A 45,687-nucleotide genomic window follows, 5' to 3' on the forward strand; every position below is an offset into this window, starting at 1 on the left:
TCCGTCTCATAACCTGAAGGTCGTAGGTTCAAATCCTACTCCCGCAACCAACAATTTTTCTTGGTGAGCAAAGCGAACCTAGCAAAATGTTGTCCCCGCGTAGGCGGGGACCCAGCTCCCGCATGTCATCTCATGATCTGAAGGCTTGCCTCTTGAGCAATGGCCCGCATCGCCCGCCGCCGGCCCCACGGTGAAATCCTGCCCCCAAAACCAACAAATCACCCCGCCACAAGCGGGGACCCAGCTTCAAGTTCTCAGGACAAGCCTCGCGATACCAGTGAGGCTTTCTTGCGTTGGGCCGGCATGCCCCCCATCCAAGGCTCGCTGCGGCCAGACCTGCGCTCGCGGTAGAGCATCTCGGCAGAGGAATATCCGGGATGGTCAACCTGAAAATTCCGCGCAGCTCAAGAGCAGACCGGAGGATCTTAAAAAAAGACATTTGGTTGCCGGCCAAATCTGCGGTATCCCCTATTGGGCTGCTGACCGCCGTTAGATATCTTCATTGTCGTTGGATGAAAGCCGGTCAGCAGGCGGGGGATAGTATATCAATGAGAGAAAGACTGATATCGGCGGCCTATTCGGCAACCTTATCCCCCAATCAATATGATGAAACACTTGATCTCATTGATGAACTGATTTTCAGCGATGTATCCGCTGGTCGTGTCGACGTGCTGAAGCGTGGTGCAGACCCGGATCTGATTGCACATTTTCAGAGAGCAAATGATATTCAATTGGCGCTTGGCCGCAAGAAGGCGAGGAAGTCTAGCGAGCGAATCCTGCTGGAAGCGACACCCAACCCGGCTTTGATTTTTGATCAAAGCGAAAAAATTGTTGCGATGAATGACCTCGCAAAAAACATGATGGGCAAAGAGTGCATCGCTCTGATCGATTGCGATTTGGATGAACATGTCTTGCAAAATATTCGGCGGTTTTTTCGATTCAGCGACATCGAGAAGGTCTTCGTTGAACCGGATTGTCTGTTCACCCGGAAAAGTATCAATGCCTGTCTGCTGGTCAGAGAGATACCGGTAGTTGCTGATTTTGACCCAAACAACTGCCGTCCTCCCGACGAAAAGACATTCTTGTTGACCGTCGTCGATCTGGGTTTTGACCAGCCTACGATTAGTCTCTTTCGCGATGCCTATGGTTTGACGTCGGCAGAAACGAGTGTCGCCGTCCATCTGGCGCAGGGAAAGCAGCTTCCAGAAGTCGCCGCTGAACGTGATGTGACGATCGCAACTATAAGAACCCAGATCAAATCGATCAAAAAGAAAACCAATTCGCGTGATATCCCAGCCATAGTGCGTCTTTTATGTGGTTTTTCTGCCGGTATGGCAACTTCTTCACAGCTAGCAAGAGCCATCGGCAGCGTGCCGAAGGATGCGACGCCGTTTAAATCATCGGCCGAGATAATTCTGACCGATGGTCGGAAAATGAGTTATGTTGAGCAAGGGAATCCGGATGGCATTCCTGTTATCATGATTCATAACATGCCCTATGGCGTGGAACTTCCGCAAAACGCGATTGCGGCGGCAAACCGCATGAACTTGCGAATAATAGCGCCGTACAGGCCTGGCTTCGGAAACTCTGACGATCTCAAGGACGTCGATCTTGAGCAGCTATTGGACCATGTCGCGGCAGACATTCGAGAACTGCTCAACCAGCTTGGCATCCCGGAAGCCGTGATTGTGGGGCAGACAATCGGGGCTGTCTTCGCTTTGCGCTTTGCTCGCCTATATCCAAGGTCGGTTTCCAGCCTGTTTGCCATTTCCAGGGCACCTATGTGGCGTGAGGAATGGGCGGCCCAAACGCCAAAACGGCAGCGCTTCATTCTGGGCCTCGCCAAGCATATGCCGCAACTCTTGCCGCTCATCATGCGAGCCACCATTGCTTTTATGGACACGGGCCACACAAAAAGCCTGGTGCTATCATTGTGTCAGAATAGTGCGGCGGATATGCAAGCTTTGAAAAATCCCGAAATTCTTGAATTGCTGGTCAAGGGATGTGAAGAGGGTCTGAAACAGGGCGTCGAGGCATTTTGCCAGGATTGCTTGTTGGCCATTTTGGATTTTAGCGAAGAAGCGAAGCTTCTGGAGACGCCTTTTCACATTCTGCATGGCGATCTCGATCAAATTGTAGATATTTCGCAATCTAAATATTTTGCGGAAACTGTTCCTGATACGACAGTGGAAATTGTGAGGGGAGCAGGGCAGCTGCTTATATATAGTCACTGGGACTACGTCTTCAGAGCGATTAAAAAAAGCCAAAAGAGCAGCAGTTAATTCCGGTTTATCCCCAATATTGGGTATGACGGATTCAGGCGGTCAAGGCATAGGATTCTGGTCCGTGGAGCAGGTCCTATGCGAAAATATTTAGTCAGTGCGATTTTTATAGGAGCCCTCTTGGGGTGCTCCGAAAGCTCCGTTGCTTTTGATGAGGCCTCTGACAATCAAGTCCAAATTGCCGAGCCGTTACGCGCAGGTCCGAAAGGAGATGACTCCAGCGGTCAATCCCGCTGTCCGGACGACGGGCCGACCCTTCCGATGACTGGGCTTTGCGAAGGCCGTGCGATAAATTATCTCAACATTGTCGGCGGCAGTGCGCCGCAGCTTCCGGACAATTGCCACTGGTCAGTTAACGAAACGGCCATAGTAGATAATGTTCTGCTCTATCTCGCCGCGACTTGTGATGGTAAAAAGGCTAGGCTTGGATATGCTGGCGGCGCTCATTTTGCTGAGCTCAACCTCGCGTGGTCGGCTGTTGCAAATGAAGCGCTGGAAGATACGGTTTTGATCCGCATAGGCAGTGCAGAACCCGGTCGCCCACATAAAAATATCCTTTTCTATACCCGTGATGCGATGGATGATCCAGCAGCAGCAGAGCAGTGCTTTGTGCGTCCGGCAGGGGTGGCTGGCTGGCCCGCCGATGCCTTGGTGGTCGATGTCAGTCCTGAAATGGCCGCAAAATCGCCACGAGACGAACCGCGGACTGCATGCGGAATGTTTGGGCTTGATGAAGACAACGCCTCTTATTGGCGGGTATTCCAAGGCTATAGCTGGTGGTTCCAGTTCTCACAGGATGCGTATCAGGACATTGATCCACGTTCTTTAACGCTCGTTAAGCCCGACGGTTCGGGAGGGTGGGTGATGGTCGAGTGAATGTGTCTGCACGATAAATTGATCCAATGGAAAAAGGGGAACAGCTAAATATGTTGAAGAAAATCTCTTCCGGTCTGATCGCAATTTTGGCGTTGGCCGCTTGCGGGGACGCAAATAACGAAGCCGCAGCGGACAAGATCGCCAGTCAGCCAGCCGCAACCAACGATGCCAGCACTGCCACGCCTGATGTGATAAAAAGTCCAGAGACGGCACCAACAGAAGCCAAGCAAAGCAGCGTTAGCGAGGAAGCTGATAAATCGCACTCGCCGGAAAAGTCCGATCCCGGCGTCAAAATTGCCGACTGCAAAATCATGTCAATAGCAGGCGACACCCAATATAAAGGTGATTGCGAGTTTCTTCCTCATGGCGGAGGAAGCTTCACTGTGAAACGTTTCAATGGGCAGTCCTTTGTGGATGGCATCACCGCCTTTGTCTTGGAACTTGATACCAAGACCGCGGCTGGGCTTTCCGTTCGGGATGCCAATGGTGATTTGCCCTATGTCGGTACAGCAGAAAGATCCACAACCGATAGTGCTTGCTGGGAAAACCAATATTACTCGATTTGTGTTTATGCAAAGTGAATGTCTGGCGATACGATATTTGGAGCCGATGGCAGTCTAGTGCCTTGCTCCAGATTGGAAATTTGGCAATTACCATTGCTATCAGGCGTTCGACCCTCCAAACGGCATCATCCTTTCGCGGGAATTGAGCATGATACCGAAATTGAAGAAATGGTGGCGCCGGAGTAGTTGGGCCGTACTCACCGGTCTGATAGTCATTTTCGGCATCGCGTATCTGCAAGCGGCGAATGTTCCCGTAATCACTCCCACGATTGATCGTTTGTCCCTGATGGTCTTTGATAATTATCAGCGGCTGTCGCCTCGCCCCTATGAGGATGCAGCCGTCCGGATATTGGATATTGATGACGAGACGATAGCGCGTCAGGGCCAATGGCCTTGGCCGCGAACCGATATTGCGCGGCTGACGCTGGCATTGGGCCGCGCTGGCGCTGCGGCAATCGCTTTCGACGTTGTGTTTTCCGAGACGGACCGGACGTCGCCGCACGAACTGGCCAAACGGTTTGCCGAAAGCGATCCTGGAGCGGCGAAGATCTTGAATGCACTGCCCGATAATGATGACCAGCTCGCCCGGATCTTTGGCGCGACCAATAGCGTGACCGGTTTTTTTCTGACCAATGGACCGACCCAGCATCAGGCTGAGCCGAAGGCGGGTTTAATTGTTTCTGGTTCTTTACCGACATCCGCGCCGCATTATACCAATGCGATCATGCCATTGGAGAAGCTGATGGCACCCGCTATCGGTAACGGCTCGCTCTCCATAGCTCCCGATCCCGATTCGGTTATTCGCCGGGCGCCATTGATTGCGATCCAGAATGATCGGGTGCTACCATCGCTCTCGCTCGACGCGATGCGTGTTGCGCTTGGCGCAGATTCTGTGATCGTCAATACTACTGACGGCAGTCGGGAGGGTGGAGAACCTGGGGATGTGGTGAGTGTCCGAATCGCCGGCACCGAGGTGCCGACCAATGGCGCTGGCGAAATGTGGATGCATTATACGAAAGCCGCGCCGGAGCGCATCATCCCTGCCTGGAAGCTATTATCGGGAGAGACCAGTGAGGCCGAGTTGCAAGACCTGTTTGAAGGCCAGATTGTCTTTGTCGGCACCAGCGCCATCGGCCTTCGCGACTTGCGTTCCACACCCCTGAATGACCGCGAATTGGGGGTGATGATCCATGCGCAGGCGGCCGAACAGATGATCCTCGAGAAGTTTCTCTACCGGCCGGACTGGGCGGTCGGCCTCGAACGGGCCCTGATATTGGTGCTCGGAATTGGCCTGATCCTGGCGCTGCCGTCCTTGGGTGCTGCTTGGGGTGCCATATTGGGTGGCACCATCGTGGCCGCGATGTTTGGTGGAAGCTGGTTTGCGTTTAGCGAATATCATTATCTGCTCAACCCGACCTGGCCGGCCATTGCCTTGGTTGTCGCCTATTTGCTGGTGACAATCGCGGTCTTTTATCGCGAAGAGCGGCAGCGTGCGCATATTCATGGGGCGTTTGACCGTTATCTGGCACCCGAGCTGGTACGGAGAATCGCCGATGATCCGGGTCAACTTGAGCTTGGCGGCGAAGAGCGAGAAATGACCGTGTTGTTCTGCGATATCCGCAGCTTTACTGCCTTATCCGAAAAGTTGTCGCCAAATGAAATCATCCGCTTTCTGATCGCCTTTCTCACGCCGATGACCAATATATTGATCGATCGCAGGGCGACGATCGACAAATATATAGGCGATGCGATTCTGGCATTCTGGAATGCGCCTCTGGACGACCCGGATCAACACGAAAATGCCGCGCGGAGCGCATTGGCCATGTCTCGCCGTTTGGCCGAATTGAATGTCGAGATGCCCCAGCAGAAAGAGGAGCCATGGCCAGGCCAAGTGAGCATCGGGATCGGCCTGAATTGCGGGCCATGCTGTGTCGGCAATATGGGGTCCGAGCAACGGCTGTCCTATTCTCTGATCGGTGACACGGTCAATCTTGCTTCGCGGATCGAGGGCATGACCAAATATTTTGGTGTCGAGATCGCCATTGGCAGCAGCCTCAATGATGCGCTGCCCGGGTTCGCTACGCTGGAACTCGACAGGGTTCGGGTCGTCGGACGGCAGATGCCGGAAAGTCTCTATGTGCTGCTGGGAGAAGAGGACTTGGCTGCGGACGCTGACTTCCAACAGTTTTCGAAGACGCATGCCGAAATGCTGCAAGCCTATAAAAACCGAGACTGGAGTGCAGCGTTGGCTTTGCACGGTGAAAACAGCCCTGGCGCTGCGGGCTATCGGTTGAGCAAAACCTATCAGATTTATGCTGAGCGTATCGCGGCGTTTCAAACGAATGATCCCGGTGAAGAATGGGACGGCGTTTTTGAGGCGACCAACAAGTAGCAGGCCAATTTGGAATGTAAGAAATAGTGAAACAGAAGGGGACATGAATATGAGGGTAGGAAAGACGAATTTGAAAGGCAGAGAGGTGAGGTGCTATGTTGCCGCTACCATTCTGCCCGGCCTGTTGCTGATGTCCAGTAGCCTGGCAGCACAAGCGGTAGAAGAGTCGTCCGAACAGCTGGACAGTCCGGACGTTGAGGCCGAACTTGTGCTTCTTGATACCGAGATCGTGGAATCGTCAAGCAAAGACAGCGCCTTGCAATTATCCGCCAGACAGATTGCGAACAAAGACCTGTCGGGTGCCGCAACCACGCTCGAGCGGTATCTGATAGCCGATCCTGAAGCGATGGGCGTGCGCGCGGAATATGCGCTGACCTTGTGCCGGCTGGATGACTTGCAGGCGGGCCGGTTCGAAGTGGCAAAAATCGAAGCCGAAGCGCTTGCTCAGCAAATGGCGGATCGCTTGCAGGCAGCGTGTCAGATGGAACCATCCGACATGCCCCAGACGAAAAACCAGTGAAGGAGCGATTAAAATGAGAAAATTTCGCAATATGAATGTGGCTACACTGGTGAGCGTCGCAATGATCGCTTCCCCGTCGACGGCCCAGACCGTTGGACTCAACTCTGCCGTCCGGAACAGTGTCAAGCTTCAGCAAACAGCGGGCGCGGCTGCAAAACAGGCGCGCATCAGACAGAAAGTCCAGATGCGCAATGTTGTGACTACTGGAGCCGCCAGTAAACTTCAGATTACCTTGCTTGACCGGTCCTCGTTAACCGTAGGCCCCAATGCGCGGTTAACCGTCAATCGGTTCGTTTATGATCCAAAGACGAAATCCAGCTCCGTTGGCACCGCTGTGGCGAAGGGAACCTTGCGTTTTCTGTCTGGCAAGGCCGCTCGCGGTGGCAGGAACAGCATCAACACGCCTGCCGCTTCAATCGGCATCAGGGGAACTATGGTGGAACTGGCCGTTGGTGAAGATGCAATTGCCTTGGGTAAATTGCAGCCCGGCCTCGCTATGGGCAGCAAGGTCGATCCGCAAACCGCTTCGCTTATTGTGTTGCGGGGGCCTGGGCCGAAGGCTCAACTCGGCGAAAAAAGTGGAATTATTGACGTGACGGCTGCGGGCAAAACCGTGACGATCACGCAACCGGGAATGGCGGTCTTCGTACCTTTTTTGGGGGCAGTACCATCGGCACCGTTTCAGTTGTCGAACACCGCCTATAGCGGGTTCGACAATATGCTCAGAACAACGCCGACCGTCGGCACTCCTTCCATCCAGCAATCCTCGAATCAGCAGGAATTGAGCCAGAATGCTACCAATAGCGGAAGCACGACTACCGGCTCTTCAACCGGAAGTACTGCCAGCAGCTCTTCGACCGGAAGTACGACCACCAGCCCTTCAACCGGGAGCTCCGGGGTCAATGCCGGTTCCGGGGCAGGGGCCACAGGAGCCGGTTCTGCTACCGGAATCGGAGCAGGTACATTGGCTGGCGCGCTTGCTGCTGCCGTGGCAGTGGCTGTTGCGGTTGGCACGGGTGGAGACGATACGCCAATTAGCCCCTGATTCGATCATCCGGCTGGTTTGATTACAGGCTGGTCATGATCACAACGAAGCCTCAGCTGTGACGCTTGTTGGGAGACAAGCGTCACAAGCGGGCGACAGTCATCCTGCCGGCTACACGATCGTCGTTCAGCTGGTCGTATCGGCTTCGCGCCGCAAACGATTGATCAGCGCGGCAGCAGGCTCCGCCCCATCAGCGCGAGATCCACGGCGCGGGCGCATTGCCGGCCTTCGCGGATCGCCCAGACGACCAGGCTCTGGCCGCGGCGCATATCGCCGCAGGCAAAGACTCCGGGCTTGCTGGTGCTGTAGTCGATGACATTGGCAGCGACATTGCCGCGCGCGTCGAGTTCGACTTCCGATTGATCGACGAGGCCCATCTTGCGTGGCCCAACGAAACCCATGGCGAGGAGGATCAGGTCGGCCTTGAGTGTGAACTCGCTGCCCGGAATTTCCTGCATCTGACCGTCCACCCATTCCAGGCGGACGCATTCCAGCCCCTCGACATTGCCATTGGTGCCGACCACGCGCTTGGTCAGTATCGCCCAGTCGCGCTCGCAGCCTTCGAGATGGCTGGAGGAGGTGCGGAGCTTCAAAGGCCAGTCCGGCCATGTGAATGTCTTGTCCTCTTTCTCAGGCGGCTTGGGCATGATTTCAATCTGGGTTACCGAAGCGGCACCCTGACGATTGGAAGTGCCGACACAGTCCGATCCGGTGTCGCCGCCGCCAATGACGATCACATGCTTGCCCGTCGCGCTGATCGTACCGCGCGGGGCGGCGCGCATTTCGTCGTCGCCGGCGTTGCGTTTGTTCTGTTGGGTGAGAAATTCCATTGCCAGACGAACGCCGGACATTTCATATCCGGGAATATCAAGCGTCCGCGGCTTTTCTGCGCCGCCAGACATCACTATGGCGTCGAAGTTTTCCTGCAGCGATTCCATCGATACGGTTACGCCAACTTCGGTACTGGTGCGGAATTCGACGCCTTCGGCCTCCATCTGCACCAGCCGCCGGTTGATCAGATGTTTTTCCATCTTGAAGTCGGGAATACCGTAGCGGAGCAGCCCGCCCATCCGGTCATTTTTTTCGAACAGGGTGACATTATGTCCGGCGCGCGCCAACTGCTGTGCGCAGGCCAAGCCCGCTGGACCCGAGCCGACGACGGCCACCGACTTGCCGGTTTTCTTTTCTGAAATCTGCGGCGTGATCCAGCCCTCTTCCCAGCCACGATCGACAATAGCGCATTCGATGGCTTTGATCGTCACCGGCGCGTCATCGATGTTCAACGTGCAGCTCGCTTCGCACGGAGCAGGGCAGATCCGGCCCGTGAATTCGGGAAAGTTGTTGGTCGAATGCAATGTCTCCAGCGCACTTTTCCAGTCGCCCTCGTAAACCAGATTGTTCCAGTCCGGGATGATATTGTTCACCGGGCAGCCATTGTGGCAATAGGGGATCCCGCAGTCCATGCAACGCGCCGCCTGGTCCTTGAGCTCGGACTCCGGCAGCGGAACGGTGAATTCTTTATAGTGCGTCAGTCGTTCTTCCGGATCGGCATAGGTCGCTTCTTTGCGATCAATCTCCAGAAAGCCTGTTACTTTACCCACGGTCTACTCCAATATCTTCGATTATTCTGCAGCTTCGATCGTCTCAAGACGTTCCGCTTCCAGCTGTTTCAGCGCGGCGGCATAGTCACGGGGCATGACCTTGACGAACCGGCCCAGCGCCTCATCCCAATTGTCGAGAATCTCGGTCGCTCTTTTGCTGCCGGTATAAAGCTTGTGGCGTTCCAGCAATATCCGCAGCCGCGCTGCGTCATGATAGAGCATGTCGCCCATGCCATAGTCGTGGACATCCACCGGCAATTGCTGCGGCATCACGCTGCCTTCACTGTCGGCCTCTTCCGTGCTGATCGTCTCTACATCGACCATTGCCATGTTGCAGCGCTGACGGAACAGACCATCCTCGTCATATACATATGCGACGCCGCCCGACATGCCAGCGGCGAAGTTGCGCCCTGTCTTGCCGAGCACAGTCACCACGCCGCCGGTCATATACTCGCAGCCATGATCACCGGTGCCTTCGACCACTGCAACCGCGCCGCTATTGCGCACCGCAAAGCGCTCACCAGCAACGCCGTTGAAATAGGCCTCACCGGCAACCGCTCCATATAAGACGGTATTGCCGACGATGATATTCTCGGTCGGATTGCGGTCGACATGAGCGGGCTGCCGGACAACCACCCGGCCTCCTGAAAGACCCTTGCCGACATAGTCATTAGCATCGCCGGTCAATTCAGCGGTAACCCCATGTGCCAGAAACGCGCCAAAGCTCTGACCGGCAACGCCTTCAAAAACCAGCTGGATGGTGTTGGAGGGCAGGCCGGCATGGCCATAGGTTTTGGCAACTTCACCGGACAGCATCGCGCCGACTGTGCGGTTGACGTTTTTCACCTTCCGCTCAATCTTGACGGTTTCTCCCTTATCGAGGGCCGGCGCTGCGGCGACGATCAACTCGCGGTCCAGCGCCACATCAAGGCCATGATCCTGCACCTTTGTCTGATGCAGGGTCTCACCCTCGGGCAGGACGACATTGTGCAGCAAGCGGGAGAGGTCTACGCCTTCCGCTTTCCAATGACGCAGCGCCCTGTTCATATTGATACGGTCTACGCGACCGACCATTTCTTCGACGGTCCGGAAACCCATTTCCGCCATGATCTGGCGCAGCTCTTCGGCAACAAAGAAGAAATAGTTGATGACATATTCCGGTTGTCCGGTGAATTTCTTGCGCAGTTCCGGATTTTGGGTCGCAACACCGACGGGGCAGGTGTTGAGATGGCATTTGCGCATCATGATGCAACCTGCTGCGATCAGCGGCGCTGTTGCAAAGCCGAATTCATCAGCCCCCAGGAGCGCACCGATAGCCACATCGCGTCCGGTTCGCAGACCGCCATCGACCTGCACCGATATCCGCGAGCGCAGCCCGTTTAGCAGCAAGGTTTGCTGCGTTTCGGCCAGACCGATTTCCCAGGGCGAACCGGCATGGGTGAGCGAGGTGAGGGGAGAGGCTCCGGTCCCGCCGTCGTAGCCGGAAATGGTCAGATGATCGGCGCGTGCTTTGGATACGCCCGCGGCAACCGTGCCGACGCCCACTTCCGAGACCAGCTTCACGGATACGCGCGCGCCGGTATTCACATTCTTCAGATCGTGGATCAGCTGGGCGAGATCCTCAATCGAATAGATGTCATGATGCGGCGGCGGTGAAATCAGGCCGACGCCAGGCGTCGAGTGACGCACCTTGCCGATATTCTTGTCGACTTTGCTACCGGGTAACTGACCACCTTCACCCGGCTTGGCGCCTTGCGCCATCTTGATCTGGATATCATCAGCGTTGACCAGATATTCGGCGGTTACGCCGAAGCGGCCACTGGCAACCTGCTTGATCGCCGAACGCATGGAATCGCCATTGGGCATCGTGACAAATCGATCCGGCTCTTCTCCGCCTTCGCCGGTATTCGACTTTCCGCCAATCCGGTTCATCGCGATAGCCAGCGTGGTATGCGCTTCCCGGCTGATCGAACCAAAGCTCATCGCGCCAGTGGCAAAACGCTTCACGATCTCGGATGCTGGTTCAACCTCGTCGATGTCGAGTGGCTCGTTCGCCTTGGTCAGCTCCATCAACCCGCGAATGGTTAGCAGGCGTTCGCTCTGCTCGTTGATCGACTGGGCAAATTCCGCATAATTTTTCGGGTCATTGCCGCGCACTGCATGCTGCAGATTCGCAACATTGGCAGGCGTCCATGCATGTTCTTCACCGCGCAACCGGTAGCCATATATACCGCCGGCATCGAGCATGTTCCGATAGATCGGATTATTGCCATAGGCTTCCGTATGACGGTCCACTGTCTCCTTGGCGATCTCGTCGAGGCCAGCGCCTTCGATCATCGTCGCCGTTCCGGTAAAATATTGATCGATAAAGTCGCTCGACAGACCAACGGCGTCAAAAATCTGTGCGCCGCAATAGCTTTGATAGGTCGATATGCCCATTTTCGACATGACCTTCAAAATGCCCTTGCCGATAGCTTTGATATAATTTTGCTCAACCTGCTGCTTGGTCAGCGGCAGTTCGCGGCGGACCCGGATTTCCTCCAGCGTTTCAAACGCCAGATACGGATTTACTGCCTCTGCGCCATAGCCTGCCAGTACGCAGAAATGGTGGACTTCGCGTGCTTCGCCGGTTTCGACCACCAGACCGGTCTGCATCCGCAAGCCCTGCCGTACCAGATGATGGTGAACGGCGGCAGTTGCCAGCAGCGACGGCATTGCAATGCGGTCTGCCCCTTTTGCCCGGTCCGAAAGGATAAGAATATTGCGGTCAGCAAGCACGGCTTCGGTCGCTGCCCAGCACATTTCCTTGATTGCCATTTTCAGGCCATCGGCGCCGCTTTCGGCAGCCCAGGTGATGTCGATGGTTTCGGTGCGGAACGCTCCGTCGAGGGCGTCCTCGACCGAGCGAATTTTCAAAAGATCGGTGTTGGACAAAACGGGCTGATCAACTTCGAGCCGTTTGTGCGTTCCGGCGTCCTGGCCGAGCAGATTGGGCCGCGGCCCAATCATCGACACCAGAGACATAACCAGTTCTTCGCGGATCGGATCGATCGGCGGATTGGTGACCTGAGCGAAATTCTGCTTGAAATAATCATAGAGCAGGCGGGGCCGTCCGGACAGCACCGCGATTGGCGTATCGGTACCCATGGAACCAATCGGATCCTGACCGTCAATGGCCATCGGCTCAAGGAACTTGGCGACATCTTCTTGCGTGAAGCCAAAGGCTTGCTGACGATCCAGCAGCGATGCCAGATTGTCCTCCTTGTTCATATCGGGCGCAGCAACATCGTCCAGATCTTCAAGATCAAGGTCCTTCAGATTATATTGCGTCGATTCCAGCCATTTCGCATAGGGTTTTGCCTTGGCGAGATCGGCTTTGATCTCTTCGTCTTCAATGATCCGGCCCTGCTCCATGTCGATGAGCAGCATTTTGCCGGGCTGCAACCGCCACTTGCGGACGATATTGTCTTCCTTGACTGGCAGCACGCCTGATTCCGACGCCATGATGACATGGCCGTCGTCGGTTACGCAGAAGCGTGCAGGGCGCAGGCCATTTCGGTCCAGCGTTGCACCGACTTGCCGGCCATCTGTAAAGGCAACGGCTGCGGGGCCATCCCATGGCTCCATCAATGCTGCGTGATATTCGTAAAACGCTCGTCTGTCGGCATCCATCAACGGATCGCCAGCCCACGCTTCGGGGATCAGCATCATCACGGCGTGCGGCAGGGAATAGCCCCCGGCAACCAGCAGTTCCAATGCGTTGTCGAGGCAGGCGGTGTCGGATTGGCCATGCGGAATCAGCGGCCACATCTTGTCGAGGTCAGCGCCAAGCAGATCGGATTCCATCGTCCGGCGGCGGGCATTCATCCAGTTCACGTTGCCGCGCACCGTGTTGATCTCGCCGTTATGAGCGATGTAGCGATAGGGGTGGGCCAATTTCCAGGACGGGAAGGTATTGGTCGAGAAACGCTGATGGACCATCGCCACCGCCGATGTGGTCAGCGGGTTGTCTAGGTCCTTGTAGAAGGATCCCACCTGGTCGGCGAGTAGCAGCCCTTTATAGACGATGGTGCGGGTCGAAAAGGATGGCATGTAGAATTCTAAAAGGCCGGGCATGTCCTTTTTCTCGGCGATTCCTTCGAGCGGGTTATGCACTTGCTTGCGGATCGCCAGAATTTTGCGTTCAAAGGCATCCTGATCGGCAAGATTCTCTCCCTTTCCGATGATTGCCTGCCGAATCAGTGGCATCTGCGCGAGCACGGCTTTGCCGATGCCGACGGTATCAATCGGCACATCGCGCCAGCCGATCATGTCTTGCCCCTCTTTGGCGATGACTCGCTCAAAATGGGCCGTTGCATATTCCGCTTCTGCGGAATTCGATGGGAGGAAGCACATCGCGACCGCATAGTCGCCGACCGGCGGCAGTGTCAGTGCTTCGGAATCAGCCCAATCCCGCAATAATCCGTCGGGAATCTGCAATAATATCCCGGCACCATCTCCCAAAAGCGGATCGGCGCCAACCGCACCGCGGTGATCGATATTGACCAGAATTTCGAGGCCGCGTTTGACGGTGAGATTTGATTTCTCGCCTTTGATATTCGCGACAAAGCCGACGCCACATGCGTCATGTTCGTTGTTTGAATCATACAGGCCTTGCCGTGGCGGGAAACTCATATTCCGTCCTCATATTTCGATAAGATGTTTGTAATTTAAGTGCTCCTAGATGGGTTTTGGCGTATTTTGAAGACAAGATTTGTTCAGGTTGGAAAAGAAAGATTATGCGCATAGCTTTGCGCGACAGCAGGCCCGGCCTGATTTTGCGTAAATTCACAATCTTTTCAATGTAATATCTATCCTCAGACGATGTCCCGGATGGCCCAATCACGGGTTCGCTACCATGGACATTGCCCCATTTAGCTCTTTGCGGCATGGACTTTTCTGTCAAAACCATTCCGCTACGCGACAGGGCTATCACGTTTGAACAATATTCTGCCAATCTTTCAGTTTATCTGCGCCACGGCCGAAGCGGGGCAGAAAATCGCCTTGGTGACATTGACCGCTGTCACCGGCGCCTCGACCAGCAATCCGGGCGCCCATATGGCCGTGGCAGAGGATGGTTCCTCGATCGGCTCATTTTCCGGCGGATGTGTAGAGACTGCCGTGATTGCGGAAGCGCTGGATGTGATCAGAGATGGCCGACCACGGGAAACAAGATTTGGTGCTGGTTCGCCTTATCTTGATATTCGCTTGCCATGCGGCGGCGGCATCGATCTGCTGTTCACGCCGATCATCGACAGCGCAGCGGTGACCGATATCAACGATCGGATCCAAAAGAGGGAGCCATTGACGATCTGTCTCGACTGCGAGGATCGCGCTATCGGCTGCGAGACCCAACAGAGGCCCGCAAGCTCCGTGGAGCGCATCGGGTCCCGGATCATGGTCCACCATATTCCTGCGGCCAAGCTCAATATATTGGGGCATGGGCCATCGGTCGAAAGCCTGGTCCGGCTGGCTGACAGCTACGGCATTGATTGTGCCGTATTTTCCCCCGACCCGGAGGTGATATCAGCGGTCGAGAATCTGTCGAGTTCTGCCGATCTGCTGAAAACGCCGCAAGCAACGGCGCTGCTCGACCCCGATCCATGGACCGCCTGCATTTTCTATTTTCATGACCATGACTGGGAGGCGGCGCTGATGAAGCAGGCCTTGTTGTCTCCCGCTTTCTATGTCGGGGCCATGGGCAGCCGTAAAACGCATGCGCTCAGGCAAACCTATCTGGCCGATATCGGTGTTTCTGAAGAAGCGCGTCGTCGGATGGTGGCGCCGATTGGCCTGATTCCATCATCCCGGGACCCGGCCACGCTGGCCTTGTCGACACTGGCACAGGTGGTCGAAACCTATCACCGGCACTTCGGCTCCAAGGTCTGAATGGGGAAACTGTTTGCTGTTCTTTCGGGTGGAAAGCTGGAATAGAAGGCGGAAATCAACGAAGCTTAATATCGGGGAGCATCATGAAATATAGTCTGGCATCGGTTATCGCAGCATTGCTTTTTTCAGGAGCAGCACTGGCACAGGATACGTCTGAAAAGGACAAATGGGACGTCAACGCGCCTGCTGGTGCCACGATCAATCAAGTTCCGATCAATGTCGACGAAGGCAGCTGGATCGATGTCGATGTCAGCCCAGATGGCGGCAGCATCGCCTTTGCCTTGCTCGGTGACATCTATACCATGCCGATGTCGGGGGGCACACCGACCCGGATTGCAGAAGGCCTGGCTTGGGAAGTACAGCCCCGCTTTTCTCCCGATGGCAAGCGCATCGCGTTCACGTCTGATCGCGGCGGCGGAGACAATATCTGGATCATGAACCAAGACGGCAGCGACAAAAGGCAGGTCACCAAGGAAGAATTCCGCTTGCTCAATCAGCCAAGCTGGAGCCCCGACGGCCGCTATGTCGTGGCCAAGAAACATTTTACCACAACGCGTTCGCTCGGCACGGGCGAAATATGGGTTTATCATGTCTCCGGCGGCGGCGGGGTGCAACTCGTCAAGAAACCCAGTGAGAAGCATCAGAAGGAACTCGGCGAGCCCATCTATGCACCCGATGGCAAGTCGATCTATTATACCAAGAATATCACGCCCGGCGGCACTTTCATCTATGCGCAGGATAGCTACAGCGACCTGTTCAACATCGAGAAATATGATCTGGAAACCGGTGAAATCAGCACCGCAGTATCCGGTCTGGGCGGCTCGGTTCGCCCGAACCCTTCGCCCGATGGCAAGAAGATTGCCTTCGTCCGCCGCGAGATGGGCCAATCCAAACTCTATGTGAAGGATCTGGAATCGGGCATCGAACGCAAAGTCTATGATGACCTGGATCAGGACGTGCAGGAGACCTGGGCCGTCACCGGCGTCTATCCGAATATGGACTGGACTCCTGACAGCAGCGAAATTGTGTTCTGGGCGGGCGGCAAGATCCGCCGCGTGGCCGCCGATGGCAGCACCTCTTCGGTAATCCCGTTCCGGATCAGCGACACGCGCGGCGTGTCCAATGCTCCGCATCCGAAAATTCCTGTCGCGCTGGACAGCTTCACCACAAAGATGCCGCGCTTTGCGGCAGTCTCGCCCGACGGCCGAACCGTCGTTTTTGAAAGCCTCGGCAAACTCTATACCAAGCCAATGTCCGGTGGTGCGGCCAAACGTCTTACCAGCGGTTCGGAACTCGAGCTGTTTCCGTCCTGGTCGCGCGATGGCCGCTCGATCGTCTATGTCGGCTGGACCGACGCCGGGCTGGGTGAGATCAAAACCATTGGCGCGCGGGGTGGTTCCCCGCGGACCGTCACCAGCCGCCCCGGCCATTATGCCCGCCCGCGCTTTTCTCCCGATGGCCAGACCATCGTCTTCGAGATGACGGGCGGCGGCTATATGACGTCTCCCAATTGGTCGGTTGAAGAGGGCGTTTACCGGGTTGCAGCTGCTGGCGGCACGCCCGTCCGCGTCATGAAGGGGGCTGCCGAACCACAATATGGTGCCTCCAGCGACCGCATCTTCATGCTTGACCAGGAAGGGGATCAGCGCGTCCTCATCAGCACCGATATCAACGGCGAAGCCAAGCGCACTCACGCCAAGGGCGACCTGACCAACGATTATATCGTGTCGCCGGATGGCTTGAACGTCGCTTTCCGCCAAAGCTATGAAGCCTATGTCATGCCATTGATGCCGGGCACGCAGGCGGTCGAGGTCAGTCCGAACAGCAAATCGCTGCCGGTAACCCGTGTCAGCGCCAATGGTGCGGATTATATGAACTGGTCCGATGGCGGCCAGAAACTGCACTGGAGTATCGGGCCGACGGTCTTCACCGCGTCGACCAATGCGCTCTTTCCCAATGCGCCAGCCGCAAAGGATGCACCGAAATATCAGCCACCGACCAGGGGTGTCTCGCTGGAACGGACGATTGCAGCCGAGAAACCTTCTGGCACCGTAGTCCTGACTGGCGCGCGGATACTGACCATGGCTGACGATCAGGGCGGGATCATTGATGACGGGGTGATCGTCATCCAGAACAACCGCATTGAAGCCGTTGGCCCGCGCAGCGCAGTCAATATTCCAGCTGGCGCTACAACCCTCGATGTCACTGGCAAGACCATCATGCCCGGCCTGATCGATGCCCATGCTCACGGGCCTCAGGGCACGGATGAACTGGTGCCGCAACAAAACTGGTCGCTGCTGCAAAATCTCGCGCTTGGCACGACCACCATCCACGATCCTTCCAGCCGCGCCAGCGAAATTTTTGTCGCTAGCGAGATGCAGCGCGCCGGCATGATCCTCGGCCCGCGCATCTTCTCGACCGGCGAGATCGTCTATGGCGCGAAAGCGGCTAATGTCTATGCGGAGATCAACAACCTCGACGACGCGCTTGCCCACGTCCGGCGGCTGAAGGCACAGGGCGGTCATAGCGTCAAGAACTACAACCAGCCTCGCCGCGAACAGCGACAACAGGTGGTTGAGGCCGCCCGCCAGGAAAATATGCTGGTGGTCGCTGAGGGAGGCTCCCTGTTCGGCATGGACATGGCGCTGGTTGCCGACGGCAATTCGACGCTGGAACATAATATCCCGCTGGAGATTTTCTACGACGACGTTGTGCAGATGTTTGGGCAGTCGGACACCAATTACACGCCAACGCTCGTGGTCAGCTACGGCGGACTGGCTGGCGATCCCTATTGGCGTCAGGCGACCAATGTCTGGGAAAACCCGTTGATGGTCCACACGCCGCCGAAAATCCTGGCGGCAGATACCGTCCGCCGGACCAAGGCGCCGGAAAGCAGCTTTGTTGATGACGACAATGCCCGCGAAGCAAAAAAACTCGCCGACGCTGGTGTCAAGGTTTCGATTGGCGCCCATGGTCAGCAAGCCGGCATTGGCAGTCATTGGGAACTCTGGTCCTTTGTTCGCGGCGGCATGAGCCCGGTCGAGGCGCTGGCGGCGGGTACGATTGAACCGGCAAGATCACTGGGCATGGACAGCGAAATCGGCTCCCTTGAAGTCGGTAAGCTCGCCGATCTGCTGGTTCTCGACGCGGATCCAAGCGCAGATATCCGGAACAGCGACAAGATCAGCCGGGTAATGATAAACGGCCGGATGTACGACCCGCTGACGATGAACGAAGTGGTGACGGGGGACAGGAAGCGGGCCGCCTATTGGTGGGAGTGAGGCGGCGTGGCTCCCTGATGCCTGACCGGCAAGTAGTAGTTCCGCTGCAAAAGGGACCGCAACTTGCCGGGAGCACCGAACGACGGCCGCAATCCTGCTTCACCACAGATTCAATTTGCCGGTAGTTACCATTGTCATTATTCTGGCTCGATGCAAAGAATTACCCAGCTGGATGCGATCGATCTGACACCCGGAATTCCGGACTGGGTGATCCAGCTACTGGTGGGTGTAGCGGGCACGTTGCTTGCCTTGCTGACGCGGTTTCTGGTCGACACGGTCTATCCCGGCGCAGCGCCTTATGCAATCAATGTACCCGCGATACTGATCGCCACCTTGGTGGGGCGTTTCAACGCCGGGCTGATTGTGCTGGTGCTGTCGTCGCTCTTCACTTGGTATCAGGTGATGCCTTTTCAGGGCAGCTTTGCGTTTGCCACCAGTTCCGATGGTCCGCGCACGATCGTGAATGTGATAACCGGGCTGCTGCTGATCATTTTGGCCGAACTGGCTCGCCGCAACTTTCGGGATTTGCTGCATGAGCGTGAGGAGCGGATCTCCGAACGGGAAATGTTGCTGCGCGAGGTTGATCATCGGGTCAAAAATAATCTTGCCATCCTGACCAGCCTGCTGCGGCTTCAGCAGAATGAGACCGGCAACGAAGATGCCAAACAGGCGCTGGAAAAAGCTGCTGGTCGTGTGCTCAGTCTCTCAAAAGCCTATGAAAACCTGCATTACGGCGTAGACAATATTGCCGTCGTACAATTTGACGAGTTTATTGAACGTCTGTGCGGGGCGATCAGCGACGCTCTGGCTCTGGAACAGGGTATTGAGCTGACGATCAGCGTCATGCCCTGCAAGCTGGCGCGAGACCGGGCGTCGGGCATCGGGTTACTGATTAATGAAATTGTGACCAACGCCGTGAAACATGCGTTCAAGGGGCAGGATTCGGGCCTTATAGCGATTTCGTTGACCGCAGATCAAACGCAGGCGGTTGTTTCGATAGAGGATAACGGCATAGGCCTACCGGAAGATGTCAGAGAAGGCGCTCAGGGCCGGGTTTTCCTCGACGCCTTTGCGACCACCGCCAAGGCCGACTTTCACTGCCAAACGAGCAGTGAGGGCACCCGATATGTGGCAACTCTGCAGGACCTGCCCTGAGTTTTCTCAGGAACGCCCGCGAGTGGAGTATCTGGCCCGATGCGTCGGCCGATGCGATCATCGCCGCCTTGAGCAAAGACGTTCAATCTTCTGCCTCCAGTATTTTTTGACCGAATAGGTGGTCGATCAGATCTCCAGTCTGACGCATACTGCTTTCGCAACTCTTCTACCGGTTAACATATTGTTATCTCCGGGGGCCTATTCCCGAAAAATACGCGGAAATCCGCAACTAGGGGTATGGTAAAATGAATGGAATTCGATCGCAAGATTGCCCGACGACGCCCCCGGTTATGAATGAAAAAAATCGGCTGGCATCGCTTTACAACATGCGGATACTCGACACCGATCCGCAAGACATGTTTGATCGCGTGACCGACCTCTGCGCTGAAATTTTTGATTGTCCGGTTGCGCTCATATCGCTGCTCGACGACGAACGGCAATGGTTTCTTTCGTCAACGGGCGTGGATATTCGTGAGACGCCGCGCGAATATTCTTTTTGCGATCATACGATTGCGTGCGGCGGAAGCCTGCTGGTCGCGAACGCTTTGGAGGACGAGCGTTTCGCGAACAATCCCTTTGTTACGGCCAGCCCCCGGATGCGGTCATATATGGGACGGTCGCTGCAAAATTCTGATGGTGCTATCATCGGGAGCTTGTGCGTTATTGATCCTCGGCCGGGACACTTTTCGGTCGAGGGTCTTGCGAAACTATCGCGTTTCGCATCGGTCGTAGAAGATCTTTTGCGTTGTCACGTCAACGTCGTTCAAACCGCTAGTCTCAATACATATCTGGAAGAAACAGCGGTAGCGCTGCGGAAGTCCAATCGGCTCCTGGCGCAAACCGAGAAAATAGCCAATATTGGCTCTTGGGAAGTCGATGTTGTAACGCGAGAGTTTGTGATGTCCGATCAAGCCTATGCAATATTCGGGCTTTCTCCGGAAACACGATTGAATATCGACCAAGCCGTCAGCTATTATGCCGAAGAAGATCAACCCGTCGTCAGGGAAGCCGTCGCCAATGCTTCGAAACGGGGTGGATCTTTCACCTATGAAGTGAATCTGAAATCTGAAGACGGGCTTTTCAAACGAATTCGGGGAATGGGCGAATTTGTTGAGGCGGCTCAGCCGGGTTCCAGTCGCATTGTCGGTGTGCTCAAGGATATTTCGGAATCTCATCTTGCACGGATAGCGCTCCAGCGGTCTGCGGATTACGATAGCCTGACCAACCTCTACAATCGTCGGACGTTTGACCGGCTGCTGGCCGAAAAACTCGACAATCACCATCGATGGGGTGAAGACCTTATTGTTCTTCTGATGGATCTGGATGGGTTCAAGGATATAAATGACACGTTCGGGCATCAAGCTGGCGATGAAGTTTTGGAAGAGCTCAGTGCTCGAATTTCTGCGTCGATTCCTCCCGAGGCGATCGCCGCTCGATGGGGCGGTGATGAATTCGCTATAATCGCGCCGCTTGGCGCCTCGGCGATGGAAGCAACAGAAATCGGCGAGACCATACTCGAAAAGCTGGGAGCTGACATCGAAATTTGCGGTCGCAAGATGAACATCAATGCGACATGCGGCATGGCAAAAACGGATGATTTTTCAAGTGGTAAAGAGTTGATCCGCCGGGCGGATCTGGCGTTGTATAATGGCAAGGAAAGAGAGCCTGGCTGTGTCCACAGCTATGAGCCCACGTTGGACCTGTCCAATCACATACGCCATGAAGCAATGATGACGGTGCGCAGCGCTCTCAACGAGAACAGGATCTACGCTGGATATCAGCCGATCGTCGAGATTTCCAGTAATCGCATCGTCGGATTGGAAGCTCTGATGAGGCTCAAAACGCGGAAGGGAGCCAATCTGACTGCAAATCAGGTGATGCCAGCAATTCAGGACCCGATTCTGTCGAGAGAAATCAGCGATCGGATGCTCGGGTTTCTGTGTCAGGACCTTGCTGATTTGCGGACTGCGCAACCAACGTTAAAATATATCAGTATCAACGCCACCGAGGCTGATTTGCTCAGCCGAGACTTTGCGCCAAAAATGTTGAAATCGTTGGCAGATGCCAACATCGCGCCGCGAAATGTTACGCTTGAAGTCACCGAGACCATGCTCATGGTAAATGATACCACCACGGTTCAGAATGTCCTCAATCGTCTCCAGGCGGCTGGTATAAGAATAGCCCTGGACGATTTCGGCACCGGCTTTTCGTCCTTGTCCCATCTTCGGGATTTCCCCATCGAAATCGTGAAGATCGATGGCAGCTTTATCCAGTCGATTTGCTCCGAGCATCAGACCAGACTGATTGTCCAGGCGTTGATAGCGATGGCGAAGAACCTCAAGATCGCGATTGTGGCGGAAGGCATTGAAACGGAAGAACAGCGAAGGCTCTTGACGCAGATGGGTTGCGATTTCGGCCAAGGCTTTCTTATCGGAAAGGTTGCAAATGCGTCAGACACCAAATCATTGCGGTTCGGCAAACATGCGGCAATCGTCAAACGGGTCGAAGCGGCCTGAGCGGATGCCACAATGGTAGCGCCCGTACTACTTTTGGCTGCATGTGTTCCGGTGTCGTTCAAAATAACGTTCGCACCGTCTTCTTGAAGACGCTTTCCTACAGCGACCCCAATCAGCTATATTTTTGACCGTTCCAACGCCAAGCGCGGGGCAGGCTCTTTGACAATCTGGATAAGCGGGATATCCTGCCGTGCGTCTGTATTAATCCGACGCCCGGGCTCAAGTGGCGATTTGAAAGGTTACACTAGGCACTATATTGGTATCCAAAAAATGCCGGAAATCTGTTGCTTTCGGGCAAAGGTCACGGAAAATAAAAGCAGTCGCTTCTGTAAAGTTCGTGGCAACCCGCAAAAAGGGTCAGGCTCGCACAAAGCCAAGAGCGCTCTAAACAGGCGGCGCAATCGCTTTACGCCTTCGTCCGAGTCCAAAAAATGAACCGGTCATCGAAGCCCCGTGCTTGTCTGACTGCTCCTCGAAACAGGCTGTCCTACAATGGCCCCGATGACTTAAGCTATGCCTATGATAGCTTCTCCGGTGACCCTTTTATTTGCGGTAATCCAGCGGCGGATCGCGATCACCCAGCAGCGATTTATACTGATAATCCGGTCCCCGCGCCTTGTCGAAGTCAGCCTTGGCTTCGGCGCGCAATTCAGGATTGGTGTACAGCTCAATCGCTGCGAGTGTCAGCGTCTTGGCGGCAACCTGCACGCCCTTGAAGCCGATCGACATGCCGCTCGCTGCCGACGATTGCCAACTATGGGCCGAAGTACCCGGGACCCAGGTCGCGGTGCGCAGGCCCACGGTCGGCGTAGCGTAGGAGACATCGCCGACATCGGTCGAGCCATAACCGAGCGTCACATCATAGGGCTGCACTTCTCGCTGACTGCCCAGCTTGTGATCAGGCTTGTCGAACGTGGCGTAGATTTTTTCGGCAAACTTCTGTTCTTCGGGCGTATAGCTGATCCCTCCGACCTGCCGCAATTTGGCGTCCATCATTTTCGCCAGCGGCTCGTTGACCAGCAACGGGTTGTTGCCGTGGATCACTTCCCAGTCGACCTTGGTGCCTGTGCCCATCGCAGCACCGCGCGCCGCTTCTTCCAGCCGCGTCCAGATCGCATCGACCTGGTCCGGATCGGGGTGACGGACATAATAGAAGACCTCGGCAAAATCCGGCACCACATTCGGTGCGGTGCCGCCTTCGGTGATGACATAATGAATCCGTGTCTGCTGCGGCACATGCTCGCGCATCATGTTGACCATCATGTCAAACGCCTCGACCCCGTCGAGCGCCGAGCGCGCCTTTTCCGGTGCGCCAGCGGCATGAGCGGATACGCCGCGGAACCGGAACTTCGCCGAGCGGTTGGCGAGGGTGGTGCGGGCGGCGGCCGAGTTTTCGTCATCAGCGTGCCAGTGCAGGGCGATATCGACATCGTTAAACAGGCCTGCGCGAACCATATAGACCTTGCCGCTACCCCCTTCTTCGGCCGGCGTGCCATAAAGCCGGATTCGACCGGGCGTTCCGGTCTTCTCCAGCCATTTGCTGACGGCGATTGCCGCCTCTACCGATCCGGCACCGAACAGATTGTGGCCGCACGCATGGGCGGCTGTCTTGCCATCGATAGGCGACCGGGTAGCGACGGCGTCCTGGTTGATCCCGGGCAGGGCGTCATATTCCGCCAGGATAGCGATAACCGGACCACCCCTACCAAATTCGGCAGTAAAAGCGGTTGGGATGCCAGCGACGCCGGAGGTAATCTTGAAGCCGTTCGATTTCAGTATTTGCTTGAGCAAATCGCTGGATTTCTGCTCCTGATAGCCAACTTCCGCCCATTCCCACAACTGACGGGCAGTTTTGGCCGTTTCGTCGGCCCGGGAATCGATCAGAGCCGATATGTCCGCCATAGTGTCGGTTTGCTGGGCCTGAGCGGCTGCTGGAACCGTCGCAAGGGCCAAAATCAGGGAGAAACGGATCATAAGGGGCCTCATCATTTTCTAGTTTGTTCGTTGCATCGAAGATTGCACGAACCGGGGGGGCGAGCAACCGTCTTCTGACCCCGACGCCAGTTGTGCTGAGCGAAAGCCAGTTGCAAAAATGCTATTCGCAGGTGCAGCATTTCAAATTGCAACTTAATTTCGGTGGGTCATAGTCAAGGGACAAACATGAAACCAAATGGAGTTAAACCATGCGTAAACTTTCCTCCCTCATTATTGCAGCCACTGCACTGTCCTTCACCGCTTCTGCCGCTTCCGCTGCTGAAGTAGAGCGCAATGATCGGCTGTACGACGCAACAGGCTCCAGCGTAGCCAAGGTAAACCGGGTTACCGATACCGGTGATGTTCTGGTCATTTACAAAGGCAAAGTACGGCGGATCGAAGCTTCGACACTGTCGAACGATGATGGCAAGCTGGTCACCACGCTGACCAAGACGGAAATCCGTCGCCTCGACTAAGCGCTTTAAAAAGCCTCAGGCAGTGAACAACACTGCAACCGAAAGCCGGTGCTTGTCCTCAAGCCCCGGCTTTTTTTATGGCCATTGCAGCGGCGAGATCCTCTGGTCGATTGACGTTGATGAATCGGGCCGGGTCGGTCCAAGTCACTGATTCAGAGGCACATTGCCGGACCAGCCATTGCAGCGACGGCGATCGATCGCCATGATCATGGGTGGCGCGAACGGCGTTGACAACATCACACCGCCAGTAGGCGAAGGTGGGATGCATGCGCTCAGGGTCCTGTGCCACGGCGCATCGACCATCTGCCGAGAGTCGTTGGATCAGGTCTTCCGGAGCGAACGGCGCGTCAACCGGCACTGTGACAAAGCCGGCAACGTCTGTCCGCATCTCAAGCAGCTTTGCGGACACGGTGAAGATTGCTCCGACCGGACCTCCCGGTGCATCCGGATCGTCAGGTATGATCGGTAAGCCAGTGCCGTATTCCTGCTTTGCCGAGAGAAATATGTGTTCCGCCTTTGTAGAAAAGCGGCGGATCAGGATATCAATTAGCCGCTCTCCGTGAAATTCGATAACCGCTTTGTCGGTCCCCATCCGGCGCGACTCGCCGCCGGCAAGAATGACGAGGCAGGCTCCCGCGCTGCTGGTCATGCGATTGGTCTCGGTTGAAGCATATTTGCAATCTGGCGTCAGCTTCCCACTCTGTCCAGCAGTTCTCCAATCAGATCCCGTGGTTGCGACTCAGCGGGAAGCTCTTGATCGGCGACTTGCGACAACTCCGCTTTCAATCTTCGATCAAAAAGCTTGCGATTTGGTTCCCGGCTTTCGCGTACCGGCTTTGCAGATGCCCATGTTCGCGCGGCATCCTGGTTGCCTTGGGCGGGGTAAATGAAGCCATTGACCGGATAAGCGGTGGTCCCGAGCTTGCCGATCGGTGCATACCAGATCCGTACCAGACTCCAGTCGTTATGGGCCGACACATCTTTGGCGATAACTTTGCGCTCGATCTGTCCCCGGCGTCCGTCGATCGGCGACCAGTTTGCATGGCTGATCAGAATAGTACGATCGTCAATAATCTTTCGCACCACCGCGACATGGCCAAGTCGCATCGCCCCATGGACCGGCAGGGACAGAACCGAGCCCTCTGCGGGTCTGTTGCCCCGTTGATAAACACCCTCAGCCTGATCCCACCAACTGTGCGCATCACCATAAATTTGGATCCCGCTGAGTTCGCGGGCAAAAGGCACGCATTGGATATAATCTTCAGCTTTGGCTAATCCGGGCATGAAGATTGCCTGTAACGCCAGCAGGATGGGGATGATTGAATTGCGCAATGAGAAGAAAGAGGTTTTGAGCGTCGTTGTATTCATCTGGAGAGAATAGTCATTCGGCCGCAAGTCTGCGCTAATGACTATAGTTAATCAGTCGTAAACCTCCTTTAATCTGGGCCTACCTAAGCCTGACGCGGCCATCCGAAACTTCGAAATGCAGGGCCTCATCTGGAATATCGCCGAACAGGCTTGGTTCGGTCCCGGTAAGCCAGACTTGGCCACCGCGTTCCGCGAGCTTGTCAAACAGCGCTCCTCGGCGCTCCGGGTCGAGATGGGCGGCAACTTCATCGAGCAGCAATATCGGGCGATTTTCCCGCCGATCCGCGATCAGGTCAGCATGAGCAAGAATGATCGAGAACAATAGCGCTTTCTGTTCGCCGGTAGAGCATTTGCCGGCTGGCTGTTGTTTGGCCGCATGAAAGACGGCGAGGTCGGTTCGGTGCGGGCCCCTCGTCGTGCGACCGGCTGCCCGGTCGGCTGCTTGATATTGTTTCAGCATCTGAAGAAGTTGATCTTCGGCCAGCAACTGGCCGTCTGCCAGCTGGAGCTCTGGTGTCGCAAAAATCGTCCGGTCGGATTGCTGCAACCTCTCGTTTAACGCGGTTACCATCCGATTGCGGGCTTCTGCCACCAACGAACCATAGCGCGCCAATTGATTTTCGAGGCTGTCCATCCAGCCATGGTCTGTCGGTCGCATGTCGGCAAGCAGCCGGTTCCGTTCGCGGCGGGCGGCATCATAGCGGGCGCAGTTTCCTGCATGAGCCGGTTCCAGCGCGGTCACCAGCCGATCGAGGAAGTTTCGGCGTCCGGATGCTCCCTCGGTAAAGAGACGGTCCATTGCTGGCGTCAACCACAATATCGAGAGCCATTCGGCCAGCTCATTGGTTGGAACCGCCGCTTCATTGATCCTGGTCTTCCGTCGCTCAGGGTAGTCGGCTGTGGTGCCGCTGCCGAGATGAACGTCGTTTAACCGAGCTGCAACGGCGAAATCGCCAGGGCCGTTTTGGTTGGCGATGTCCCGGAGCGATGCGCGCCGGAGACCGCGTCCTGGAGCCAACATGGACACCGCCTCCAGTATATTGGTCTTTCCCGCACCATTTGCTCCGCTGAAAACCATGAAACCTGGCGCGGCATTCAGGCGCAACTCGGAATAGTTTCGAAAGTTGTGCAGGGTGAGCTGGGAAAGGGCCATGTTAGCGCTAGTCACTAGCTTTCGCTATTGGTGAAGAGAAGCGAATTCGGACCGGCGGTATGTGCCTTCAATCCGGAGGGGATGAAATGCTAACATTGCGTTTCTAATGCCAATTATTAGCATTTTATGTCTTTGAGATAACTGAAAATCCTGATAACACATTGTAATATAATAATATATATAATTTGGCACAGCACATGCAGTGTATCAGACATCTTCGCAATTGTGCGAAACAGTCTAGATCAGAAGGAAATAATAAATGTTCTCCAATGTCTCCAGCCATATCTCTGCCACCGTTGCGGCCCTTTTTACAGCAGCTATCTTTGTCGGTGCCAGCGTCGGCCCGGCTGTTAGTAACGCCGCATCAGCAGTTGCCTAAATCCAGTTTTCAACAGAAAGACACATATCATGTCACACAGTCTTCAAAACTCCATGTTCGCCGCATTTGCCGCAGCGATCTCAGCAGTCTTGTTCGTCGGCGCCAGCATCGCTCCGGCCGTTAGCAACGCATCGTCGCTGGTGATCTGATGGCTGATAGCAATAGACCCTCTGACTCTCGCTCCGGCAATCGGGCCGGCCCCGTAACATCAAATCAAGGAAGCAACGGACCAGTGAAAAACAAACTGAAACTCGACAAGGCAAATGGGAAACTGATGGGCGTCTGCTCGGGCCTAGCCAATTGGAGCGGCATGGATGTCAACCTGCTGCGCATTGTCTTCGTTTTAGCGACAATATTCGGTTTTGGTTCCGCCATTATTATATATCTTGCGATCGGTTTGATTGTTGACTGATCCGCACAGCCGCTCTGCGCTAAATGATATAACATACGGAAAATATTGAATTAAAATTGTGGACCGCTCTGACCATTCCGTGTAATCGAGATTTTGAACAGTCGCATTGCACATGTTGGAGCGCAGATGTCTGCAGGTCACCATCATAACCACGGGCCGATACCCCACAGCCATCACGACCGGCATGGTGGGCACAGCCACATGCCGACCAATTTCAGCCGAGCCTTTGCTCTCGGCATAGCGCTCAACGTTCTGTATATCATCGTCGAGGTCACCTACGGCCTGCTTGCGGGATCGATGGCCTTGCTCGCCGACGCTGGTCATAATCTGTCTGACGTACTTGGACTCGCTGTCGCATGGGCTGGCTCCGAACTGGGCAAGCGTCCCCCCAGCAAACGCTTCACTTATGGACTGGGCGGGTCATCTATTTTGGCGGCTTTGTTCAATGGACTGTTTCTGTTGGTGGCCTGCGGAGCGATTGCTATGGAAGCCATAGACCGCTTCAGTTCGCCCAGCCCAGTTGCGTCAGTCACAGTCGTCATCGTTGCCTCGATTGGAATCATTATCAACTTCGGCACAGCAATGCTTTTTGTGCGCGGTCAGAAAGAAGATATCAACATTCGCGGGGCCTTTCTCCATATGATGGCCGATGCGGGAGTTTCGGCTGGCGTCGTTGTTGGCGCAATCGTCATTTACTTCAGCGGATGGAACTGGATTGATCCGCTTATCAGTTTGCTGATCGTCCTGCTAATCTTCTGGAGTACCTGGGGGCTTTTGTCCGAAGCCGTGCGGATGTCGCTTGCGGGCGTGCCTCGGGATATCGATGTCGAAGATGTGCAGCGATATCTCACGTCTTTGCCTGGCGTCGAAACTGTCCATGATCTGCATATCTGGCCCATGAGCACCAGCGAGACAGCGATGACCGCCCATTTGGTTCTGCCCGGTGGACATCCTGGAAAGGGGTTTTTGGCGTCGGTGCAGAAGGAGGTGAAGACGCGGTTCGCGATTCATCATACCACTATTCAGATCGAGCTCGAAGATGAAGAGGCGGATCTTTGCCAAGTTGACTGTGGTGAACAGCACGAGTGAGATGCCCAGAATTTTGGTTCGCGCTTTAGTCAAAATTTTCAACATGCCTGCTTATTGGTGCCGTCCCGAATGCATGTTTCAGGTAGGCAAAGTTCCGGCGTGGGAAAGTCGCGCACTAACGAATATTGATCATTGCACCAACGGACATCTTTCGTTGCGTCGTCAGCAAATAGACTTATGGTATTGAAATAAACGCGGCGCCAGATCCCGCGAGCGGGAGGATGTGTGCACGACCAGATTAAACCAAATTGGTTGTCGGAAATTGTCCGTCGGTTCGCCGTGTTCATATATACAGTGAATGGATGGACCGCCGTTCAGGAAAATCTTCCGCCCCGAAAGGCGATCATCATCGCCGCTCCACACACCAGCAACTGGGATTTTCTTTTCTTTTTTGGCCTGACCAACAAGCTCAAAATCAAGTCCTACTGGATTGGCAAGGATACGCTGTTCAAATGGCCTTGGGGAAATATGATGCGGCGCTTGGGAGGTATACCGGTCAATCGGTCAAAATCCCAAAATATGGTCGACGCGATGGTCAGGGAGTTTGACCGGCGTGACGATTTTCTTTTGACGATTCCGCCGGAAGGGACGCGCGGCAGCGTCAAGCAATGGCGGACCGGATTCTATTATATTGCGCTAAAGGCGAAGGTGCCGCTGATCATCGGTTTGATGGATTATTCCAAAAAAACCGGCGGATTGGGACCATCTTTCATGCCGTCAGGTAACTACAAAGCGGACATGCAGAAGCTCAGCAATTTTTACCACAGTGTAACCCCAAAATATCCGGAAAAAGCGATGCGCGATATTGTCTCGACAGAGTCCGCAATGGAGAGTGCGACGCAGAACAAGGGAGAGTCCATTTGACCCTGCTCGAATCCTTAGGACTGAACTTTGGATTGCTGGTCATGATCATGATCGTTCTGTGGCTCATATCTATCCGCATTCGTGACGTTTCCTTTATCGATGCGTTCTGGGCTTATGGTATGGCAATCATGGCTAGTGCGTCCTTTGTCCAGACCAAGGCCCCCGGGACCCTAGCCTATGCGATATGGGCATTGACGGCGCTGTGGGGCATCCGGTTAGGAACGCATCTTTTTCTTCGCTGGCGCAAGGAAGGCGAAGATCCCCGTTATGGAAAAATTCTCGGCAAAGCGATGGGCAAGCAGGGTATGAGCTTCGCCAAGGCGGCGCTCCTCCGGGCATGGGCTCTGCAAATCCCGCTGCTTTTCATCGTCTGCCTGCCGGCGCAGCTTGGCATATTGCTGGCCGGTAACGATGGACTGGGCCCGATATCCGTAATCGGCGTCGTTATCGCCGTGATTGGTATCGGCTTTGAAACCGTTGGAGATCTGCAGCTCAAAGCTTTCAAGGCCGACCCTGACAGCAAGGGAAAGGTGCTCGATAGCGGTTTGTGGAAATATACCAGGCACCCCAATTACTTCGGAGATTTTTGCGCTTGGTGGGGCATTTGGCTGGTTGCAGCTCCGACCGGCTGGCCAGTCTGGATCGCTGCGGTCGGTCCCCTGTTTTTGAGCTTTACCCTGATGAAATGGAGCGGCGCGCCGCTGCTGGAAAAAAGCCTTAAAAAGAACCGGCCGGAATATGCCGCCTATATTGAACGCACCTCAGGATTTTTTCCGATGCCGCCAAAGAAAAGGACAAAGAGGTGATCAAGGGTGTCCATCATATCGCTATTGGGGTTGCTGATATCGAGGCAGGGCTTGCGTTTTATCGCGATGCGCTCGGTTTCGAGGTGGACTGGCGCAGCGATGTGTCCGCAGACAATGAAAAAGCCGGCGCCGCTGTAGGAATCCCAGGCTTTGAAGCGAAAATGGCGATGCTGAAAGGCCCGAATATTTGCCTCGAATTATGGCAATATCATAAGCCAAAGCCACGAGACATGCGCAGTGATCCGTCGGATTTGGGCTATCCGCACATGGCTCTTTTGGTAGAGGATATTGACGCGGAATATGACCGTCTGGCGGTGGCCGGCATGACATTTGTCGGGCTGCCTGTGGATTTAGGCACACAGAAAGCGATCTATGGTCGCGACCCTTTTGGCAATATCATCGAATTACTGGAAGAATTTTAGAATCTATGCTGCTTTTTTGAGCAGCTTGTTCTCTATGATATTTGCAAACACTTCGGGGTCCTGAGCGCCGGGAACCATGAATTTCTTGTTGAAGATGAATGCCGGTACTCCGGTGATGAACCGATCCTGCCATTCAGCCTCAACCGCGCGCACCTCCGAAGCGAACATATCCGTTTCAAGCAGATCACGGGCGCGTTTTTCATCCAGGCCGACCGACCCCGCGATACCTACCAGCGTCTCATGATCGCTGACATCCTTGCCGTCAGTAAAATGCGCCTTGAACAGGGCTAGTTTCAGTGCCGTCTGCTTCCCCGTCTCTCCCGCCCAGTGCAGCAGGCGGTGGGCATCGAACGTGTTCACCATGCGCATGTTCTCATGATAGCTGAAATCAAAATCCAGGTCCTTGCCGGCATCGCGCAGGCGCTCTCGATTGGCTCGACTCTGTTCCGGCGTGGCACCATATTTCTGCGCCATATGCTCGTTGATGTCCTGTCCCTCGGGCGGCATGGACGGGTTTAGCTCAAACGCGTGCCAAGCTAGCTCAAAGCGCGCTTGGTCTTCAAAATTAGCCATCGCTTTTTCGAGTTTTTTGTAGCCGATTATGCACCACGGGCAAACGACATCCGAGACAATATCAATGGTAATGACGGGAGTCTCGGACATGGCAATTTCCTTGTTTGCGATCAGGCCTTCTCAAGCGTGCACTGGAGAGGATGTTCGTTCTTGCGAGCAAAATCCATGACCTGCGTCACTTTGGTTTCTGCAACCTCATAACTGAAAGTGCCACAAACGCCGACGCCTTTTTGATGCACATGCAACATAACGCGCGTCGCTTCATCAATGTCCATGTTGAAAAATCGCTTCAGTACAAGAACGACGAACTCCATCGGCGTATAATCGTCGTTGAGAATAAGCACCTTATAGGGGCTGGGTTTTTGGGTCTTTGCCCTGGTCTTGGTAGCAATGCCCAGGTTGGTGTTATCGCTGTCGTCATCTGACCCCTTGTCTGGGTCATCGGCCATCACTGCCAGACCACCGTCAAAAGGTAGCCGACGGGATTTTGAGAACGGGAAAAGAATCTGCTGCTTCATCATTAGCCTCAAGATATGGTATTTTTACCCCCAAGGGCAAGGGCCGGATCGATAGTTTTTGAAGCTTTTTAGGTCGCGGAACAAACTGGTCGTCAAATAAAAAGGGCCGCTCCAGCGGAACGGCCCTTTTCGAGAAATTTTTTAAGTGGCTTAAGCCGCTTTTTTCAGGTCCTTGCGGATTTCGCTGACGCGGTCTGCAATTGGCTGATAGGCTTTTCCAGCGAGCTTCACAACGGCATCGGCGTTGTTCGAAGTCTGGTCCATAACCCGGTCCAGTCCGCTGCGCACATAATCAGCTTGCTTTTCAAGCAAGTCCTTTGGCGTCGCGACGCTGAACAGACCTTGCAAAGCACGGCTGGCTTCGACGAAATTCTCGCGCGTGTATTTCACGTTGGTCTGGCCGATTTCCTGCGCACCTTTGGCAGCAATCTTGCCGCTCTCGATCAGGGTTTCGACATTTTCGCGGTTAAATTCAACAGCGGTTTTCGACATCTCAACGGCACGGTCAGCGGCAGCTTTTGCACGGGCTTGCGCATCAGCGGTCAGCTTTTCAAAACGTGAGCCGAGATTTTCGGCGGCATTCTTGACATTGTTAGCAGCCTTGGTGTTAGCCGCTTTGGTGTTCTTCGCAACGCGTTTGGTTGCAGTGGTCTTGGTGGTAGCCATTTTTTTGGTTCCTTTGGTCGTTGTGTTCGATTTGGTTTTGGCAGCTGGCTTTGCAGCGGTTTTGCGTTTCGCCGCAGGCTTCTTAGCTGCCGGTTTGGCTGCTGCGGTCTTTTTGACAGCAGGCTTGGCCGCTGTTGCCGGTTTAGCAGCAGAAGCCACCGGCTTTTTGGTTTCGGTTTTTTCCGGAGCTGGGTCAGCTTCGGCTTTTTTCGCGGGCTCGGCTGTAGCAGCCGGTTTGTCAGAGACATTGACCGCTGATGCAGCGGCGGAATAGGCGGCCTCAGCAGAGAGCGAGCCGGTTTCTTTTGCTGCCGGAGCAGCGGATGTTTCGTTCGTTGTGTCAGCCATCGGTTATCTCACTTCTATGTTGCAGTGCACAAATAAGGCATCTTGGCTGCATTGTCAAGAAAAATGGTGCAGTGCACAATAAATCGAAATTCTGGCGATAAACTATTATAATTCAGTGCTCTGGCAATAGTTTGCCGCAGCATAGACCTATGCTGGCTAACCGACTTAAGTATTTCTTTCGCCAGACATGGTGCGTGGATTGGCTTGTTTCCATGCTGCGCTATTTCTCTATCGCTTGGTCGCCCCTGTTTACATATGGCAATGTAAAGGTCGATCACAATTCTAGTCTTCCGCAAGCTTCCCGATACGGAATTTCGTGCAGAGTGAAAGATTTCAATGGTTCGATACTGCTTCTGCTGTACAGCACCAGATGCACCACCGAAAGTTTTTCATGTCCGAATTGATATCGATCGCCACCGCCGTGCCTGATCATCTCATTACGCAATCAGGCGTGCTAGCAGTGCTCGCGAAGGCCCGGGGTGCAGCCCTGCCGGCCAGGCTAGAGCAAATCCTCGGGAACAGCGGCATCGATCAGCGTTACCTTGCCTGCGAACCTGATTATTATCTGGAACCGCGCAGTTGGGCGGATCGGGCGTCGATTTATGGCCAGGTGGGCACCGAACTGGCACACGAGGCGGCTCGGGATGCACTTGAGAAGGCGTCGCTAGCACCGACGGCGATTGACGCGATCGTGATGATCTCGACGACTGGTACGATGACCCCCTCGATCCCCAGCCGGATGATAGAGGCGATGGGCTTCGATTCATCGACCCAAACAATACCCGTTTTTGGCTACGGCTGTGCTGGCAGCGTTCTGGGACTGCGGTTGGCCAATGACCTCGCAGCGGCCAATGGTGGTCAGAATGTTCTGATGATAGCCTTGGAATTGTGCAGCCTGTCATACGACTACAGTCAGTTTGACAAGAAGAACATGATTGCCACTGCTTTGTTTGCTGACGGCTGTGCCGCGGCTGTAATCAGTGGGAAGACATGCCGCGGTGATAGCCCGTCATTTCGCGCTTTCGATCAAAAGACTTGGCCCAATACACTGGACATGATGGGATGGGAAATTGGTGCTACCGGTTTTGATCTCGTGCTGGCCCGGGATATTCCGAACTTTGTCGCCAAAGATTTCACGCCTTTTTGCGACGCGTTTCTCGAAACTCAGGGATTGGAAAAATCTGACCTTGCCGAACCGGCCTGCCATCCTGGCGGGGGCCGGGTGGTGGAAGCATTGGAAGCATATTTTGCCCCGGAAATCGAAGGTATTCCGGCAACGCGAGACGTCCTTCGCCAGCATGGCAATATGTCGTCACCGACTGTGCTGTTCGTGCTTAAACAACTGCTCTTGCAAAAGCCTGATAAACCGATTTTGCTGACGGCACTTGGTCCAGGCTTTACCGCAGGTCTTGGTATTCTCGATCCGGCGAGTGCAAAATGACGGACAATCTTGGCGCGATTTTTACCACGGATCCGACACCTGTGACCTGGCTACTGGTCTATATCGTGGTCCAGCGGCTAGGCGAACTTGTTTACGCGAACCGCAACACCAAGCGGCTGCTCAGCGAAGGCGGTCAAGAGCATGGCGCTGACCATTATCAGTATTTCATTTTTCTCCACAGCGCGTGGATCGCGATCATCGCGCTTCTGGTGGATCCTTGGCAAATCATCCATCCGGCGATGCTGGCGCTGTTTGTTGCCACGCAATTGCTGCGGGTATGGACGCTTGCGAGCATTGGTCGCTGGTGGACCACGAGGATCATTTCAGCGCCACATTTTGATCGGGTAAAGCGCGGCCCTTACAAATATATAAGCCACCCGAACTATCTGGTGGTTGTGCTCGAGATCGCCATTGTGCCGCTGATGCTCGGCCTGCCTTGGCTGGCTTTGGTCTTCTCGCTCCTCAACGCATTGTTGTTGCGCCACCGGATCAGGGTCGAGAATGCGGTTTTGACTGAACGGCTGACCTAGCTGCGGGCGAGCCGCCCCGGCCGGGCACCGGTATCGCGGTCATTTTCACGAATTTTGATGCCATTACAATAGGTTGCGATATAGCCCGTCACCGGCTGCATCACGCGCGTTCCTCCGGCTGGCAAGTCCTTATAGGCGACTGGCGACGCAACGCTCAGATTGTCGAAATCGATCACGTTGATATCAGCCCGCTTGCCGACTTCCAATGACCCGCGGTCGGTAAAGCCATAGAGTGCGGCGTTGCGGGACGTTTGCTTGTGGACAAGAAATTCCAGCGGTAGCCGCTCGCCCTTTTTCCGGTCGCGCGCCCAATAGGATAGCTGAGTTGTCGGCATCGTCGCGTCGCAGATCAGCGTAACATGCGCGCCTGCGTCGCTAAGCCCCGTGACAGTCTCGCTATGCTCCAGCAGTTCGCGAAGCACTTCCAGGCCCTTCGGCAGGTTGGCAGCGCTAAGGGAGCAGAAACGCGTGCCGCCGTCTTCCAGCATCCAGTCATAGAGAAATTCAAGTGGATCTCTGTCTTCGGCTTTCGCGAGGCTTCCAATCGTCTCATCGATGCCCGCTTCGTAATCAACAGGATCGTGGAGCGGGTATAATATCGCCGCACCACGACCAAGCAGGGCAGAGATATTTTCCATGCTGCCCGGCGCTTCGTGCTTGATTTCCTTTTCGGAGAGCAGCGCGGCCTTTACGTCGGGGTCGCGCATCGCCTCGACACGTTCGGCCAGCGGCAGCTTGGCCAGCCGGTCGAGATAGGTCGGTTTGCGCATGAACGGGTGATAGCTACTGAGGCCGGTTAAATAGCCGATCAGGCGGGATGGCACCTGGGGATATAGTTGTGCGCCATTTGCATTGGCCTCTTTCGCCATCTGCAAGGTTTGCCGCCAAAGGTCTGGCTCATAATCCGGAGACTGGATAAGCGTGAATGTCACTGGGCGGCCACTGCTGACCGAAATGTTACGCATCATGGCATGTTCTTGCTGCGGTGTGGTCCGTTCTCCACCCATATGTTCCAGTTTTCCCACAGTGCCGGCTGGGATCAACTCGAACACGCCCTTGCCGAGCTTGCCCATGGCACCGGCGATCGCAGTCAGCTCTGCTTCCGGCGCAAATGTACCCGGAACCTCAGTGCCCCAGAGCGAGCGGTGGCCAATGGTTCGTGAAGTGCTGAAGCCGACCGCGCCAGCTTCGACCGCTTCGCCAACGAGAGCGGCCATTGCCTCGATATCTTCCGCAGTTGCATCTTTATTCTGTTTGCCCCGTTCGCCCATCACATAATAGCGGACCGCGCCGTGCGGGACTTGCGCCGCAACATCGATAGCATATTCCCGGCTACCGATATAATCCATATATTCGGGAAAACTCTCCCAGCGACCCCATTCGATGCCTTCGTAGAGCGCAGTGCCTGGAATATCCTCCACGCCCTCCATCAGTTCGATAAGGGTCTTTTCCTGCCCGGGTTTGACCGGAGCAAAGCCGACGCCGCAATTGCCCATCACTACGGTTGTCACACCGTTGTGCGAAGAGGGAGCGAGCTCTGTGTCCCAGCTGACTTGTCCGTCATAATGGGTGTGGACATCCACCCAGCCGGGCGTGACAATAGCGCCATTGGCATCCAGCACTTCCCGAGCAGGTGCATCAATCGATCCGCCAATCTTGGCAATCACGCCATCCTGAAAGGCAATATCCCCGACAAAGGGCGCGCCGCCTAAACCATCGACGACCGTGCCGCCCTTGATGATGGTATCGAACATGGCTCTTCTCCCTATCAATAAGCGAAACTAATCGAATACAGAGAATCATCGCTACTGGTGTAAGTGCTAAGCGATGCATGGACGGGACCGGACCTGCAGGTTTATTCGCGACCGCCACATGCTGTTGAGATTGAATAATCGGCTACTATAAGTTGGACAGACTTCGGAAAGGAAAAGCGTGTCGATATTTGCCAAGATCATGGTCGCTTTGGTTGCTATTCTACATCTCTATATTGCGTGGTTCGGCATATTCGCTTGGCAGACACAGGGTCCTGCCACCTTCCCGGAACTGCCAGGTGATCTCTTTCTGCCGACCACTGCTATGGCCGCCAATCAGGGCGTTTATAACCTTTGTCTGGCAGGCGGACTGATCTGGTCCCTTTGCATTCGCAATGCCGAGTGGCAGCGCAAGGTAGCGAGCGGATTTCTTATCTTCGTTGCCGCAGCGGGTGTCTTCGGTGCTTCGCGCGTTTCTCTGGATATCGCGCTGGTGCAAGCTGGGCCAGCGCTGATCGGGCTGATTTTCTTGTGGCTGCCAGCGGCAAACAGGGCGAAGCGGTGATGCACTTTCTTCATCCTGAGCTTGGTCAATAATAACCTATGGCCGCTATATTCTTGCGCTGATTGAGAGATCGCCAAATCAGGCGATATTGCGCAGATGTTGGTCTGCAACGTGCCGCGCGCTCTTACCGTCTCGCTTCATCGCATATAGCGCCTTGTCAGCAGCCTTGAGCAGTTGCTCTACACCATGTCCGTCCAAGGTCTGAACGGCAGTGCCGATGCTTGCTGACGGGGTTAGCATGTGGCCGTTGATATTTGCGGGCTTGGCGAGGCCGGAGAGATACGCCGTTGCTCTGGCCATTGCCTGCTCCCTTCCGGTCACGTCCGGCATCAGGATCAGAAATTCATCGCCGCCCAACCGACCGACAATCTCTTTGGCTTTGCTACGCTGGTTCAGTCTGCTGGCAACTTCCACCAACAGATGATCACCGATGTCATGGCCCAAATTGTCATTTACCTGTTTGAAATGGTTCAGGTCAATCAGGGCCACGGCAAAGCAGCAGCCGTTTTCCGCGAAAGACTGTTCGGCCAGATAGAGGTGGTTCATCATCGCGCGGCGATTGGCGAGCCCGGTCAAAGCGTCGCTATGGGCCTGTTTCCAGATGGTGTGACGCATGATCAGGCCAGAGATGATCTGATTGTAGCTGTCGATGATGAACCGGATCATCAGCAACGCGATGGTGATCATGCTCCATCCCATGATCATCTCATCAAATCCCCCCAGCAATATCATTGCCAGTGCTGATGGCATGACTCCGACGAAGAGGACGGTGACGGCGGTTCTTTTAATGCAGGCCAGACAATGCGCGATGCAGGTCGATCCAAAAACCAGCGACATCGGAATGAACATCTGATTTTCGAATGCGTCCGTTGCAACCGCCACGACCGACCAGATGCTCAGAAAGGTGATAATGCCGACCGAAATGATGGACAGGTTTCTCAGCGTTTTTTGTGAGTGTGGCAGCAGGCCGGGATGGTTGGCAGCACGCATCCACATGACCATCCGCGCGAAGCAGCCAACGGCAAACAAACCCATCCAGGCGTAGTAAATGGTCTCGACCCCTTCGTGGGCGGACAGGACCATCACGGCAAGAAGATTGAAAATCGCGACGAGGTAAATCATCGGCACATGGGTCAGCGCCCGTTCGAGCTGCATCTCCTCGACCGATGACTGGATCTCTGCGGGGATGGTTGGGGATTGCCATGGCGCCTTCCAGGATATCTGAGGGATTTTCCCGAATAGCGGCGCTAAAAACATGTTTTCAGGCCATCCTGCCATAGCTGTTTATTCATCATATGCTGACTAGGCAGCGGATGTGAAAATATGGTTAAGAAAATCCTTCCAAGCGCAGTCTGGCCAGCGTCCGGCCACCAACAACAATCCCGGCGAAGGTGGAGACCTTCACCGGGACTTTGTTCTCAAGAGGTGCGGCAGGTGTCGGACTGAATAATAGTCTGGTACCCTGACCGGAGGTCAGACCGGACCGAATTCTGGCAAAAGCCGGGGCCCGCCTTCTAGAATTTCGCGCTTGCCTGTATTCCGTAGAAGCGTGGCTCCGCTGGAATGAAGGTCGGATAGCCGAATGCGCCGCCGGTGTTGCCGGCATCGAGCAGATAATCCTTGTTGGTCAGATTGCGGACAAAAGCGGACAGTTCGAAACGGTTGTCGGCAAAACTGACACCACCCTTGGCATTTACCAGCGTGACCGCGCCCTGAGAGATGTCCGGCCGGTTGGTGGTTTCGAAGAAGATCCGGCTGCGATGGGTGACGCTGGGCGTCAGGAACAGTCGCATGCCATTGCCCAGCGGCGCATCGATCGTGAAACCGCCAGCCGCTTGCCATTCCGGCTGCAGACGGAAGCGGTTGCCGGCATAGATGCCATTTTCCGGCTTGTCGTCGATGCCGCCGTCGATCCAGCCGACATTGCCGAAGACAGTCAGCCAGTCGGTTGGCCGTATCTGCAGCTCTGCCTCGACGCCCAGATTGCTGGCTGAACCGGCACTCTCGGTCACCGTGGACCCGACCGGCTGGCCCGAGGGATCATTGGGATCAGAAACGACGCGGGAAACCTGGAAGCTGCTGTATTTCTGGTAATAGACGCCGAGCGAGCCCGAGACGATGCCGGACGAGCCCTTGATGCCACCTTCGTAGTTCCAGACGATTTCCTCGGGGATGACGCTGCTCGACGTCGCGTTCTGGTTGACGGTCGGGGAGCGGCGGCCCTTGGAGACGGTGGCGTAGAGGTTGACGTCGTCGGACAGGCGATACAGCACGTTGAAACGCGGCAGCACCGCAGCGAAGCTGTCTTCCGACCACAAGGTTCCGTTGGTCGTCGCCTGACCAGGGATCAGGGAACCGCCAGTAATCACGCTGGCTGGCGCAACGGCATTATAGCCCGACTTGCGCTTCTCGATGAGGCCGCGAACGCCTGCGGTCAGTTCGAGGCTCGGGGTCACCGTCCAGCGCACATCGCCGAACACCGAATAGCTGTCGTTGACGCCGAGGTTTGTGAACTCGGAGCTGTAGGGCAGCACGGTGGCCAAACCGCCGGTCAGGATCGCCGTGGCACCAGCCGCAGCAACACTGCCGTCGGCGGCGATGCAGCCGAGGCTTGGGATCAGATTGGCGCTGCATTGCAGGAACGTGCCTTCTTCACTGGAGAAGGGGATGCGCTGGAAATTGTCTTCATGGAAATAATTCCAGCCGAACGAGGCGCGGACATTGTCGTCCTGATAGGAGAAGCGCGATTCATGGCTGACCTGCCAGCCCTGCGAATCCTCGGTGAACTCCAGATACCAGGCAGCCGAACCATCGGCGTCGAACACTTCCTGGCTGTCGAACTTGCGATAGCCGTTGACGGTGGTGAAATTCCAGCCGTCGGCAAAGTCATAGCTGGCGGTCAGGTTGGCGTCATAGACCTCGCGGCGCAGGCCGAGATCGTCGCTGCCCAGCACCGCTGCTGAAATCCCGGCCGGCGCGCCCGACAGGTTGGCGGGACCGAATTTGTTGGCCGGGCCAGCAGAGGTCGGGAAATTGCCCGAGATAAACGGCGTGCCGCTGTTGCGCTGCTGGTCATAGGTACCGATCAGATCGATGGTCAGCGCATCGCTCGGTGTGAAGCGCAGCGAGCCGCGCAGCCCGAGCTGGTCCTGCGCATAGAGATCATCCTGCCGGTCCGACAGATTGGTGATATAGCCGTCGCGCTTTTTCCATTCGCCGGCGACGCGGGCCGCGATCACGTCATTGCCGACATTGATATGGCCGCTGACCAGCCGCTGGTTGAAATTGCCGATGCCGGCGGTCAGCTTGCCCGAGAAGCCGGGCTCCGGCCGGGCGGAAATGATGCTGATCGCGCCGACGGCGGAGGCCGTGCCAAACAGCGTTGCCTGCGGCCCCTTGATCACCTCGACCCGGTCGACATCATAGATCGCCTGGTAGGAACCGCGCGAGCGCGAAATGTCGACACCGTTATAATAGAGTGTGACGCGCGCGGCCTGCTGTGACGAGCCGCTGTCCGAGGTGATGCCGCGGATGACGATACCGGGATTGTTGGCGCTCTGTTCCTGGATATTGAGGCCGGGAACATAGTTGGACAGTTCGTCGAGATCGGACACGCCGAGCCGCTCCATCTGCTGGTTCGACACGGCGGAAATGGTAATCGGAACGTCGGTCGATTTCTGCTCGAATTTCTGGGCGGTAACGATGATGACATCGTCGTCGCTTTCTTCTGCAACATCATCGGTGCTGGTCTGCGCGAGGGCAGGGGCGGATGCAGCGATAAACAGAGCCGATCCGAGCGCGATCGAGGAAGCGCGGGACAGGGCGTTGGACGAGAATTTTAACATGGAAAGAATCAACCTTTTTATGTGCGACACTGAATGGATGGTGCAGTGCAGCAAGGCTGTGACAGGCTGAGGGGGATTGGATGACAGTTCCGATAATATTGTGCGACAGTCTTGTTACTGGGGGGCAGGGGATGGGGAGTGAGTACTCGTCATCGTCATCCTGAACTTGTTTCAGGACCTCGTCCGGCGGTGCACACTCTTAAGGGATCCTGAAACGAGTTCAGGATGACGAATGGGCCTGCCTTCGATCTCCCGCTGCGGGCAACCTTTCAGGCTACCGCGCGTTTCCTCTCTGAACCAAAACAAAAAAGGATGTTACAATATGGGCACGCTCAATTTTCCAGAAGACACATTTGTCGTCGTCGCAACCGGCGAAGAGGCGAAGACTTTTTACGTTGATGGCGGCTCGCTGAAATCAAATGGCGACTGGACTCCCGGCAATCTGGCCGACCAGGGCCCGTCCGGCAAATCTCCGCCTGAACGATCGGCAAAGGAAAGCATGGAGGCGACCTTTTCCAAGATCATGGCAGAGAAACTCTATGAGCTGTCGCACAAGGGGGCTTATGACCGCCTGATCCTCGTCGCCGACCCGGAAACACTGGGCGAGATGCGGCCGCTGTTGCACAAGGAAGTGACCGACAAAATCGTGCTGGAGCAAGCGAAGACGCTGACCAATAGCCCGGTCAAGGATATCGAGAAGTCGATTTCGCAATAGGTTTTGCGGGTGGGGCGTCAGGCTGCAGACTAGAGATGGTCGCGCCTGCGCCCCACTTTCTTTCCGCCAACTGTCCGCTGCCTCAATTAATTGCTGTCGCAAAATATTCGAACATGCAAAGGGCATAGCCGCGCGCTGATCGATCAGCCGTGAGGCGCATCTGTGTCATACCCCAATTCCAACCGCCCCACCGGAGCAACCTTCATGCCCATCAAAAATTCCCTGTTTCTCTTTGTCTCCGTGCTCGCGCTCGGTGCCTGTGGTTCTGCGGATGCAGACCAGTCCGAAAGCTCCGTTGAGCAGGCACAGGCGACCAGCGCCGATACTGCGGTAGAAGACAGTTCCGCGCCAGCCGCAACGGTCGATGAACCAGCGGCGGACGATGGGCCTGCGCAAGCTGACAATGGAGAGACCGCCGCCCCAGCGACGGACAAGCCAGCGGTCGCTGCAAAGAGGCCGGACGCTAAAAGCGCAAAGTGCAAGATTACCACCGGCGGCGAGGTGCTGAAGGGGCCTTGTCTGTTCGAGGCCGGTCCCAAGGGCTCTTTCAGTGTCGAGACCGATAAGATCCCCGGACTGAAAAACCGGGTATCGAGCATCAGCGTCTGGATGATTGACAAAGGCACGGCAGAGGTGAGGGGCCTGACCAAAGACGGCATCAACTCGCGTTGGGGCCAGGCGCAACGGTCCGAGACCGACAAGGCTTGCTGGACCGGATCAGATTTTGAGGTTTGCGCTTATTGATGGAGCGCGTGGTGAGGCGGGGCGGAACATTTCCCGTCATCCTGAATGCGTTGGTCTGAGGGTGGTGCCTGCGGTCTCTTCCCGGATTTGATCCGCCCGGCACCACGGCAAGGATTGCATGGAATCTGACCCTATATTTGCATGGCATAGTGGAAGATTTGGAAGGTCAATTCGGGTTATTCGGCGAGGCGACGCGATGAATGTCTTTGTCGTGGGTGGTGCCGAAATAGCGGCCGGATCAAATTGTACCCAATTGCAGCGAAAAACGCGCAAATCGTAACGCGTTTATGCCCCAAACGGTAAATATTTGGCGGAAATTGGCAATTTTTGACATTTCGGGCAGGGCGCAATCGATTTCGCCGTCCGTGACGCTGGTGCCTATCCCGACAGCCCGGAAATGATCGCGACCTGTCTGAAGGTCGCCTTTGCAGAAAAGGCCGCCGCGCTGATCCGCACCGCGCTGAACGATGTCGCGCGGGTCAAGGGCATGACCGAGGTGGCGGCGGCGAGCAAGATCACGCGGCAGGCGCTCTGCGCTATTTATTGGGGCGCTGGAGGCGAATGGCAATATGATGCTGGAGGCTTTGCTGGGCATGTTGCGTGGGATTGGGGTGCGGTCGTCGGTTAGTGGGTGAGGACAGGCAATAGAGTGCACTGTCACCGTAGTACCGTAATTTCACTGTCACCGTAATTCTAGGTTGGCCCGTTCTCGATATTTTCAACTTGAAAGTATACAATTTCCCCAACATCGATAACCCTAGTTTCATATTCGCTAAGAGGAATTTTTTTCTCATAATCAGCTTGGTCAATTCTCGGTTTGCTAACAAATTGCTCCATCTCTCGAACTGCAATGATCAATCCGCCCGACTCGTTATTCTGACCATTCCGCTGGTTTATTATCTCAAGCCAAGTCAAATTGGCGTGAGCTTGAATTTCGTGAAACAACTGGCGCGCCGTCGGTAAAAGACTGCCGATCCGAAATTTGAACGAACTTCCCTGAAAATCTGAATGAGCTATCTCTTTTTGATGGCAAATAGCGAGGGGAGCCAAAAGCGCTAATTGAATGGGGACTTCGTGTTCCCACATACCGAGGAAACTAAAAAGATACTCAAGAACGGCTTGTGTCGACCGTGCAGAAACTCCATTTTCAGCAAGAATAACGCTAAGATATTTTGCATGCCTAGCACGTTTCTGATCATTGTCTTCCGGGTCTTCTGGGAGGTGGAGTTTTTCGATTGGCGCACCACTTTCCAACATCTCTCTTTCAATGAAGCTACTGAGAGGAGCTTGGGCAAGCGAGAACCTTCTTCTGACAAAGCGCTGTAAATACTCATCTGCGCCAAATTCCGATCCATATACTGCTTTCACAGTATGTGTCAGAGCGGTTCGATTCATCCCGTATAAGATTACAACACTCGTGCTATCGAAAAAATGCTTGGTTTCTTCAAGTAATTTGATTGCATAGGTCGGGCGGCACCGATCCAGTTCATCGATTATAAGCACTAGCGGTAGTTCAAAAAGCCCTTCCTCCTTTATTGCATCCGTCAACGCAGCCAGTTTCTCATGGAATTCAAAGATCAGTTTTCTCTTTAAAACCAGCGGACTATCTTCCGTTTCACCCTTTCCTATAAGGTCAGCCGTTTCATCGGCGAGTTTGGTTATTGTGTCGCTGATTTGATCCCACCCCCGTTCGGTCAACATTTTTGCCATGACCGCGCGAGTGGAAACTTTTATCCCGACCTTTAGCAAATCCACAGCCCGACCCTTCAATTTTTCTGACGGCTTGGCAGTTGCTCTTGCATCAGGAAGTTTTGTAAGTACTGCCTCAGTTATCGACATGATGATGGCAGTTAGAGGGTCATCCGCCGTGTCGTCTGCCCATGCATCGACAAATGCCACAGGATGATTCATCGACAGTTGCTTTTGCAATCTTTTTAAGAAGAAGCTTTTCCCAATTCCGTAGTGACCGTCGACACCAATAGTAAAGGCCCCGGACCCAGGAGCAGGGTGGGCAAAGCGTCCTTTTATATACGCTTCCATTTTTTTGGCCAACTCGGCGCGTTCGAACAGGTCATCGGCCCAAATCGCATCTACTTCAGCGTCCATATTAGTCTTCCTAAAAACGAATTGCCGACTTTGTCACAGAGGTAAAAAAATGCGAGTGGTTTCTTTCGGAGGTTAGCGTCAACGTGTGCTTCTCGCTCTGTCGGAAATTGAATGATGGGGCCTGCTGTGCGTGCCGGTTTCATTTTGTGCGTGGTCTTGTTGGAGAAGAGGTATCCACATAGTCATTCCCCAACCCCTTGACCCAAACCCGAATCCCGTCTAAGGGCCGCGCTTCCGCTTCTTCGGGCTCTGCTCGACGCCGCAGAAAACTTACATAGGCAAAACACTTATGGCGCTTTGGCCATGAGAGTAACCCCTGCATGATGCAGGACTAATCTACTATAAGGTGAAGACTTTATGCCAACGATCAATCAGCTCGTCCGTAAAGGGCGGGTGCCCCAGAAGACGAAGTCCAAGGTTCCGGCCATGGAAGCCAACCCGCAGAAGCGCGGCGTTTGCACCCGTGTCTATACAACGACTCCAAAGAAACCAAACTCCGCTCTGCGTAAGGTTGCCAAGGTTCGCCTGACCAACCAGCGTGAAGTCATCAGCTATATTCCTGGCGAAGGTCACAACCTTCAGGAGCATAGCGTTGTGCTGATCCGCGGCGGCCGTGTGCGCGACCTTCCCGGTGTGCGTTACCACGTCCTGCGCGGCGTTCTCGATACCCAGGGTGTCAAGGACCGCAAGCAGAGCCGTTCGAAATATGGCGCCAAGCGTCCTAAATAATTCAGTTTCGGAGTTATAAGATATGTCACGTCGTCGTCGTCCCGAAAAACGGGT

General features: G+C 55.2%; 36 protein-coding genes. 23 read left to right on the plus strand and 13 right to left on the minus strand.

The genetic code is table 11. The features are described from left to right. The first annotated feature begins 377 nt into the window (after positions 1-377). From ACN0WW_RS16140 to ACN0WW_RS16165, 6 genes are all read left to right on the plus strand, one after another. Positions 378-2,282: an alpha/beta fold hydrolase gene (locus ACN0WW_RS16140; RefSeq protein WP_417613947.1), complete on the plus strand. Its 1,905-nt coding sequence runs from the start codon at positions 378-380 to the stop codon at positions 2,280-2,282. Between the two features lie 78 nt (positions 2,283-2,360). Beyond that, a complete protein-coding gene (locus ACN0WW_RS16145) occupies positions 2,361-3,158 on the plus strand; it encodes a hypothetical protein (RefSeq protein ID WP_417613949.1) in 798 nt (265 codons plus the stop codon). Positions 3,159-3,208: 50 nt separating this feature from the next. Then, positions 3,209-3,739 carry a hypothetical protein gene (locus ACN0WW_RS16150; protein ID WP_417613951.1) on the plus strand — a complete coding sequence of 177 codons (531 nt, stop codon included), beginning with the start codon at positions 3,209-3,211 and terminating at the stop codon, positions 3,737-3,739. 130 nt (positions 3,740-3,869) lie between these two features. Next, positions 3,870-6,113, plus strand: a complete 2,244-nt coding sequence (locus tag ACN0WW_RS16155; protein WP_417613953.1) for a CHASE2 domain-containing protein — start codon at positions 3,870-3,872, stop codon at positions 6,111-6,113. Positions 6,114-6,198: 85 nt separating this feature from the next. Then, the gene (locus ACN0WW_RS16160) at positions 6,199-6,633 is read left to right on the plus strand and encodes a hypothetical protein (RefSeq protein ID WP_417613955.1); all 435 of its coding nucleotides are present in this window, start codon (positions 6,199-6,201) and stop codon (positions 6,631-6,633) included. Between the two features lie 13 nt (positions 6,634-6,646). Beyond that, positions 6,647-7,678 (plus strand): FecR family protein, encoded by a 1,032-nt coding sequence (locus tag ACN0WW_RS16165; protein WP_417613957.1) that lies wholly within the window; start codon positions 6,647-6,649, stop codon positions 7,676-7,678. Between the two features lie 164 nt (positions 7,679-7,842). Here the strand turns inward: ACN0WW_RS16165 and ACN0WW_RS16170 are convergent, their stop codons facing one another. Further along, the gene (locus ACN0WW_RS16170) at positions 7,843-9,279 is read right to left on the minus strand and encodes a glutamate synthase subunit beta (protein ID WP_417613959.1); all 1,437 of its coding nucleotides are present in this window, start codon (positions 9,277-9,279) and stop codon (positions 7,843-7,845) included. Between the two features lie 21 nt (positions 9,280-9,300). Continuing rightward, a complete protein-coding gene (gltB, locus tag ACN0WW_RS16175) occupies positions 9,301-13,953 on the minus strand; it encodes a glutamate synthase large subunit (RefSeq protein ID WP_417613961.1) in 4,653 nt (1,550 codons plus the stop codon). A gap of 303 nt (positions 13,954-14,256) precedes the next feature. Here gltB and ACN0WW_RS16180 point away from each other — a divergent pair, with 303 nt between their 5' ends. The 4 genes from ACN0WW_RS16180 to ACN0WW_RS16195 all read left to right on the plus strand — a co-directional run bounded on the left by ACN0WW_RS16180 (position 14,257) and on the right by ACN0WW_RS16195 (position 22,159). Further along, complete coding sequence (locus ACN0WW_RS16180) at positions 14,257-15,207, plus strand: XdhC family protein (RefSeq protein WP_417613963.1); 951 nt, start codon at positions 14,257-14,259, stop codon at positions 15,205-15,207. 83 nt (positions 15,208-15,290) lie between these two features. After that, positions 15,291-18,488 (plus strand): amidohydrolase family protein, encoded by a 3,198-nt coding sequence (locus tag ACN0WW_RS16185; RefSeq protein ID WP_417613965.1) that lies wholly within the window; start codon positions 15,291-15,293, stop codon positions 18,486-18,488. 63 nt (positions 18,489-18,551) lie between these two features. Further along, positions 18,552-19,643 carry a sensor histidine kinase gene (locus tag ACN0WW_RS16190; protein ID WP_417613967.1) on the plus strand — a complete coding sequence of 364 codons (1,092 nt, stop codon included), beginning with the start codon at positions 18,552-18,554 and terminating at the stop codon, positions 19,641-19,643. A gap of 290 nt (positions 19,644-19,933) precedes the next feature. After that, positions 19,934-22,159: a putative bifunctional diguanylate cyclase/phosphodiesterase gene (locus ACN0WW_RS16195; protein WP_417613969.1), complete on the plus strand. Its 2,226-nt coding sequence runs from the start codon at positions 19,934-19,936 to the stop codon at positions 22,157-22,159. A 543-nt stretch (positions 22,160-22,702) separates the two neighbouring features. On the opposite strand, the gene ACN0WW_RS16200 is transcribed toward ACN0WW_RS16195, so the two are convergent. Further along, positions 22,703-24,133, minus strand: a complete 1,431-nt coding sequence (locus ACN0WW_RS16200; RefSeq protein WP_417613971.1) for an amidohydrolase — start codon at positions 24,131-24,133, stop codon at positions 22,703-22,705. 209 nt (positions 24,134-24,342) lie between these two features. Between ACN0WW_RS16200 and ACN0WW_RS16205 the strand changes: the two genes are divergently transcribed. Next, positions 24,343-24,609 carry a hypothetical protein gene (locus ACN0WW_RS16205; RefSeq protein WP_417613973.1) on the plus strand — a complete coding sequence of 89 codons (267 nt, stop codon included), beginning with the start codon at positions 24,343-24,345 and terminating at the stop codon, positions 24,607-24,609. Positions 24,610-24,667: 58 nt separating this feature from the next. Here ACN0WW_RS16205 and mobA read toward each other — a convergent pair whose 3' ends face one another. The 3 genes from mobA to recF form a co-directional block, all read right to left on the minus strand. Continuing rightward, positions 24,668-25,258: a molybdenum cofactor guanylyltransferase gene (gene mobA / locus ACN0WW_RS16210; RefSeq protein ID WP_417613975.1), complete on the minus strand. Its 591-nt coding sequence runs from the start codon at positions 25,256-25,258 to the stop codon at positions 24,668-24,670. Between the two features lie 38 nt (positions 25,259-25,296). Further along, positions 25,297-25,893, minus strand: a complete 597-nt coding sequence (locus ACN0WW_RS16215) for a CHAP domain-containing protein (protein WP_417613977.1) — start codon at positions 25,891-25,893, stop codon at positions 25,297-25,299. 163 nt (positions 25,894-26,056) lie between these two features. Next, on the minus strand, positions 26,057-27,130 hold the full coding sequence (gene recF / locus ACN0WW_RS16220; RefSeq protein WP_417613979.1) for a DNA replication/repair protein RecF: 1,074 nt from the start codon (positions 27,128-27,130) through the stop codon (positions 26,057-26,059). A 611-nt stretch (positions 27,131-27,741) separates the two neighbouring features. On the opposite strand from recF, the gene ACN0WW_RS16225 reads away from it, so the two are divergent. The 5 genes from ACN0WW_RS16225 to ACN0WW_RS16245 all read left to right on the plus strand — a co-directional run bounded on the left by ACN0WW_RS16225 (position 27,742) and on the right by ACN0WW_RS16245 (position 31,102). Then, positions 27,742-27,921, plus strand: a complete 180-nt coding sequence (locus ACN0WW_RS16225; RefSeq protein WP_417613981.1) for a PspC domain-containing protein — start codon at positions 27,742-27,744, stop codon at positions 27,919-27,921. Positions 27,922-28,047: 126 nt separating this feature from the next. Continuing rightward, positions 28,048-29,010, plus strand: a complete 963-nt coding sequence (locus tag ACN0WW_RS16230) for a cation diffusion facilitator family transporter (protein WP_417613983.1) — start codon at positions 28,048-28,050, stop codon at positions 29,008-29,010. Between the two features lie 279 nt (positions 29,011-29,289). Next, on the plus strand, positions 29,290-29,874 hold the full coding sequence (locus tag ACN0WW_RS16235) for a lysophospholipid acyltransferase family protein (RefSeq protein WP_417613985.1): 585 nt from the start codon (positions 29,290-29,292) through the stop codon (positions 29,872-29,874). Beyond that, positions 29,871-30,680, plus strand: coding sequence for a DUF1295 domain-containing protein (locus ACN0WW_RS16240; protein ID WP_417613987.1), 810 nt, complete (start codon positions 29,871-29,873; stop codon positions 30,678-30,680). The genes ACN0WW_RS16235 and ACN0WW_RS16240 overlap by 4 nt, the downstream gene beginning before the upstream one ends. After that, entirely contained in the window at positions 30,677-31,102 is a 426-nt protein-coding gene (locus tag ACN0WW_RS16245; RefSeq protein WP_417613989.1) for a VOC family protein, read from the plus strand. Before ACN0WW_RS16240 ends, ACN0WW_RS16245 begins: the two co-directional genes overlap by 4 nt. A 3-nt stretch (positions 31,103-31,105) precedes the next feature. Here ACN0WW_RS16245 and ACN0WW_RS16250 read toward each other — a convergent pair whose 3' ends face one another. The 3 genes from ACN0WW_RS16250 to ACN0WW_RS16260 form a co-directional block, all read right to left on the minus strand. After that, positions 31,106-31,765: a DsbA family oxidoreductase gene (locus ACN0WW_RS16250; RefSeq protein WP_417613991.1), complete on the minus strand. Its 660-nt coding sequence runs from the start codon at positions 31,763-31,765 to the stop codon at positions 31,106-31,108. Between the two features lie 20 nt (positions 31,766-31,785). Next, positions 31,786-32,124, minus strand: coding sequence for an ATP-dependent Clp protease adapter ClpS (gene clpS, locus ACN0WW_RS16255; protein ID WP_417614014.1), 339 nt, complete (start codon positions 32,122-32,124; stop codon positions 31,786-31,788). A 219-nt stretch (positions 32,125-32,343) separates the two neighbouring features. Further along, positions 32,344-33,207 carry a phasin family protein gene (locus ACN0WW_RS16260; RefSeq protein ID WP_417613993.1) on the minus strand — a complete coding sequence of 288 codons (864 nt, stop codon included), beginning with the start codon at positions 33,205-33,207 and terminating at the stop codon, positions 32,344-32,346. A gap of 391 nt (positions 33,208-33,598) precedes the next feature. Between ACN0WW_RS16260 and ACN0WW_RS16265 the strand changes: the two genes are divergently transcribed. Both ACN0WW_RS16265 and ACN0WW_RS16270 read left to right on the plus strand, forming a co-directional pair. Continuing rightward, on the plus strand, positions 33,599-34,648 hold the full coding sequence (locus tag ACN0WW_RS16265; protein WP_417613995.1) for a type III polyketide synthase: 1,050 nt from the start codon (positions 33,599-33,601) through the stop codon (positions 34,646-34,648). Beyond that, positions 34,645-35,178, plus strand: a complete 534-nt coding sequence (locus ACN0WW_RS16270) for an isoprenylcysteine carboxyl methyltransferase family protein (RefSeq protein ID WP_417613997.1) — start codon at positions 34,645-34,647, stop codon at positions 35,176-35,178. The genes ACN0WW_RS16265 and ACN0WW_RS16270 overlap by 4 nt, the downstream gene beginning before the upstream one ends. Here ACN0WW_RS16270 and ACN0WW_RS16275 read toward each other — a convergent pair. Then, positions 35,175-36,932, minus strand: a complete 1,758-nt coding sequence (locus ACN0WW_RS16275; protein ID WP_417613999.1) for an N-acyl-D-amino-acid deacylase family protein — start codon at positions 36,930-36,932, stop codon at positions 35,175-35,177. The two genes, ACN0WW_RS16270 and ACN0WW_RS16275, sit on opposite strands and share 4 nt — an antisense overlap. A gap of 178 nt (positions 36,933-37,110) precedes the next feature. Between ACN0WW_RS16275 and ACN0WW_RS16280 the strand changes: the two genes are divergently transcribed. Continuing rightward, entirely contained in the window at positions 37,111-37,494 is a 384-nt protein-coding gene (locus tag ACN0WW_RS16280; protein WP_417614001.1) for a DUF1304 domain-containing protein, read from the plus strand. A gap of 78 nt (positions 37,495-37,572) precedes the next feature. On the opposite strand, the gene ACN0WW_RS16285 is transcribed toward ACN0WW_RS16280, so the two are convergent. Both ACN0WW_RS16285 and ACN0WW_RS16290 read right to left on the minus strand, forming a co-directional pair. Further along, on the minus strand, positions 37,573-38,751 hold the full coding sequence (locus ACN0WW_RS16285; protein ID WP_417614003.1) for a diguanylate cyclase domain-containing protein: 1,179 nt from the start codon (positions 38,749-38,751) through the stop codon (positions 37,573-37,575). A 257-nt stretch (positions 38,752-39,008) separates the two neighbouring features. Then, the gene (locus ACN0WW_RS16290) at positions 39,009-41,339 is read right to left on the minus strand and encodes a TonB-dependent receptor (protein ID WP_417614005.1); all 2,331 of its coding nucleotides are present in this window, start codon (positions 41,337-41,339) and stop codon (positions 39,009-39,011) included. Positions 41,340-41,661: 322 nt separating this feature from the next. Here ACN0WW_RS16290 and ACN0WW_RS16295 point away from each other — a divergent pair, with 322 nt between their 5' ends. From ACN0WW_RS16295 to ACN0WW_RS16305, 3 genes are all read left to right on the plus strand, one after another. Next, positions 41,662-42,054: a host attachment family protein gene (locus tag ACN0WW_RS16295; protein ID WP_417614007.1), complete on the plus strand. Its 393-nt coding sequence runs from the start codon at positions 41,662-41,664 to the stop codon at positions 42,052-42,054. A 204-nt stretch (positions 42,055-42,258) separates the two neighbouring features. Next, the gene (locus tag ACN0WW_RS16300) at positions 42,259-42,798 is read left to right on the plus strand and encodes a hypothetical protein (protein WP_417614009.1); all 540 of its coding nucleotides are present in this window, start codon (positions 42,259-42,261) and stop codon (positions 42,796-42,798) included. 349 nt (positions 42,799-43,147) lie between these two features. Further along, entirely contained in the window at positions 43,148-43,426 is a 279-nt protein-coding gene (locus ACN0WW_RS16305) for a DNA-binding protein (RefSeq protein WP_417614016.1), read from the plus strand. 65 nt (positions 43,427-43,491) lie between these two features. Here the strand turns inward: ACN0WW_RS16305 and ACN0WW_RS16310 are convergent, their stop codons facing one another. Beyond that, positions 43,492-44,904: a KAP family P-loop NTPase fold protein gene (locus tag ACN0WW_RS16310; protein ID WP_417614011.1), complete on the minus strand. Its 1,413-nt coding sequence runs from the start codon at positions 44,902-44,904 to the stop codon at positions 43,492-43,494. Positions 44,905-45,261: 357 nt separating this feature from the next. Here ACN0WW_RS16310 and rpsL point away from each other — a divergent pair, with 357 nt between their 5' ends. Next, complete coding sequence (gene rpsL / locus ACN0WW_RS16315; protein WP_067198316.1) at positions 45,262-45,633, plus strand: 30S ribosomal protein S12; 372 nt, start codon at positions 45,262-45,264, stop codon at positions 45,631-45,633. Positions 45,634-45,687: the final 54 nt, after the last annotated feature.

It is taken from the genome of Parasphingorhabdus sp., from assembly GCF_048269865.1.
GTDB lineage: Bacteria > Pseudomonadota > Alphaproteobacteria > Sphingomonadales > Sphingomonadaceae > Parasphingorhabdus.

Coding starts and splice junctions, on each gene's coding strand:
- ACN0WW_RS16140 (WP_417613947.1), top strand. CDS start 378: ATGGTCAACCTGAAAATTCCGCGCAGCTCAAGAGCAGACCGGAGGATC.
- ACN0WW_RS16145 (WP_417613949.1), top strand. CDS start 2,361: ATGCGAAAATATTTAGTCAGTGCGATTTTTATAGGAGCCCTCTTGGGG.
- ACN0WW_RS16150 (WP_417613951.1), top strand. CDS start 3,209: ATGTTGAAGAAAATCTCTTCCGGTCTGATCGCAATTTTGGCGTTGGCC.
- ACN0WW_RS16155 (WP_417613953.1), top strand. CDS start 3,870: ATGATACCGAAATTGAAGAAATGGTGGCGCCGGAGTAGTTGGGCCGTA.
- ACN0WW_RS16165 (WP_417613957.1), top strand. CDS start 6,647: ATGAGAAAATTTCGCAATATGAATGTGGCTACACTGGTGAGCGTCGCA.
- gltB (WP_417613961.1), bottom strand. CDS start 13,953: ATGAGTTTCCCGCCACGGCAAGGCCTGTATGATTCAAACAACGAACAT.
- ACN0WW_RS16185 (WP_417613965.1), top strand. CDS start 15,291: ATGAAATATAGTCTGGCATCGGTTATCGCAGCATTGCTTTTTTCAGGA.
- ACN0WW_RS16195 (WP_417613969.1), top strand. CDS start 19,934: ATGAATGAAAAAAATCGGCTGGCATCGCTTTACAACATGCGGATACTC.
- ACN0WW_RS16200 (WP_417613971.1), bottom strand. CDS start 24,133: ATGATCCGTTTCTCCCTGATTTTGGCCCTTGCGACGGTTCCAGCAGCC.
- ACN0WW_RS16205 (WP_417613973.1), top strand. CDS start 24,343: ATGCGTAAACTTTCCTCCCTCATTATTGCAGCCACTGCACTGTCCTTC.
- mobA (WP_417613975.1), bottom strand. CDS start 25,258: ATGACCAGCAGCGCGGGAGCCTGCCTCGTCATTCTTGCCGGCGGCGAG.
- ACN0WW_RS16215 (WP_417613977.1), bottom strand. CDS start 25,893: ATGCCCGGATTAGCCAAAGCTGAAGATTATATCCAATGCGTGCCTTTT.
- recF (WP_417613979.1), bottom strand. CDS start 27,130: ATGGCCCTTTCCCAGCTCACCCTGCACAACTTTCGAAACTATTCCGAG.
- ACN0WW_RS16230 (WP_417613983.1), top strand. CDS start 28,048: ATGTCTGCAGGTCACCATCATAACCACGGGCCGATACCCCACAGCCAT.
- ACN0WW_RS16250 (WP_417613991.1), bottom strand. CDS start 31,765: ATGTCCGAGACTCCCGTCATTACCATTGATATTGTCTCGGATGTCGTT.
- clpS (WP_417614014.1), bottom strand. CDS start 32,124: ATGGCCGATGACCCAGACAAGGGGTCAGATGACGACAGCGATAACACC.
- ACN0WW_RS16260 (WP_417613993.1), bottom strand. CDS start 33,207: ATGGCTGACACAACGAACGAAACATCCGCTGCTCCGGCAGCAAAAGAA.
- ACN0WW_RS16265 (WP_417613995.1), top strand. CDS start 33,599: ATGTCCGAATTGATATCGATCGCCACCGCCGTGCCTGATCATCTCATT.
- ACN0WW_RS16270 (WP_417613997.1), top strand. CDS start 34,645: ATGACGGACAATCTTGGCGCGATTTTTACCACGGATCCGACACCTGTG.
- ACN0WW_RS16275 (WP_417613999.1), bottom strand. CDS start 36,932: ATGTTCGATACCATCATCAAGGGCGGCACGGTCGTCGATGGTTTAGGC.
- ACN0WW_RS16285 (WP_417614003.1), bottom strand. CDS start 38,751: ATGTTTTTAGCGCCGCTATTCGGGAAAATCCCTCAGATATCCTGGAAG.
- ACN0WW_RS16290 (WP_417614005.1), bottom strand. CDS start 41,339: ATGTTAAAATTCTCGTCCAACGCCCTGTCCCGCGCTTCCTCGATCGCG.
- ACN0WW_RS16295 (WP_417614007.1), top strand. CDS start 41,662: ATGGGCACGCTCAATTTTCCAGAAGACACATTTGTCGTCGTCGCAACC.
- ACN0WW_RS16300 (WP_417614009.1), top strand. CDS start 42,259: ATGCCCATCAAAAATTCCCTGTTTCTCTTTGTCTCCGTGCTCGCGCTC.
- ACN0WW_RS16310 (WP_417614011.1), bottom strand. CDS start 44,904: ATGGACGCTGAAGTAGATGCGATTTGGGCCGATGACCTGTTCGAACGC.
- rpsL (WP_067198316.1), top strand. CDS start 45,262: ATGCCAACGATCAATCAGCTCGTCCGTAAAGGGCGGGTGCCCCAGAAG.